The organism is Enterococcus sp. AZ091 (genome assembly GCF_051714805.1).
GTDB classification, from domain to species: domain Bacteria; phylum Bacillota; class Bacilli; order Lactobacillales; family Enterococcaceae; genus Enterococcus_D; species Enterococcus_D gallinarum.
On record NZ_JBIOSO010000002.1, the window covers coordinates 749,727 to 805,423 of the forward strand.

A 55,697-nucleotide genomic window follows, 5' to 3' on the forward strand; every position below is an offset into this window, starting at 1 on the left:
ATGGAAGTGATCCAGAAATTAAAAGTAGAAGAACCAGCCATCTACACGAGAGAATATCAAGCAAATCACGGCATTATTGAATTTGATATTCGGGCAGTCACAGAAACTGAAATGCATGTGATTGTCAATCGATTAAAAGAAATCATGAATCCGGAGGAACCAAAAGAATGAAAAAATCCCCGACTTATTTAGAAGATCGAATTTGTTTAAACGTTTTAGCTAACTCAGTGGAAAACGCCAAAGAATGTTTTGAAGCAGCCGAAGGGAAAATCTTATTAGGCGTTCTTTCCAAAAATTATTCCACGGATGAAGCAGCGATTGAAGACATGAAAAAATACCAAGCAGAAATAGAAAATGCATTATCAGTTGGTCTCGGTGCCGGTGATCCGAATCAGAGCGAGATGGTCTCTCGAATTTCTGCTGTGTTGCAGCCGCAACATGTCAATCAAGTATTCACGGGAGCTGCAACATCTCGGGCGTTGTTAGGACAAGAAGAAACTATTGTTAATGCATTAGTTTCTCCGACAGGCAAAGTCGGCTTTGTCAATATTGCCACTGGCCCGTTAAGTTCACAGGAAGAACCCACTGAGGTTCCTCTTGAAACGGCGATTGCATTACTCAAGGATATGGGCGCTAGTTCAATCAAATATTTCCCTATGAAAGGATTGGCGCACAAAGAAGAATATCAAGCGGTGGCAAAAGCTTGTGCAGCTCATGACTTTTATCTTGAACCGACCGGTGGGATTGATTTGGATAACTTTGCAGAAATCTTGCAGATTGCTGTGGATGCAGGAGTCAAGAAAATCATTCCTCACGTGTATAGCTCGATCATTGATCCAGAGACGGGCGATACCCGTCCGGAAGATGTGAGACGATTACTGAAGATGATGAAAGATTCATTGAAGTAAGAGTGAAGGAGGAATTGTGATGCGAATCGGTGCATACGGTGAAGTCATGCTGCGCTTGACACCGCCTGAATATCGGACATTAGAACAAACCCATTCGCTGCGGATGGATTTTACAGGAACGGGCGTAAATATTTTAGGAAATCTGGCGCACTTCAATCTTTCAGCATCCTTATTGACGAAAGTACCAAAAAACCGTTTGGGTGATGCGGCCAAAGCGAATTTGCAAACTTATGGTATCAAGACAGAATTTATTGGTCAGGCACACAATCATATCGGCAGTTATTTTGCTGAAGTTGGTTTTGGCGCTCGCCCCACCTATGTGACGTATCAGAACCGCCGCGGTAGTTCATTTGGGGTTTCCGGACCTGCAACTTATCCCATCGCTGAATATTTAGAAACGATCGATCTTTTGCATATTTGTGGTATTTCGTTGAGCTTGACCGAAGAAACGTGGCAAACCGCGATAACATTGGCAAAACAAGCTACTTTGAAGAACATCAAAGTTTGCTTCGATTTTAATTTTCGTCCCAGTCTGAATTTGGAAGAAGGACAGCGAGAAATCTTAAAAAAACGTTACGAAGCGATTCTGCCTTATTGTGATTTGGTATTTGGGTCTGTACGAGATTTGCACGGTCTTTTGGGATTTGGTGAGCAGCTGCCTATTGATGGACTAGAGGAACAGCAAATCGTTCAGGCCTTTATGGCGCAGTACGGGATTGAATGGTTTACAGGAACCAGACGGATAGCCAGTGAAGACAAACAGTTTATCAGCGGGATGATCTACACTAAAGAAGAAACTGTTGAAACTGCACCTCAATTGTTACAAGTGCTAGATCGAATCGGTGCAGGGGATGCATATGCAGCAGGTATTCTTTTAGGATATGCCGAGAAATGGCCACTAAAAAAAACCGCGGATTTTGCTATCACCAATGCTGTATTGGCCCATACGATGTTAGGAGATGTTCCCTTGATTACACGGGAACAAGTAGAGCAAGTGCTAAAGAATCCTGGGGTAGATTTATTTCGTTGAGTATTATTCGCTAGGATATACAAAGCACGCGTAAACAATAATAAATCATCCAACAAAGAGCGTTTGATGGCGAATCAGTGACTGCCGTCAAAAGGGCTCTTTGTTGGATGATTTTTGTTTTATTCGACAGGTAAGAAGACGAACAACAAGTGAATGGATTGTCGAGGGGGATATCAAGCAGTCGTTTTCATTGATTATTGATTCAGGTAGCGTTCGGCTTTCTTTTCGGGAATCACCCAAAGAAGTAGAACGAGACTATCGAGACTGATCACAAAAAGCGGATGAATCAACCAGCCAAGGAGCAATGCCACAATGTTGACAAAAAGAGTAAAGGTTAATTTCTGATAGCGTTGAAATAGTTTCCTAATGGTTGGATTATTTTGGCTTTCCCGGCTTAATGCTCGTCCTAACAAATAATAGCTAAAATCAGTCAAGAAAATCACAGCACCATAGAGCATTTGAGGAGCGAGGGACAGCGGGTATTGACTGACCCACGAAGTAACAAAAGGAAAAAGCGACAACGAGAGTATCAGCAAATGATTGGCCCATAATGTCCATCCATCAATATGTTCTGCAACTTGAAAGAGATGATGATGATTGTTCCAATAAATGGCCAGCATCACAAAACTGATCAAATAAATGATAAACTGATGTTCGATGCCTAGAAACGCTTGAAAGGTATCGTTTTTTGGTTGGTGAAGTTCTAAGACCAGCAAAGTCATCACGATAGCAATCACTGCATCTGTAAAGGCCTCGATTCGGTTCTTTGACATAACATGCTCCTTTCAGAATAGTAAATCAGTGTTAGTTTACGTCAATAGATACGATTCGTCTATCAAAGAGAATTGCAATAAAAAAAGGACAGTGATATAAGATCAAAGCTAACTCAAAAGGCAACGGTGAGTATGCCTTTGTGTCTGAAACTTCTCATTGCGAGAAGCATTAGCAGTATCTTATTTCATCGTCCTAATGGATTATTGTTTGACAGTGAATGTCAAATCAAATTGAGAAGGGTGGATGTAACGAAATTTTGGTCCTTGGCTATCGTCGATGATCAATTCGATCAATTCGCTGTTGATTTTTTTGACCTCAGTGATTTGATGCCCTTGGTCGTCACAAAGTTCAATCACCGCTTCTGGATAAGTTGATTTGAGCTGATTGTATTTTGTGATAAAGGCGTTGACGATAGCAGCAGACGCAGTCAAGTCAGTATATTCTGGCATATTCTTCCTCCTTATTTAGTAATCAAGAATGAGTGGATACGTTTGTCTAGTTAGACTCTTTATCTAAAACACCATATAAAAATAAATCAATGGCCTGATAGAGTTCAGTTTCTTTCTCTGCTGAATCTAAGTATGAAGCAATGAGAATAAACATTTGGCTGACAATAAACTGATAGGAAAGTTCGTTTCGTAATCGTAGTTCACTTGTTTGAAAAAGGCGAATAAATGGTTGCTGATAGTTTTCTTTCCAAATCAAGTAGAGTTTTCTGGCGGTTTCTTCAGAGACGGTATGTTTGATATCATCCATCATTAAGTAGAAATTGAAAGGGTGACGTTTTTGCAGAAATCGAGCCATCCGTTGCAGTTTCTCTGCTAAGGAGTCATTGGGATCATTAACGATCTGATATAAGTTTTCAGATACATCTATCGCTAACCGCGCAAGAACACCGTAATAAATATCTTCTTTTCTTTTGAAATGATAATACAAATTAGGCTGAGTAATGCCTAACAACTCCGCGATTTGTCTTGTTGAAGTTCCTTTATACCCTTGTTGCATGAACAACTGTTCAGCCACGTCTAAAATCTCATCTTGCATTATTTTCACTCCGGTTGGTTTTTATCTGCTGTTTTACAGAACGTAATAAAAAAGCTTTTCTTTGGATAGAGACAGCATTTTTTTTGAGAAAAACCTGGTAATTTTTCTCACGAATGACCGTCAATAGTTCGCGATAGATCAATAAAGCAGCCATAAGCGCTTCCTGGCAGTCTTCATCGATCTGAGGCATCATGGACAAGGCTTCATCGTACAGTTTTTCTGCTAGCAGAGCTTCAAACTCCCAAAGCTGGATAAAGGATTCAGTGACCTTTTTTTGTCTGAGGTGTTGAATGGTAATCTCAAACCGCTGCATCGTTTCTTTTGGTAAATAAATTCGATTCATCGCAAGATCTTCCCCAATATCCCGGAGAATATTCGTTCGCTGCATAGCTTCCCCTAGCTTCTTGGCCGGTTCTTGGATCTTGCCTGCCTGACTAGATAAAATCGGCAGCAACATCAACCCGACACTTCCAGCAACAAAGTAGCTGTAGCTACTCAAATCAGCCTCCGTTTCAGGTGGCTGAAAATTTAGATCCATCCTCTGTCCTGCGAGCATATCATAAAATGGTTGGAACTGTAAATCATATTTCTCAAAGACAACAGAAAGAGCCCGCCATAAAGGGGCATCCAGAACCTTTCCGCAAGCCATTTGTCGTAACCCGTGTTCTAGTTCATTTAATTTAACGATGTCTTGATAACGATCGATGGCATCATCTGCTTGCCGACAAAAGGCATAGACGGCAAATACGGAACGTGCTTTTTCTGAGGGTAATTGCGAAAAAGCACTGTAGAAACTTTTCGAATGTTTTTTGATGATTTGCTCGCAATAAGCAAAGTCTTCCTTATATCGTTCAAAAAGCGTGCTTTCCTTATTGATCATCTTTTAGTAACTCCTCTACGGCAAGCTTTGCACTTTGCATCACGATTGGAACACCGGCTCCTGGGTGAGTGCTGCTGCCACAAAAATACAAACCTTCTGCGTAAGCAAACTTATTATGAGGACGATAGTAATTGCTTTGAGATAATGTCGGTTTCAATCCGAAAGTCGCCCCGTTATAAGCGTTGTAGTGGTCTTTGAAATCTTGTGGTGTATAGTAGGTTTCAAAAACGATATGCTCATCGATATCATTGAAAATCGTTTTTTCTTTTAGCGTGTGGATAATTTTGTTGCGGTAATTCGTGATTGTATTAGGTTGCCAATCATTAAACTTAGACAGCTCGGGAACTGGCACCAACACATACAAGCCTTCGTGACCCTCGGGTGCTAGTGAGGCATCTTTCAATGTGGGACGATAGAGATAAAAGGAAGGATCTTCTGGCAAAACACCAGACTCAAAAAGGTCATCGACATTTTTTTTGAAGTCTTCGGCAAAGTAGATGCTATGCAAGCCATTGGCTTCATATTTTTTATCCAGCCCTAGGTACAAGAGAAAACACGAACAAGAATAGGCCATTCGGCTGATTTTTTTATTGGTGTATTTGCCCCGATTTTTTTCATTAGGAATCAATTCTTGCATCGCATAAGGAAAATCAGCCGCACAGACAATCGCATCTGCTGAATGGATGTGCCCATTTAGACGAATCCCTGTTGCTCGCTTGTTTTCAATGATCAGTTCTTCGATCGGTGAGTCATAATGAATCACGCCGCCTAATTCTTCAAATAAGCGAGCCAGCGAAGTCGCTAATGTATACATACCGCCTTTGATGAAATAGACGCCATAGAACAACTCGATCATAGGGATGATCGTATAAAGAGAGGGCCCTTGATAGGGAGAAACCCCGATATACAATGTTTGAAAGGCTAGCGACTTGCGCAAGCGGTCATCTTTAACAAACTTTGAGATCGAAGTGTAGGCATCGTTGAATGTTTTCAATTTCATTCCTGCCCAAAGGGATTGAGGATTATAAAAATCCCAGAATCCTCGAAACGATTTAGTGATGAAAGCTTCTTTTGCAATCACGTAGCGTTTATAAATATCTGCCAGAAAGGCGAAATAACCTTGGGCATCTTCTTCAGAAATCCCTTCTAAAGTTTTAGTGAGTTCAATCAGATCATTGGAAAAGGTGAGAGGTGCTTCATCAGCAAAGTAGAGCTGCAGCATAGGATCAACCTTTTCCATCGGGATATAGTCATCTGGATCGACACCGCATAGTTGAAAAATCTCGCGATAAATCTCCGGCATCATAACAATGGTCGGGCCGACATCAAATGTAAAACCAGCTTGCTTGATTTGGTTCATTTTGCCATCGGGCTGGATTTCTTTTTCGTATAGTGTGACCGCATAACCTGCTTGTTGCAATCTGACAGCGGCGGATAGTCCTGCGACACCGCCGCCGACAACGATAATTTTTTTCATGAGAACTCCTTATCAAATATTTCTTGGCTTCAGATTAATCGTGTTGTGTTTTTGTGTGTTCTTTTTCCTTTAAGACACCGTCTTCCATTACAAGCACCCGATCACAATAATCAGTTAGTCGGGTATCATGGGTCACCATAATCGTCGCTTTATTTTTTTCCTTTGTTTCTTGCGCAAGAATTTTGACTACTTCATAGGCTTTTTCGGAATCCAGACTGGCTGTTGGTTCATCCGCCAAAATAATTGTTGGGTCATGATACAAAGCTCTAGCGATCGCCACCCGTTGACGTTCCCCACCGGAGAGATCTTCAGGGTATTTGTTTTGCAATTTATCGATTCCTAATTGGGTAAATAAATCTTGGGCAGATTGGGTTTTATTCTCTTTGCTGACTTTGTCGACTAGTTTCAGTTGCTTTTTAACGGTCAAGAATGGGACAAGATTGGAAGCTTGAAGAATAAAACCGATCTCTTTGAATCGTAATTTGGCCCGATTTTTTTCTTTCTGGTCACTAAAAGGCTGATCGTTGATCAAAACTTCACCAGCTGTAGGTGCTTGTAATCCTCCCGCAATAGTTAAAAAAGTACTTTTACCTGAACCAGAGGGTCCAATGATGGCGACAAATTCTCCTTTTTCAACGGAAAAGTTTGTCTCTTTCAAAGCCTCAATCATCGTATCTCCATCTTTGAAGGTTTTCTTCACATCTTTAAATTCAATGGCACTCATTTTTATCCTCCTATCCAATAGCTTTCAATGGGTCAATCTTAACAATCGTTCTTACTGAGAAGAAAGCACCGACAATCGCAATCAAAATCATCAATACACTAATACCTGCAAAAAAGAGGCTGTTTACTTGAAAGGGCACAGCTTGCGGCAAGACCAACGCCGTTCCGATCGTCGCCGCTAATCCTACCAATACGCCCACCGTTGCTAAAAGGAAAGTTTGTGCGATGACAGAAAATGCGATGTAACGACTAGAAATTCCTTGTGCCTTCATGACACCAAAAATATCAGATTTCTGCATAGTCAAGACATAAATAAAGATCCCAATAACGATGGCAGCAATGACGATCAAGAAGCCGATCATAAACCCAAAGGTTAGCACTTGAGCACTATAACCAGGCAATTCATTGATGAAATCACTAATTTTGGTTGCTGTTAATTCATCCGGTACTTCTTCAACTGTTCCTCGCGTAACGATGGCATTGATGCGGGCTTTATCGCTGGTATCTTTTGTTTCAAAGCGAATTTCTTGATAGGCACCAATCGTCGTGTAGAGAACAGGTGCGACATTGAAGCGAGCATTTTCTGTAAAGCCGACGATCTTCAGTTTCTTTTCATTGCCGGCTAATTTGACGGTATCGCCGATCTTAATGTCGTATTCCTCTTTCAAACTGCTGTCAGCAACTGCCTCATCGTCGTTCGCGAAAAGTTCGCCTTCCGTGAGTTTAGGAGCCAAGAATTGATCTGGTTCGATCCCAAAAAAGCTGACATCAACTTTTTCACCACCGGATTCCTTGGTGATCACACCCGCAGTTTGAGCCAATACAGCTTTCTCATCTGCTTTGACTTCATCATAGAGATTACGAGGGATCATGGACATATTCAAATTGTTATTCGCTTCCTCGGCTAATAAAATCTCTGATGCCGACCATTTATCGACAGCAGTTCGGTTTTCTTGGGCAAGACCATAGGCTAGCCCGGTCAAGAAAAAAACTAAGTAAGCGATCAAAAACATGACACCGGTAACCAGTGCATACCGCAATTTAGAATGGCGGATTTCATTTATTGCTAAAAACATACAACTTCCTCCTAGAAATTTTATCATGTGATAAAATCAAGTTACCACATTCTTATTCAGCTGCAAAATTTATTGCTTTGGCATGGATTCTTCCTTCCTGCAAAGATCTGACAGAAAAGCTGAAAAAAAGCCTAGGAAAAGCGATAGAACAAAAATCCTGATACCTGGCAATCCATAGAGGAACCAGGAAAAAACTTGCAAGAGTGAACAATGCTTCGTCTCCTAATCACAATTAAGCGTTTCGTTTGAGTAGGAACACTCAATCCTGATAGACTAATAGTGGATATTTTTATGGAAAGAGGAGATAGAAATGAAACAGTATGTGCGTTTTGGTGTGATGATTTTAGTATCGACGGTCGTGATGTTTGGGATGATGTACCTGAATGTTTTTCAATGGGATCATATCTTTTATAGTCAGACTCGATTATTTATGGCGTTGATGATGGGGGCCGTGATGGCGATGATCATGCTCTTATTTATGTGGAAAATGTACGAAAATAAGAAATGGAATCTAGCGATTTTAGCTGTCAGTGTACTCGTATTCTGTGGTTCACTTTTCATGGTGCGCTCCCAAACGGCTGTTGATGATTTGAAATGGATGAAAGCAATGATTCCTCATCATTCGATTGCCATTTTAACCAGTACCAATGCTGCCATCAAAGATCCTGAGGTCAAAGAACTAGCGGATGATATTATCCAAACTCAAAAAGAAGAAATTGAAAAGATGAAAGAAATGATCGAACGACTAGAAAAATGAAACAAAGCCGGATCTTGACGTCTTAGCTCAAGAAGTCGGCTTTTTTCATTCGTTGTTCATAGCAATCAGAAAAAGCGCTGTTAAATTTGATCGGATCTGTGAGCATTTCATGGATCTCTGCTAAGCCTGCGATATTTTTTGAATAGCCGAGCCAAAAGGTCAAGTGATGGTGGGGACCGTATTTTTGCTGAATGTATTCAAATGCCTCTTGGCAAAGATTATCAGGATCAGAAAGACTCTTTTTTTCGATGGCAAAGTAAATCGTGCGTTCGAGAATCCGATAAAAATCAAGATCACGATCAGCTTCTGAAATGATTTTGCCATAGATGGATCGTGGCTCATAGGAGAGGGAAGCACGATGATCTTCGACGGCTTCTCCGATTATTTTACGCTGTTCTTTGGTAAAGTAATCCGCCAAAAAAGCATCTGATTCTACCATAGATCTTGAAGCGCGTTCATGATTTTTTCGTCCTTTTAATAGACCAAGATCATGAAAGACAGCAACAGTAGAGACAATGTCTAAGTCAACCGATAATGGGGCAGCGATTTCTATACTGTTTTCGAGCACTTGATAGACGTGCTCAGGGGAGTGACTTGTGTCTAATTGCTTGTATTGTGGAATGATTGTTGTTTCTAAATAATGCATTAGCTGTGGGTTGACCATCAAAAACCTCCATTGGCTCATTTCTTGTTTAGCAGACAAAAAGTCATCACAACAAAAGTCAATGCTTTATTAAGAATCAAAGCATTGATTTTTGTTGAATCAGCTACTTTCAGTTTAGCAAATAGGACCTATTGATAAAAGAGTCATCGCGATCAATTTGCTAGGAGGGGGTAAGTGAGAGAACACCATCTAACTTTTGGACGATTTCGTCTCGAAGGTGGTGGGTAATAAACAGGACGGTTTGCGGTTGTTGCAACAGTAATTTCTCGATCTTTTTAGCATTTTCTTGATCAAGATTAGAGGTTCCTTCATCAACTAACAAAATAGGTTTTTTCCATAGGAAGCCTCTAGCTAGTGCAAGACGCTGCAATTGTCCCCCTGAAAGATTACCACCTGTTTCGGTAAGAACTGTGTCTAACTGCTCAGGTAGTTGTTCAATAACTGCAAAGAGTTCCGCTTTTTTTAGCGCTTGCTCGATTTCTTCATCGGGAAAAAATTGTCCTAATGTCAGATTCTCGCGAATCGATGCTTGATAGACAAAGGGACGTTGATCAATAACTGTCACATTGTCTTGCAATTCTTCTAAAGGGAATTCTTTTATTTCCGTTTCTCCCAAGCGGATCGATCCGCTATAGTCTTTGCGCCGTCCAGTCAACAAACTGAATAATGTTGACTTGCCTGAGCCGCTTTCCCCCACGATGGCATACTTTTGTCCAGCTTTAAAAGTGGTTGAGAGATTGAACAACATTCGTTGCGGTTTTCCATCGGTCGTTTGATAACAATAAGAAGCTTGTGCCAACACAAGATCTTTTGCATCGTTTGTTTTTTTGCTGGGTAGCGAAATCTCATGCGCTGGCTTCTCATAAGCCAATGCATCGAATAAAGGGAATGTGCCTTGTATTTTTGACAGATAGGAACTGATATTTCCTAATGTATTAAAGATTGTCGAAGCAAGATTTCCTGTTGCTGTAATCGCTCCGATGGGAACGATTTGCAGAAAAGCCAAGTAGCCAGTAAAACCTAAGACACTCAATTGACCAGTCACATTGCCAATTCCGCCAGTTACAGAGACAGCAGCCATCACTTGTGCTTGTTTTAGCTTTGAAGACTGGATCCTTTGTGCGGAACCCAAGAGTTTATTTTTAAGAAAATCAAGACGCTGGAAATTTAGGAAAGTATCAAATCCAGCTAACAGTTCGTTGGTTTTACTCAAAAAAGCTTCATTTGCCTGAGCGGTAGCGACAGCAGATTGTTTCATCTTTTTTTGGAAGATTTTCGGCAACAAAAGCAACAAACAGGACTGACCTAAGGTGAGCACGATCAATGACCAATGAAATTGGGCTAATGCGATAACGGCAAATAGTGAAGACAATACACCTTGCATGACCTGATAGATATTGGCGAAGCCATCTGTTTCGATCATGGTTATATCGTTACTCAATTTTGATGCATAGTTGCCTACGGTAACTTTGTGGAATGTCTGATAATCACTGTATCGTAGCCGAGTCAATAATTGATCTCGCAAATAAAGGGACATCTTCTGAGATGTATAGGCTGTATAACGGATTTGCAGATAAATAAACATCAGAAAACAACTATAGGCTAAGACCATCCCTACAACACCTTGGATAAATCCTTTTTGATCGAATTGGATGAGACTGTTTAGAACCTGCACATTTTGCAAGCTGGCTATCGTTTGTGAAAGTGCGACTCCTGCCATTAAAAGCAGGACGACCCCCTGATTTTTCCAATGTACCAATAACACCTTTTTCATTATTTTTTGCTCCTTTCTTATTACCTTTCTTGATACCTTTATTGTAAAAGGGTAAAGTAAAAGCGAAGGAATAATTACATATATGTAAAGAGGTGCTGTGAATGGACTATGGAGCGACATTTAAGAAACTGCGTTTAGAAAAAGGGATTACTTTGAAGGAAGCATGTCAGCAAGGGATATCAAGTGCACAACTTTCACGTTTTGAAAATGGAAAATCAATGTTGACAGTCGATCAGTTTTTTACATGCTTGCAAAATATCAATGTGACGATCGAGGAGTTTCAATTTGTTGGGAAACAGACTTTTAAAGACCGTTTTGAAAAGTCTATCGAGCAGATGCAGGAGTATCTTAATACGAATCAAGAAGAGGCGGCTCGTTCGTTGGCACAACGTTTTTTTGCTGAAAGTCAGAGTCCGTATGATTGGCCGCAGTTTTTAGGCTGTTTCATTGAAGATGTACTCAATGCAGGAAATAATCGTCCATTCATTCATTCTCAAAAAGTACTCAGCTATCTCCAGCAAGTCAATAATTGGGGTGAGATGGAGTTGCGTTTGATCAGTATTTTTACCTTTGCATTGGACACAGAACAGATGGATCTATTACTGAAAAGCATTTTGAAAAAAGCCAAGCTGTACCAAAGTGTTCCGCAAACCAATGCCCTTTATTATGATCTGTTGGAGAACTTTTTTTCTAAATATGTGTTTCACCGCAATCTTCCAGCAGCCAGAAAGATCCAGAAACTGTATCGGCAGAGTCTGGACGAACGCACAATTTTATTGCGCCCCAGAATCACCTATATTTTTAACCAAGGAATTCTTTTTTATCTGGAAAAACAACCAGAACAGGGCAATGGATGCTTTGACCAAGCAATTTCTTTAGCGAGAATTTTTTATCAGAAGGAAACCGAACACTATTTTGAGAAGCGGGCCAAGAATTGGCGGGAAAATTATCAAGATACGAATTATCGTGAGCTGACGATCAATCTGAATTTTTTTAATTATTAAAAAGGGGTTGACTTGGAGTTCACTCGAAGGCGTATGCTAGAAGTATCAATCTTAAGGAGGACCGACAATGGATTATGTAAAATTTGGACATACTGGATTAGAAGTCTCCCCCCTTTGTTTAGGGGCAATGGGCTTTGGTGATCCGAAAAGCGGCTTTCATGAATGGGTATTGGAAGAAACGGAAAGTCGAGAAGTCATCAAAAAAGCCCTTGATCTAGGAATCAATTTTTTTGACACAGCGAATATCTATTCCTATGGTGCCAGCGAAGAAATATTGGGAAAAGCGTTGAATGATTTTGCCCCACGAGATGAAATCGTCGTCGCAACCAAGCTCTATTCTAAAATGAAAAAAGCCCCCAATAGCGGTGGGCTTTCACGCAAAGCGATCTTTTTTGAAATTGAACAAAGTTTAGAACGATTACAAATGGATTATGTAGACCTCTACATTATTCATCGCTGGGATTATACAACACCGATCGAAGAAACGATGGAAGCACTTCACGATTTAGTGAAAACAGGGAAAGTTCGCTATATTGGTGCTTCAGCAATGTACGCTTGGCAATTTGCCAAAGCACAGGCGGTTGCAGATAAACATGGCTGGACCAAATTTGTTTCCATGCAAAATCATTTGAATTTATTGTATCGAGAAGAAGAGCGGGAAATGCTCCCCCTTTGTGATGATCAAAAAATTGCGGTCACACCCTACAGTCCATTAGCTGCCGGTCGTTTGACTCGTGATTGGGATGCACAAACGAAACGTTTTGCGACAGATAAAACAGCACAATCAAAATATGATCAGACTAAAGAACAAGATCAATTGATCGTTCGCCGTGTGGCAGAGATTGCTGAGACACGTCAAGTCAAACGAGCACAAGTGGCCTTGGCATGGCTATTGCAAAAAGAATCAGTCGTGGCACCAATCATTGGGGCGACAAAAGAAAGTCATTTACTGGATGCTTTGCCAGCCATTGAGTTGAAGCTATCCACAGAAGAAGTTGCTTACTTAGAAGAACCTTATCTTCCGCATGCGGTTGTAGGCGCCAATTGATTTTACTAGAGAAATATCGTAGGAATAGCAGGAGGAATCTATGTGAATATCAAAAAAATAAGTGAACTTAGCGGTCTTTCTGCAGATACGATCCGCTACTATGAAAAGATTGCCCTTCTACCACCAGTCAAACGCAATGCTCATGGTGTTCGAGTCTTTGATGAAGAAGATCTCAAGTGGATCGAGTTTACCAGTAAGATGAGAAAAGCAGGACTTTCGATTGAGGCTTTGTCAACCTATTTGGCGTTATTTCGTGAAGGGAGTCAGACAGTTCCTCAAAGAAAACAATTGCTAGCAGAGCAAATCGCAGCGTTGCATGAACGAATTGCAACCATGACAGAAGCGGTAGAACGATTGGAATACAAATTGGAACATTATGATGACCACATCATTCCTGCTGAAGCTCGGTTACGCAAAGAAACGTTTACGAATTAATTTTGCAATTACACGCAATCCCTTTTAGGATACAGCCGAAATAGGAAAGGAATCGTATGACAAAAGTAATGATTTTCGGTACCCAAGATCTTCTTCTGTTATCAGAAAACAATTATTAGCGAGAGACGAGACGCTTGTTTTGTACGTGCCAAAAAAGAATCAGACGACATTGCTTGATCCTCAACGAGAAAGCATGTTTCAAGGTGATTTACTAGATCTAGGCAGGATCTTGCGAGGAATGATTGGTTGTGAAATCGTTTGCCTTTGTGAGATGCCTGAGCCACAAGTCACCTGGCGAATCATAGAAGCGATGAAACTACTTGACTTAACCCGAATCGTTTGCCTGGTGAAACCAGAGGAAAGCTTCCTGTCAGATCAAATTCCGGAAACAAAAACGACGCACAAGAAAGCTCGAAGCAGTCAAATGACATTATCTATTCGGATGATTGAAGAAGCGATGTGTGACTATACGATTTTGCATCTTCCTGCTTTTTTGCATGAGTGTTCACCTGAATCTGATCTGGAAACGAGCAAGGACAATCAGCTAAGAGAAGTCGAATTACAAGTAGCAGATCTACTTGCGCAAATCAGTGAGCAGCCAACTTTCTTGGCTAAGAGAACTTTGTCTATTTCGAATCATTTGTTATAAAAAAATCCGTTGAATTAAATAAAGGTTGTCGTTTTAGCGATTACCAGAAGAGTCAAATTTTTCATAGCGACATGAAAAATTTGACTCTTCTTTCTGCTGCTTTTTTTGTTAAAATGGCAGCAATATCAAGAAGATCGATAGATTGAAATACAGAAAGGAAACAGGTGGATGACTATCAAACGAATAGGCTTGATTTCATTAGGGGTGTTATGGATCTGTATTGCATTGAACTTCTTTCTTTTACCTCACAGCATTGCCTCGGCCGGGGTGGGCTCAATCGGGTATCTTATAGAAACAGGATTAGCCATTGATCGCCATCTGATTGTCTGGGGAATCAACTTGATTATGTTAGGACTAGCGTTTCTTTTTTTAGAGCGGAAAGTCTTTATCAATACCGTCTTTGGAAGCCTGTTGTTTCCTGTCATGTTAGCATGGATTCCTGAATGGATGGTTTGGGAATTTTACCCAGCCTCTTTGATTCTAGGAAGCTTCTTCTTTAGCTTAGGGATATTTTCCCTTTACTGTATCGGTGCATCCAATGGGGGAGTCACGATCCCACCGTTGATTTTTGAAAAATATTTCGGCATAAAAAAAGCAGTCGGGATCTTCTTGACCAATACAACGATCATTGTTTTGAACTTTCTGGTCTTTGGACTGAGAGAAGCGATCATTTCTGCTTGCTCGATCTATCTCATTGCTTTCTTTATGAGTATCTTGCTCAAAGGGCAGCGTCAATTTGTCAAAAGAAAGGAAGCAAAGGAGTCCACACTTGCATCCGCTCCTGTCAAAGAAAAAAGAACGGCTGGATGAGGGAACCTCTCTTCGATTCCCTTTGTTGATAATCGCGTTCGCGAAGAGAGATTGAGATTACTGTCGGGACTAAAAAATATCACTTATTCAAAATAACAGCCTCTCTGACATCAATTGTCAGAGAGGCTGTTATTTACTACTTCCCAGAAATAATCAAATTAGTCTAAAGCTTTCTTTTTTGAAAAATCGAACGACCAATGATTAATGACAGAAACGATCCGACTACAGCTATCAGAACAGCTGGTAAGAAGTCCATCAGCTCTGAATTTCCTTGAATATAAGCAATTGTCTGGCTGGACAATGAATAAGGATTGATCTTTTGGAGAGATTCAAAGAGACTGCCCAATACGCCAATACCATAAAAAGCAGCTAAAAAGAGTAAGACTTGGTAAACATTTTTAGCAAATGCGGAGCTTAACAGCAGTAAGCTGATTGACAATAGCCCAAATAACCAATAACTAAAACCCGCACTGATAAGATGATGGGTCAAAGAGTCATTGAAATAAATTCTTGTATAAAGAAGACAAATGAGAAAAGCGGCAGCATAGAAAAGTGTCCAAAGGAAATAAAGATAAAGTGTTTTTGCTAAAAGAATCGTTTGTCTTGGCAATCCCTTTGTGATTAGATTGATCAGAGTTCCTTGCTCAATTTCCGCACAAATCGTATCCGCAAAGAGTATCACAAAAACCAAGAGACCCAATGAACCGATGTTGCCATAAAATTGCATCCACGAATCGACAGATGTCGGCGTGGAAACAGTGATTTGGATCCCATCTGTCACCATGGAAGAAAAGATATCCGGCATTATTTTTGCCAGAAAAGGCGAGAGCATGCCCACCATCAGAAAAATCACTCCACAAATGATGATCTTTTTATTCCGCCAGCCGCCTAATACTTCTTTTCTTAAAAAAACTGTTAGCTGCGTCATTTAACTACCTCCAAATAGATTTTTTCTAGCGAGGATTCATTTTTTTGGAAGAGTAAGGGGACCAATTCATTTTCAGCCATGAGTTGCAGCACTTTTTGGCCTTGTTGAAAAGTTTGATTTTCTGGAATAATCAGTTGATGTTTTTCCCTCGTCCAATTAATCGCCGCACCTTTCGCGAGCTGACAGAAATGCTCTGTTTCTTGTGAGCTGGCAAATTGAAGAAGATAATCTTCTTGGCGAAATTGTGTCTTTAATTCCTCTATTTCACCAAAGAGTTTGATCTTTCCCTGATGTAAAATCGCCACGTAATCCGAAATTTGTTCAACATCCGATAAAATATGTGAAGAAAAAAGAACTGTTGTTTCTTGTTTGATGGCAAGTAAAAGATCTAGAAAGGCTTTGCGTCCCAGCGGGTCCAGCGCAGAAGTCGGCTCATCACAAATCAATATTTCTGGTTTTGACAATAAAGCTTGTGCTAGACCCAGCCGTTGCCTCATCCCCCGTGAGTAGCTGCTGATTTTTTTGGTATTTTTTTCAAGATTGACCAGCTGAAGAATCTCATCAATTCGGCTAGTCAGCTGTTTGCCAAGACCGCTTATTTTTCCGCAAAAATGCAGGTATTCTGTTGCGGTCATGAAAGAATAGAATTGGGGAACATCCGGTAAGTAGCCTATCTTACGGTTTGTTTGAGCATTTCCATAGACAACTGGCTCATCGCAGACCGTGATCTGCCCACTATCTGACTTTAGCAAGCCTAAAATCAGCTTCATCGTTGTTGTTTTACCAGCACCATTTTCCCCGACAAAGCCGACAACACTCCCTTTGGGAACGACAAAAGAAATGGCATCTAGAATTTTTCTTTCGCCAAAAGACTTAGATAATTGATTGATCTCAATGACGTTCATTCTTTTTCTCCTTTCCCAAAAGTGAAATACAAAATTGGTCCGATAATACTAATCAAACAAGAAACAAGTATCCATAACGTGCGGTTGCCGAATTTAAAGTGTTTCTGTTTAACGATATCTAAAACAGCAACAAGTATCAACCCGAATTGCAAAAGTGCTAATGGGATCAGAATGGGTAGATAGTCACCAATATTTTCTGGAATGCTCGTGGTCATCATCGTGTTTCCTCCTTTCCATGAGTGTCATCTGCAGTATGGGCGGCTACTGCTTGCAAGCGCTGGAATAATTCTGTAAATGATTGTTGATCTTTGAAGGGCTGCAATAGGGGTGATTCAAGAATCAGCCCTGTCAATTGTTTTTTTACCATATTAGAACTACGGGGCATCTGATTTCCAAGTTCCAACTCATCAATCCAACTTTCGATCTGATCAAAGTACGCATCACCATGAAGGAGATAAGGATCTTCTGTTTTTTCCAGCAATGAGACATAACGAGTCAAAGCGCAAAGCAAGCGGGCACTATTGCCTTGTACAGCAAAAGTGGTCAAACAGGCAGCCAAAAAATTGAGCATAATGACTGGATGTAGTCTGGATAAGTCAAATGTTTCACAAAAGGCCAGCCCTCGTTGGTAAGTTGCTTCCATAGCTTGGGGTTTTTTGGTCAGCAAAAGCGTGTAGTTAGTCAACAGACTGAGTAAAACTGTGACATATTGATAAATGGCACTTTGAAGAACAGTTTCTGCGGCTGAGCCATCTGCCATTTGTTGGTGCGCAGCTGCAATCAAAGATTCCACAGGCAAGAAAACGGGTGTCTTATTTCCTAATACACCTAAAACGTCCTCTGCCTGACCAAGCATAAGCATTGAATAGGCTTCATAATAGCTAGCTTGTTGCAGGAGGTCAGCGGAACCGTTAGTTTTGACTAATTCAAATAATTTAACCGCCTCTTGTAAGTAATACTTTCGTTGATCCTCAACAGTTTTCTCATTATTTGGTACTTGTTCTGTCCTAGTAACTTGAGCTGGAATAGGCAACAGATCCCAATGATTCAGATAAAAAAGTCCCATCTGCAGCAGAAATGGATAGCAGGAATAATAACGGCGAATGAATCCTCTCAGCATAAGTAACACGTCATCAGCGGATTTAGTTTCAAACGAGTCTTTCAACAACTGGTAAATCCGCTTGATTTCTTGAGTTGTTAGCTGAGAATTGATCACTAAAAGATCATCGACGCTGCAATCAAAGAAAGCAGCCAAGAGTGGCAACAAGGTAATATCTGGATAAGATTGGCCCGTCTCCCATTTAGAAACCGAGGCCTTAGAAACACTCATAAAATCAGCTAGCTCTGTTTGAGTGATTTGTTTGTCCTTTCTTCTCTTAGCTATTTCCTGTCCAATTGGTAATTCCATGACGCACCTCCATTGAATTGGCTAGCTTTATTGTAGAACAGGAAAGAGAGGAGCACAATGGAGAACAAGTTAACTTTTGATTGATAAAGTTAACCATGGGTTGATAAAGAGTAGCAACACTCTTTTTTCTTGTTGTAAGACGTATTTCAGTGTTTAATGAAAGAAAACGAGGTGAGGGTTCGATATGAAAGTGATAGCAATGATTGACTCATTTAAAGGGAGTGCTACCTCGGAAGAATTAAATCAGGCAGCACTTAAAGGGTTTCCAGTACAATGGGAAAAAGAATCAATCCCCATCGCAGATGGTGGAGAAGGAACAATGGCTGCGTTATTTGCTGCCTATGGAGGACATTATAAATCCGTAACAAGTGTCGGTCCCCTAGGAGAAGAACGAGTAGTTACGTATTTACTGACAACAATCAATCAAAAGCGAATAGCGATTATTGAATGTGCAGCAATCATCGGTATCCAATTACTTGATCCTTCAGATCAAACAACCAGACAGGCTAGTTCCTACGGGCTAGGTCTTTTGATCGCAGATGCAATCAATGAAAAAGTAGCACAGATCTATGTAACGTTAGGTGGCAGTGCAACAACAGATGGCGGACTGGGTTTACTGGAAGCATTAGGTGCGGAACTAATGTATCAACCTGCGGCAGATGCGCGCAATCCTTTGTTGACCATAAATTATTTTTCGATAACAGCAGTGCAGAAACTGCTTTCTGGTATCGAACTGTTGGTTTTAGCAGATGTAACTAATCCTTATACTGGAGCTGAAGGATTTGCAACTACTTTCGGACCTCAGAAAGGTGCTTTACCTCAAACGGTACAGGTATTGGAGCAGCAAGCAAAAAAAGTAGCGTATTTCGTGCAGCAAGAATACCAAATTGATTTAAATGGGATCGCTGGAACGGGTGCTGCTGGAGGTATCGGCGGTGCGATGGTCTTACTAGGGGGACAGATCTGTTCTGGATTTATGACCATTGCGAAACTGTTGAAATTAGAGACTAGAATCAGTGATGCTACGTTGATCATCACCGGTGAAGGCCGTTTTGACCGTCAAACTGCAGCCGGAAAAGTGCCATTAGGTGTGGCCAAAATCGCACAGCCCCATGCTATTCCAGTTGTTGCATTGTGTGGGCAAAGGGAGCCTGATCTAGGAGAGATCGGTCAGTATTTTGCTGGTATTTTCAGTATTCAACCAGGCCCACTTCTCCTTGATGAAGCAATGAAAAAAAGTGTAACGCTCGCAAATATGGCAGAAACCGCACAGGCTATCGCGATGTTTCATGAAAAAATCACAAGAGCGAATCATGGTGATGGTGGAGGAAATGGATCTTTCTAATAGAACGTTTTTTTTAATGGGCATTTTTTTCATATTAGACTGAAATAATCGACCGTTTATTTTTAAGAATCCCCCCTATACTTATAGACAAGCGAAAGCTAAAAAGACATTAGGGGGAATGACAATGAAGTGGTATCAAATTTCAAAAGAACAATTGATGAAGCAGCTACAGTCCGATCGTCAGGGACTTTCAAATAAAGAACGTCAGGCACGGTTAGAAGCAGATGGTGCAAATCGCATTGCAGAAAAAGTTCAAATCAAAACTTGGCAAAAAATCGCAAAACATTTTACGGATCTGTTGATGATCGTGTTGATGGTTGCTGCAGCTTTAAAGGCTGTTACAGGTGATTATGTAGAAAGTGGCATCATTCTTCTAGTTGTTATCATCAACGGCATTGTGGGTTACTGGCAGGAACGAAAAGCGGAAGAATCTTTGGACGGCTTAAAACAAATGATGGGCCAAGAAGCCGTAGTCATTGTGGAAGGACTGCAGCAAACTGTTGCCGCAGAGTCGATCGTTCAAGGAGATTTAGTCTCATTGAAGGCGGGCGATGTCGTACCAGCGGATATGCGATTGATCGAAAATCATGGATTGGTCGTAGAAGAGTCGATCTTAACTGGAGAATCTGAGCCAGTCAAGAAAACAGAACACGTCATCACAGAAAACAGTATTATTGGAGATCAAAAGAACATGGTCTTCTCTGGTACACTTGTTCAAAGTGGGTCAGCTATCGGTGTGGTAGTAGCAACTGGCGACGAGACAGAAATCGGTAAGATCAATCAAGCTTTGCAGTCAGTGAAATCACAAGAGACACCGTTGGTAAAGAAAATGCATCAGTTGAACAAGCAGATTTTTCGCGGTATTGTCGCGCTGATTCTCTTCTTAATTTTCTTTACCGCATTCCGGTATGTTCTAGAACTAAACGTGTTGTTTTCCTCAGTGATCGCGTTAATCGTAGCAATGGTTCCGGAAGGATTACCAGCTGTTTTAACCATGATTTTGTCAATGGGTGTCAAAGAAATGGCAGATCAGCAAGCAATCATCAAGACGATGCCGTCGGTGGAAACGCTTGGTGCAATGACAGTCATTTGTTCGGACAAAACAGGAACGTTGACAAAAAATGAAATGACCGTTGTAGATACTGTCACTGTAACCGAAAAAGAGCAAGCGCTCATGTACGATATCATGGCAAATTGTCAAGATCTGAAACAAGATAGTTCTCAGCGGGCAGCAGATTTGCAAGGTAATCCTACTGAGCGGGCGCTGCTGCAGTTTGTGGAGACTCAGGAATTACCCTTGCAACAAGTTGCAGCAAAAATTCCTTTTAGCTCTACTTACAAGTACATGGCAACTTTGCATCCTTTGCAAGAGGATCAATCAATCTTATATGTAAAAGGCGCTCCAGAAGTTTTGCTAAATAAAAGTCAGCTATCAGAAGATCAAGTATCCTATTGGCAGCAAGCGGCTTCTGAGCTAGCACAGAAAGGACAGCGGGTCTTAGGGTTCGCATACAAGACAGTTCCAGCATCCAGTCAAGTTGCTCATGAAGAAGTCACTGATTTAGTCTTCATAGGTCTTGCAGGAATCATTGATCCGCCAAAAGACAGTGCAATCAAAGCAGTGAGAGAGTCCTTACAAGCGGGGATCAGAGTCAAAATGATCACAGGAGACCACAAAGAAACGGCGCAAGCCATCGGCGAGCAAGTCGGGTTGAAACATACGAAGAAAGTTCTTGAAGGATTAGATATCGACCAAATGACCGATGAGGAGTTGGCACAGCAAGTCAATCACGTGGATGTTTTTGCTCGGACAACGCCAGAGCACAAGCTACGAATTGTGACCGCTCTACAAAATAATGGTGAGATCGTAGGCATGACCGGAGACGGTGTCAATGATGCTCCCGCATTGAAAAAAGCAGATATCGGGATCGCTATGGGGATCAAAGGAAGTGAAGTAAGCAAGCAAGCAGCCGATATGGTTTTGGCAGATGATAACTTCCATACAATCGCGAATGCAGTCAAAGAAGGGCGACGGATCTTTGACAATCTGAAAAAAACTATCAACTTCTTTTTGCCAACAGCATTAGCGCAAGGATTGATTGTCATTTTTGCTCTCTTGTTAAATCGTCCATTACCTTTGACTCCAGTTCAGATCCTCTGGGTCAATATGGTAACAACAATTACATTGTCTTATGCACTAGGATTCGAAAAAGCGAGTAAAGATGTGATGGATCGGCCGCCACGTCCAGTCAATGAAGGAATTCTTTCCATGTACAGCATGTTCCGAATCGTCTATGTTTCTCTACTGATCATGATTCCTGCTTACTTTTTGTCCATGCAATTTGAAGGGCAAGCAGTCCAGCAAACGATTCTCCTGCAGAACATCGTATTAGGACAAGCAGTATACATGTTGAATTGTCGAGAGCTTTTAGAGCCAGCATTGAACAAGAGTATGTTCCAAAATCGGGCACTGTTCATTTCTCTAGGAATCTTGGTGATCTTGCAAGGAATGGTTCTGGTGTTGCCAGTTGCGCAGCAACTGATTGGGACAACTACATTGACGCTTGTACAGCATCTTAGTATCGCAGCAAATGGCTTCTTACTCTTTGCGGTGGTTGAAGTTGAAAAGCATCTAATGAAGCGGCGCGCCAATCGGCAAAATACAAAAACAACCAATGAACTAAGCTAAGTCATTGGTTGATCAGATAATATGTTTGGATGAGCTCAGTCAATTGATTGAGCTCATTTTTAGTTAGCAGCATTGAAAGATAGAAGACTGGTAATTTGGGATCATCCAAAGGGACGTTCGAAATAATGAAGTCGTCATTTCGAGTAGTCATCCCTGCGAATTCAGCTGGTTCGACTGGGACTAATTCGATCCTAGAACCCAAATAATCACTTATTTCCTGTTGCAAGAAAACTTTCCATGCTGGTTCTCCTTGAAAGAAGAAGAAAGCTCGGGTCGTTACTGGTCGTGCCTGAAGCACAGCTTGTTGTACGAGGAGTGAAGCCATATTCAAGATATACTTAGGTTCATCGGTTACAATGGCAAATTTTGGATCTAAGATAAATTTCCGTAATCGTTCAAAAATTGCTTGATAGTTGTGTTGACGAATGTGCATCATTTCTTGATACTCTAATTGAAATTGTTCAGACAGTTTTGCGGATTCATTGAATTTTAAGACCAAAAGCAGCAAATTGTCCGCTAACTGGGTTTCAGAAAGTAGGGGAATCGCCAATTCTTGCCCAAGTTCTTGAACAAATCGCTGGACGGATTGTTTGATTTCCTGATAGGCATCTAGTGTGACAGCAATTTTGCTTGTCCACTGATTGTTGTAATTCCAACTTTCCAGAAAACAATAGAAACTAAAGAAACACTCCTCCTGATTCAAATAGACGCCTTCTTTTTGATAAACTTGCTGGAGCGACTGCTGATATTGTAAAAAAAGCGGATCTAAAGGATCAAAAGCGAGTGCATTGACCCGACAATTGGCTTTGATTCGGATTGTATTGATGAAGAACCAGCAAGTGCCAAAAATTTCTTCAGAAAGAACGTCCAACTCTTGACGTTTCAGTGACTGTAAAAAGATAAGATAATGTGATTCATGAATAGCATAATCTTCAAAGAAATAATTATTGTGGGTAAAAGGCAGCAGCAGACGATGGAAGAAAACTCGAATGCTGATCTCACTACCTGACAGTTTGGCTTGCTTGGCGTTCAACTGAATTCGAATACTGTATGGTTTAATGCCACGGTTGATTTTTGTAACATGACGTTTCAATGTTTCAAAAGAGATACCACTGTCATGCAAGAAAGATTGTGTTGAGATTCCTTTTGCAAAGAATAACTGTTTGATCAACATAGCGCCAATTGAAAGCGGCAAGAAGCTTTCCCATAATTGATTGGTTAGTTGGGAATCTTTTTTAAGTAAAGAAAAGCCATTACTTGTCGCTTCGATTTCCCATCCGTCAGGCAATTGCTCTCGAATATACTGAATATCTGTAAAGACAGTCCGCTCTGTAGTTTGAATCGAAGCAGCCAATGCCTTTGCCGTAATCGTTTTGTGATTGGATAACTCTTCGAGAAGCAGGATCTGCCGTAATAAATCTTTTTCTGTAATGATACTTTTCATCATTGTATCCATAGAAAGCTTCCTCTCCGATTCAGAATAAGCTGATTGGTAAAAAGTTTTCTTTTATTTTACCTCGCATTGATTCAGAATGCTATTTCTTTTTCGTATAAGAAAAGGAGGGGAGCAGGATTTTTGCTTGGATCATTCAAGCACAGTAGTATTCCATAAGGTCTTGTGGCATCTTGAATTCTACTGTAGCTCATTTATTAACTATTCTTATTCCGAAAACGACAAGTTTTGGGGTTCCGTTGGGTAATACTGTTCACTATTAAATTCGGTTGTTTGAATATCATTGGGAACGATTTCTAAACAAAAATCATCAGCCCACAAAGTGCCTTTTCCCTGCAACAAAAACCCAAAATTTAAAACTTCAGCTTCCTGTGAGACATCTAAGACAGAAGAATAATAATTCCAATCATTTGTGCCTGTTACTGGACGATTCTGCATATTATCGAACGCTAATTGTTCAAAATTCTTGCCATCAATTCTCAACCAAATTCCTCCCCAACCTTCAATTGATTCTGATTTTAGGTATGCGCTTAATCGCACACGTTGATTAATGTAATTTTTTGCACTCACTTGTTGCATAACAGTTGCAAAATTCTCTGTGTATAAGCTCTCTGTTTGGCTCATTTTTACTGACTGATTTCCACTATGAAAATTCATTTGATCAATTGTCACTTCATATTTGTCAAAATTATTTCCAGAAAGCAACCAGCCATTTATTTTTGTCTCACTCATTTTTTGATTCCCCCTAAAAAAGTTTTTAAATTGGATTCTATATTGTCGAGGAGGGAGTTGATAATAGGACTTAAAAACTCTGGAAAACGCCTCTTGTGAGGAAAAACCGCTGATCAGAGCAATTTCGATAATCTTCAATTCGCTCTTCAAAAGTAGTAGGGAAGCATGGGCCATACGTCTTTTTTGAAGATATTTATATACTCCCATGCCCAGTTGTTTTTTAAATACACGCTGAAAATGAAATTCTGACATGCCGGCTTTTTTTGCAATTTCTTTTGAGGAGAGATCGCCAGTCAAATTATTTTCAATGTAGAGTAATGCCAGTTGAATGTCTTTTGTATAATCCATAAATCACCTCACTGCCTCCTTGTATGTAGAATACATCTTTTATTGGAAGGTTTTTTGATAATTAATGCTTTTTTACGATAGGTATGAAATCTAGTGTAACAACGATAAGTTTTATTGAAAAGTACGAATAGAGTACTTGTTAACGTTCATTTTCCTAGAGATGATTATAACCAATAAAAGAACTGAGTTCGAGACACAATCATTTCTTTTGAAAAAAAAGTGAATAGGAGTAAAATATAAGTGAAAAAATGAACATTAGGAGGAAAAAATATGTGTACATCAATTACTTATTCAACGCGAGATCACTATTTTGGTAGAAACTTTGATTATGAGCTGTCTTATGAAGAAGTAGTCACGATTACTCCTAGGAACTATAAGCTGTCTTTTCGAAAAGTTGGTGAGTTATCACAGCATTATGCGATGATCGGGATTGCTGCTGGTATAGCGGATTATCCGCTGTATTATGATGCTACCAATGAAAAAGGTTTAAGCATGGCTGGGTTAAATTTTGCTGGTTTTGCAGATTACAAAGAACCGGTTGAGAATAAAGACAATGTCACACCATTTGAATTCATTCCCTGGATATTAGGGCAATGCAGCACAGTAGCTGAAGCAAAAGAATTGTTGAATAAAATCAATTTGGTTAATATCAATTTTAGCGAAAATCTTCCGCTATCGCCTTTACACTGGTTATTAGCGGATAAAGAATCTTCAATCGTTGTAGAAAGTATGAAAGACGGACTTCATATCTATGATAATCCTGTTGGTGTCCTAACGAACAATCCTTCTTTTGACTATCATTTGTTCAATTTAAATAACTATCGTTCTTTATCTAGTAAAACGCCAACCAATACCTTCTCAGATGCAATCGAATTGAATGAGTATAGTCGAGGAATGGGCGGAATTGGGTTGCCTGGGGATTTGTCCTCGATGTCTCGATTTGTGAAGGCTGCATTCACGAAACTGAATTCTGTATCTGGTGATTCAGAATCAGAAAGTATCAGCCAATTTTTCCATATTTTAGGGTCTGTCGAACAGCAAAAAGGATTATGTGATGTGGGAGACGGGAAATATGAATATACCATTTATTCTTCTTGCTGCAATGTCGACAAAGGGATTTATTACTATCGGACCTATGAAAATAGTCAAATCGTCGCTGTAGATATGCATAAAGAAGACTTAGACAGTGAAAAACTGATTAGTTATCCGTTAGTTGAACAACAGCAAATACACGTTGCTAATTAATCGGTAAATAACTTTCAGAGAAGAACGGTAGCGTACGTATCGCTTGGATGAAGTGATCGAAAGAGAAGGTGGTTTTTACTGCTAAGAAATACGACAGAAGATAATTGATGACTAGCAGCAATGACCAACACCTTTAGATAATTGATTTATGAATCCATGTGTTACAGTTTTTTCGCGATAACTCGGACATTCGTGAGATGAAAAATAAAAGAACTTGCTAGTTTGATAAGATGCACTTTTTGGTTGAACAAAGAGTGCATCTTTGATTTATATTTGGCACAGATTGGGTACAAAGCAAAACAAAAACCGCTAAGGTCAAGGGTCCTTAGCGGTAAAATAACGTTTTTTGAATATGGGTTCACCTAAGTAATTTCGATCAAGGAAGTTCATGAGTTTTATTCTTCTGGATAATCGAAAGGGATATCAGGATAGGCAAAATTTTCTTTGATTACTTTTTTACTGTTTTCTGAGGTTCCAGATATAATATAATTAAATGATAAACGTTTTTTAAATCCATAATTTTCTACTGCGTAAATAAAACTATAAATTAATTCACAGTCTTCTAAGGTAGGAATGTAATCTTTGGGAACAAGATTTCCATTATAAAATTTTCCCGTTTTGGTAATTTCTTTTTTCCAATTTTCAAAATCTTTTTTTGTTGTGATATCTTTTGAAAAATAGGTTTCATTTTTATTAGAAAGTGGGTAAATATCTTTCACTAATAGGATTTCTTCTTGAGGGATTTCTTTTGTTTGGCCTATAAAGTTATCGATCTTTTGGTAAGATGTGTATTCTTGATATTTAAAATAACCGAAATATAATAGGATCACCACTATTACAAATAAAAAACAGCTTAATAAAATGTACAAAATTTTTTTCATAAGAATCTCTCCTATTAATAAGTTCCAACTTTATATGGTTTGTAAGAAGTAGTGAATATATTAGGCAAGGCACCTGGAGCAATGAACGTAAGTCCTGAAGCATAGCTTTGCATGACCGGAGCAGAACCACTACCATACCAAAAAGCATGGAAAACCAATTTTGAACAGTAGGTTGGATTCGTAGATAGCGTATTAGGACCAATGAAATAATCATAGTGACGGTTCTTTTTATAGCCACCAGATGAATTCCAAAAAATTTTGTCCGCATAAGAAGCGCATTTATTTGCCATAGTTTTATTTGGGAGCCGCCAGATTTGGACCCAATTATCTATATGTCTGATACTCTTAGCTCCTTGTTCACTACCACCATTTATCCACTTTTCTTTACTAAATTGATGGTTATTATCTTTCATGACACCAGTAGGCCATTTGTTAATTACTCCTCCTCCAGACATCTCTAAGATATAGTTATCACTAGTGGCGATTGCTGCATGCCCCATACCACCACTGACAACAATAATATCTCCTTTACGAAGATCACGTTTGAAACGGTCTGCGTTTTGCTTTTGGGTTGCACGTTTTTGCCGTTGATTATTGCGAGGAGAATGTCCTTCTCCATCCGGGAAGGCACTGTAATTTAATATTTCTCCAAACCAGTTATCATAGGTTAATCCAGCGCCAACAACTTCTTTCATTTCTTCATAAGTTGTTTTATTTACTTGATAATTCTCTTGAAAAGCTTCATAAGGAGTATAATTCTCGATTAACTTTTCCTTCAGCGATTCCTTTTTCATATAATTCTTTAATTTTCGTTGCTTCTTGATCTGTTAGTTCTGGAGAATTTGTTTGATCAGAATCATATTTTACTTTGTTTTCGTCTTCCATATCCCAAAGAGATGTTCGAGATTCTTGCTCTGATGAAGTGGCTGTAGTAGGTGCTGTTTCTTCTTCAAGTGAGTTTGTTAGTATTGGATCAGAAATATCAGTTGATGAAACGGTTATGAAGGTGTTGCTTGTATCGGTGGTAGTAGTTGAACGCGTTGAGTGTTCTTCTGAATAAGCGTTTCCAATGCAGCTTAGACCAATGAATAACAAAGAGAGAATGGAGAGGACGATAAATAATCTTTTCATTTAATTCACGCCTTTCTGTAGTGTTATTAATTGTATATATATTATATCTAAGTGGAGATTAACATTAATAATGTAAAAAAACAACTTACGCCTTTGTCACATGATTATTGAACAACCGAAAAAGGTTTTTCCACTAAGAACCTTTTTACTTAGAATCGAGGAGAAGATTTTTTCTTTAATGATGGTTAGTTTCAATAATGATGGTTAGTTTCATTTTTTTAAACCTACAAGCATAGTAGGATAGTGAATAAAAGACAGGCTACATGAGATGAGCGCTTCTCCTATAGATATTCTTTGCGTCACCTTAGCTCAGAAAAATTTATGATTTCACGTGACAAAAAAGTTCAAATTCTTGTCGCCCGATAAATACAAGATTTGACAAGCTTAATTTCGATAGATTTGTGTAATCTGTGTGCTTATAAAACTAGTATGACGTAAAAAGGTCCCGGGATGTCCATAAACGGTAAACAAAAACCGCTAGGAATTCATATTCCTAACGGTTTGTATATAGAACGTATGATAATATAACGTCACAGGAGGGATTCGAACCCCCGACCGTCCGCTTAGAAGGCGGATGCTCTATCCAGCTGAGCTACTATGACAAGTCAGCAACAAATAACATTATAGAAAAAGGAGCGCCTAATGTCAATCGCTTTTCGCTATTTTTGCCAACTTTCTTTAAAATGACTCGTTACTCGCTGGTTGTAGCCACGTCCACATGATCTGCTTCTTTCGTAATAAGAATAACGCCATCTCCTAAGGGAATTAAGCTAGAAGTCAGTTGGGGATGATCCATCACTGTATTGAGGAAAAGGTTTAGTTTACGGTGGATGGCCCGTTGTCCTCGTGGAATGTCTTCTATAGGATCTAAAATCGTTCCTGCCTGAAAGACGTCATCGACCATTAACACGCCGCCTTTACGTAAAAGTCGTAAGCATTCCGGTAAAAATTCGATGTATTTAGACTTTGCACTATCCATGAAAATAAAATCGTAAGGGCCATCAAGTGTCGGCAAAACGTCTGCTGCCTGTCCCTCTAAAAGAGTGACTTTATCCTCAAGGCCCAATTGTTTGTAAGTTTCTCTGGCTTTTTTGATCATGACATCATAGCGATCGATGGTAGTTACGTGACCATCACCTACATACTGTGCCATCAAACTTGAAGAAAAGCCGATTGCTGTACCGATTTCTAATATTTGCTTGGGCTTCATTTGTCCTAATAAAAATTGCAGGAACACCACTGTCTCATGCGGAATAATAGGAACTTCTTTTTCATGAGCTGCCTGTTCGATTTGACCTAATTTCCCAGTTAATTGCTTTTGTTTTTCCCGCATAAACGCCACTAGTTCTTTTTTTACTACTGGACGATGCATCATTTCGTTACGCATCCTGATCCTCCTAAATAATTTCTGTTACTTATTATACGGATAACTCTCTTTGAGTTCAATCCTTTCTACTTGGGAAAAGAACAGATCTTTTGCTCAGTAAGACAAAAAAACCAGTCGAATGACTGGTAGGGGAGAAAGGTTGAAAAATAATTTTTGGTATACAATGATACTAACAGAGCAATGTTTAAATTATGTTAAGAGTCTGTGAAGATATAACCAGTATTTGCTGAAAAAAATCTGTTTTAAAGGGACGTATTTCAAAAGAAGTATTTCCAATGGATCCTAAGAAAGAAAAAAATGATTTCTTTTTCTGATAAGAACTCTTATCTAAATATTCAGAAAATTCAATTAAAAGCATTGACAGATGCAGTGTCTTTCGGTATCTTCTTATATAAGGTAACGAGAAGCAGAAAGTGACAGGTGAATAAAATGAATAGAAATAGGCCGATGAACACTAGCAACTTATTATTACCGTGAGGACTCTTTTTTGTATTTCATGATCTGATGACGTGAAACAGAAGAGTCCTATTCGCATTGCATAAAGGGAAGACCTTTATGGAGTGCTTTTTTTATACCCTAAAAGAATAAATGAGCCAGAGGAGGAATTAGTTTGAGACAGATCCAGTTTTTTGACACCACCCTTCGAGATGGAGAACAGACTCCAGGAGTGAATTTCAATATGAAAGAAAAGGTACAGCTTGCTTTACAGCTGGAAAAATGGGGAATTGATACAATTGAGGCAGGTTTTCCAATTGCTTCGGAAGGAGACTTTGCAGCGGTTCAAGCAATCGCAACTGCTGTATCCACGATGACAGTGGCAGGTCTGGCACGCTGTCAAATTAAAGATATTGATCGCGCTTATGAGGCATTAAAGCAAGCAGTAAGTCCCCAGATCCATGTGTTTTTGGCAACCAGTGAAGTCCATCGCCGTTATAAATTAGCCATGACTAAAGAAGAAGTAATCCGAGCAATCAAAGAACATGTTACCTATGCTAGAACCTTATTTGACAAGGTTCAATTTTCTCCAGAAGATGCGACCCGCACAGAAAAAGATTTTCTGTTAGAAGCGGTCCAAACAGCGATCGATGCCGGGGCGACCATCATCAATATTCCAGATACCGTTGGCTATAGTAATCCCACTGCCTATGGCGAATTATTTGCCTATTTGATTGCCAATACCAAAAGCAAGGAACCGATTATGTTTTCCTCCCACTGTCACGATGATCTGGGAATGGCAACGGCGAATGCTCTGGCAGCTATTGAGAACGGAGCCACTCGTGTGGAAGGAACGATCAATGGCATTGGTGAACGGGCCGGAAACACGGCGTTGGAAGAGGTGGCATTAGCATTGCATGTGCGTCAAGATTTCTATGACTGCACAACGAATATCCAGTTAGGCGAAACCAAACGAACCAGTGACCTAGTCGCTCGACTATCAGGGATCGCTGTTCCTAAGAATAAAGCGATCGTTGGAGGAAACGCCTATGCACATGAATCGGGCATCCATCAAGATGGCGTCTTGAAGAATCCTGAGACATACGAGATCATTACGCCGCAATTAGTCGGTGTTCAAACAAATTCGCTACCGCTGGGAAAATTATCTGGTCGGCATGCGTTTATAGAAAAGATGAATCAATTAGGCTATCAGTTTGACTCTGAGGAAACAAATGCATTGTTCAAACGATTCAAAGAACTGGCAGACAAAAAGAAACAAGTAACGGAGCAGGATTTGCTGGCGTTAGCAGCGGATCAAGGTCGCACGCAAACAGAGGGCGTTGAATTAGAGGCTGTTCAGCTACAATATGTCTCCAATGGTCATCAAGGTGCCGTGGTATCGATCACAAAAGATCATCAATCTTATGTTGCCTCAGCAATTGGCGCTGGGAGCATTCAAGCAATCTATAATTCGATCGACCAGATTTTTGATCAGCAACCGCGACTGCTAAATTATGAAATCACGGCTCTTACGAGTGGAGAAGATGCGCAAGCAGAAGTTCATGTAGCTATCGAATGCGCAGAGACAAACCGACAAATCAGTGGGATCGGTGTTGATTTTGATGTGTTGCAAGCTTCTGCAAAAGCCTATGTACAAGCCAGCGCTGCTTTGAAGAATCGAGGCGAGAATAAATGAAAAAAATCGTCGTTCTTGCTGGTGATGGCATCGGACCGGAGATCATGACCAGTGCATTGCAAATTGTAAAGGCGTGTTTGCCAAGCAACCCGTATTTCGCTTTTGAGTCTTATGCATTTGGCGGACAAGCCATTGAGCAGTATGGCACACCACTGCCAAAAAAAACATTGCAAGCTTGTCAGCAAGCGGATGCCATTTTGCTCGGAGCCATTGGGGATCCCAAGTGGGAAAATGCAGCTTATACACCGGAAAAAGGTTTATTGGACTTGCGGCGTGCGCTTGATCTTTATGCCAACATTCGCCCCATCAAAGTAACGGATGCTTTTTTACCCTTTTCTCCTTTGAAAGAGCAGATCGTTAAAGGAACCGATCTGGTACTGGTAAGAGAATTGACGAGCGGCATTTATTTTGGAGAAAAAAAGCTATCGGCAACAGAGGCTTCGGATCTGAATTATTACCATAGGGAAGAGATTCGCCGTATCTTACGAAAGGCGTTTCAGATCGCACGAACTAGACAACGGCGAGTAGTGTCCGTGGACAAGGCCAATGTTTTGGCAACAAGCAAATTATGGCGAAAGGTGGCGAATGAAGTAGCGCAAGAATTTCCCGATTGTCAGTTAACACATCAATATGTTGATTCTGCCGCTATGAAGATCTTGCAACAGCCAACTGCATTCGATGTGATTGTGACTGAAAATCTTTTTGGCGATATTCTCAGCGATGAGGCGTCAGTCCTACCAGGATCATTAGGTGTTTTGGCTAGTGCAAGTCATAGTCTTTCTGGGGTTTCACTGTATGAACCGATTCACGGTTCAGCACCGGATATTGCCGGCAAAGATATTGCTAATCCCATTTCAATGATTCTGTCTGTGGGGATGATGCTAACTTCTTTTGGGATGAAATCAATTGCTGATCAGATGGAGCAGGCATGCTATCAAGTGATGGAAGATGGGGTCGTGACTTGTGATCTTGGAGGAAATACTACTACAACAGAATTTACGGATGCGGTAATCAAAAAATTAGGGGGCTACTGAATGGGGAAAACATTATTTGACAAACTCTGGGAACGTCATGTAGTGCTGGAAGAAGGTGAGGCACAGCTGTTATATATCGATCTGCATCTGATCCATGAAGTGACTTCTCCTCAAGCTTTTGAAGGACTGAGGCAAGCTGGCCGGCGTGTTCGGTGCCCTGAAAAGACCTTTGCAACGATGGACCACAATGTCCCGACTAAAGATATTTTTACGATCACGGATTTGGTTGCAAAGAAACAGATTGATACACTGCGCAACAACTGCCAAGCATTTGGGATACAGTTATGTGACAATGGCTCAGCCCGACAAGGAATCGTACACATGGTTGGCCCGGAAACCGGTCTGACACAACCGGGGAAGACGATCGTTTGTGGAGACTCACATACAGCCACACATGGCGCGTTTGGAGCTATCGCTTTTGGTATTGGCACAAGTGAGGTGGAGCATGTTTTTGCAACTCAAACGATTTGGCAAACGAAACCAAAACGTATGGGGATTGAGATCAAGGGAACTTTGCAACCGGGCGTCTACGCTAAAGATATCATTCTTGCCCTGATCGCCACTCACGGTACGGATTTTGGAGTAGGTCATGCCATTGAATTTTATGGAGAAACAATCCGGAATCTGTCAATGGAGGAGCGCATGACGATTTGTAATATGTCGATTGAAGGTGGGGCGAAGATAGGGCTGATTGCCCCTGATGAAACAACCTTTGCTTATGTCGCGGGTCGGGAATATGCACCCAAAGAGCTCGCTGACGCAATTGCAGACTGGCAAACGCTAAAAACCGACGAAGATGCTGTTTTTGATACCCAATTGACACTTGATGCCTCTCAGCTGGAACCTTATATTACGTGGGGAACCAATCCTGAGATGGGAGTGCCTATCAGTGGAGTCTTTCCTGAAATTCGTGACCATAATGATGAACAAGCTTATCAATATATGGCATTGCACCCTGGACAGCGAGCCGAAGATATTCCAATTGAATATATTTTTATCGGTTCCTGCACAAATGGTCGACTCTCTGACTTGCAAGAAGCCGCAACTATTTTGGAAGGAAAAAAAATCAAAGATGGGGTCACAGGCATCGTGGTTCCAGGATCACGTCCAGTTAGAAAAGCGGCAGAAAAACTGGGGTTAGATCAGATCTTTAAAGATGCAGGTTTCGAATGGCGAGAGCCTGGTTGTTCCATGTGCCTAGGCATGAATCCAGATAAAGTACCAGCGGGCGTCCATTGTGCTTCTACATCAAATCGGAACTTCGTTGGACGTCAAGGTAAGAATGCCCGTACCCATTTATGCAGTCCAGCAATGGCTGCGGCTGCCGCTGTTTATGGACGCTTTGTAGATGTTCGAGAAATCGTCGGGAGGAAAAATTAATGGAATCCTTCACTTACTATCAAGGGAAAACGATCCCATTAATGAATGATAATATTGATACGGATCAAATTTTACCGAAAAATTATTTAAAACGGGTTGAAAAGACAGGATTTGGTCAATACCTTTTTGATGACTGGCGCTATTTACCAAATCGCCGTTCAAATCCTGAATTTATTTTGAACTTTCCAGAATACAAAGAAGCATCTATCCTCATTTCTGGAGATAATTTTGGTTCTGGTTCTTCGCGTGAACATGCGGCTTGGGCGCTGATGGACTACGGCTTTCGTGCAGTGATTGCCGGCAGTTTTAGCGATATTTTTTATATGAATGCAACGAAAAACGGCTTGCTGCCTATCGTTTTATCGCTTTCTGCTCGTCAAGTATTGGCAGCATTGGCTCCTGATGAGAGGATCGCTATTGATCTTCCCAAACAGCACGTAACTGTCAAACAAACGGTCTATCCTTTTGAGATCGATGCAACATGGAAGCATAAACTGGTCAATGGATTAGATGAGATTGGCATCACGTTGCAAGAAGAAGAAAAAATCACTGCTTATGAAAAAACAATCCCTCATTATCGCCGCAACTAAAAGACAGAATTGCGAGATGCTAGTGCAAGCCATGCTCTCTGATGTGATTCAAGCCAGACCAATCTTGATGGATCCGCTCAGCCAATGTTCGATTATAAAAAATGGCAGCGGGATGATACATTGGAACAATCAGGTATTGTTTGTCAGACCACGTATAACCATTTTTTTCAGCATTCAACTGTTGGATCGCACTTCTGATTGGCTGCCCATGAACATTTGTAATGGAATAGCGATTGCCTAATAATCTTTGTAACCCGATGTTTCCAACCGTAGCAATCAAAGGCGGATCCACCTTTTGGATTTCGTAATCCAATAAAGGCGCATGCAACAAGACTTCTTTTTTTGTTGGCGTTCGATTGGGGTGCACTACTTCATGTGCGCCACTTCGTTTGTTGATTCGTTCTTTGATCGAATAGGGACGGCTCCGTACTGCACTCGTGATATATACCTCTTCACGTGTCAGTCCGACTAACGCCAAAGAGGCCATCAGTTCTTTGCCTGCTTGGCCACTGAAAGGAATAAAATTCTCGATTTCGGTCCGTCCAGGTGCTTCACCAACGATCATTAATTTGGGATGAAGCGGTCCTTGACCAGGAACAAAACCTTCAAGCTGATAGGCTTTTGATTGTTCAATGATTGGCTCAGCTAGTTTTTTTGGGTAGTTCATTTTAACACCTCATTTGTTTCTTTCTTCTATAGTAAAACAACTTACTTAAAAAAAATAGTAAAGCGGCATGACGAAAATAAATCATTATTTTTCATTGACTTTACGGAAACATTTTGATAAAGTTAATCTGTTGTAATTGTGGACTCCACAGCTACAACCGCACAGAACAAGTTATTAAGTACGAAAGTCACTTGGGATGGCGAGTCTAAGTATAATAGAAGGAGGTGCTTTAGAGCATGTACGCAATTATCAAAACTGGTGGTAAACAAGTAAAAGTTGAAGTGGGTCAAGCAATCTATGTTGAAAAATTAGATGTAGAAGCTGGACAAAAAGTTACTTTTGATGAAGTGATCTTAGTAGGTGGCGAATCAACAAAAGTAGGTGCCCCAATCGTTGCTGGTGCAACTGTTGAAGGAACTGTAGAAAAACACGGCAAACAAAAGAAAGTCGTAACTTTCAAATACAAACCTAAAAAACATTCACACCGCAAACAAGGTCACCGTCAACCTTACACAAAAGTTGTTATTGACGCAATCAATGCATAATTCTTACGAAAAGTAGGGTAACGAATATGATCAAAGGGACATTCAAGCGTAATGACTCTGGTCGGATTGTTTCTTTTGAACTTACCGGTCACGCGCAAGCAGGAGAATATGGCAAAGACATCGTCTGCGCAGCTGCTTCAGCATTAGCGATCAGTGCGGTAAATGGGATCGATGCTTTGGCTGGTGTAACACCAATCGTTGAAGCGAACAATGAAGAAGGTGGCTACCTTCTTGTTAAACTTGTTCCTCGTTTGACCCAAGAGCAGTCGAATATCTCTCAGATTCTTTTAGAGAATCTATTGATTGGTCTGCAATCTGTTCAAGAAGAATACAGCGATTATATCCAAATCAAAACAATCAAAGAAAACTAGGAGGTGCATCTCATGTTGATGAAAATGAATTTGCAATTCTTCGCTCACAAAAAAGGTGGCGGTTCTACTTCTAACGGACGCGACTCTCAATCAAAACGTTTAGGTGCTAAACGTGCTGATGGTCAAACTGTTTCAGGTGGATCAATCCTTTATCGCCAACGCGGTACTAAAATTTACCCAGGAGTAAACGTAGGTATCGGTGGAGATGATACATTATTTGCAAAAGTTGACGGTGTTGTTCGTTTCGAACGTAAAGGCCGCGATAAAAAGCAAGTTTCTGTATACCCAGTAGCGCAAGAAGCTTAATAATACAGTTAGATGATTTACTATATCCTTAGTAAGTCATCTTTTTTTATTCGGTTTGTTTGAAAGCGATTTAATTAGAGGAGGTCTGAAATGATCCGGTTAAAACCAATCACAAAAGAGAATTATCGTGGCTGTATTGAACTAAAAACAACCAAAGAACAAGAAAAATTTGTTGCGCCTAATTGGTATTCTTTGCTGGAAGCTGTATATGAAGAAGCTCGGCAGGCTTTTGCGATTTATCATCAAGAAGAAATGATCGGTTTCTTATTGTTTAGTTATTACGAAGCGGATGAAGATTATGCAAAAGAATCATGGTGGATCGAGCGTTTTATGATTGATCATCGCTTTCAGCAAAAAGGATATGGATCACAGGCAATGGAAGCAGCGATTGAATGGTTCCGGCAGGCGATCCAAGCAAAAGAACTACGAATTTCTTCCGTTAAAGAAAATACGATCGCTAAACAAATGTACGAAGGTTTTGGATTTGTTGCAACTGGAGAGTTTGTAAATGATGAGACCGTGTTGTTGAAAGAATGGAGATAATCTGGTTGAAAATAAACTCATGGTGGTGTTGGATGTGAGGAGCCGACAGCCATGAGTTTTTTTGCACTTGGAAGACTGCTGTTGTAAGTCCGGGGAAGAAAAGGCGATCATCTTTTCGATCTGTCTCTTCAAACTTTTGTTTTGGTAATCTTGGTCAAACTAGTTACCGGTAGATGTGAAGAGAGAATTGTAGCCTCAAAAGTAGAGAATTTCCTGATTGATGACATGTCCAATAGATCACAACTATCTTCGAGAGGATTAACAGAAACTTTACGTGTTGTAAATACAAACAATAAATTGCTTTGGTACTCTTTTTAAAGTAGAGCAAAGCAATTGACAGACTGTGAAATACTCTTTGATTGAGAAAAGGCACACAAGTTAATGTTCGTGATTAGATTGATTTTACTAAAAAAATATCTATTTATAGCGAAAAATAGTTGTAATTAAATGTACATTTTTCTATAATCAAAAAGGTAAAGTTCGTTAATTGGTTGTTCTGATTTTTAACACAAAGGAGAAGAAGAATGAAGCTTTGGAAAAAGGTAGGAATCGTTGGATTAGGGTTAGCAACTGGATTGGCATTAGCAGCTTGCGGAGCGGGAGAATCTAGTTCGAGTGCAGAGGAACAATATGTTCCAGAAAAGTTGACAGTTCAATTTGTGCCCTCGCAAGCAGCAGAAACGTTAGAGGCTAAAGCGAAACCGCTTGAAAAGCTGCTAAGTGATAAATTAGGAATTCCAGTTACCGTAAGTGTTTCAACAGATTACAATACGATCGTCGAAGCAATGGCTTCTAAGCAAGTGGATGTGGGCTTTTTGCCTCCAAATGCTTATGTTTTGGCTCATGAACAAAGCAATGTAAAAGTATTACTGCAGGCACAGCGATATGGAATCAAGCAGCCTGGTGGTGAAGCGACAGATGAATTGGTGGATAGCTATCGATCAATGGTTGTGGTCAAGAGCGGCAGCGATATCAAGGAATTAGCTGATTTGAAAGGGAAAACGATCGCTACACAAGATGTAACCTCTTCGGCTGGGTATGTTTGGCCAGTTGCGGAACTTCAAAAAGAAGGGATAGACATCAATAAGGATGTAACGACAGTTCAAGTCAAAGGTCATGACCAAGCAGTTTTGGCTGTCTTAAACGGAGATGTAGATGCGGCTTTCGTTTTTGAAGATGCGCGAAATACAGTGAAGAAAGATTATCCTAAAATCATGAATGACGTGGAACCTATGTATTTCACAGAACCAATCCCGAATGACACCATTAGTGTTCGCAGTGATATGAGTGAGGAATGGGACAAAAAAATCCAAGATGCCTTTATCGAAATTGGTAAAGATGAAGAAGGTCATCAAATCATTTCAGATATCTACTCTCATGAAGGCTATGTAGTCTCCCAAGACAGTAATTTTGATATCGTTCGTGAATATGCAGAACAAGTAGGACAATAAGCGGCAGAGAAAGGGTATCGTATCAGCAGATACCCTTTTCAATTTTATAAAAGTAGTTTAATGAGAGAAAGTAGGAGAACCATGGCGTTAGCAAATAAAAAGATCATTTCGTTTAGAAATGTGACAAAAGAATATCCAAACGGTGTGCTGGGGTTAAAAGATTTGAATATTGACATCGATCAAGGGGAGTTTGTGATCGTTGTTGGGTTGTCTGGTGCGGGGAAATCAACCATGCTGCGTTCCATCAACCGCTTGCACGAAATCACCAGTGGCGAAATTTTGATCGATAATCGCTCCATTACAAAGGCAAAGGGCAAAGAATTACGTTTGATTCGCCGAGACATTGGCATGATTTTCCAAAGCTTCAATTTGGTAAAACGTTCGAGTGTCTTAAGGAATGTTCTCACTGGAAGAGTCGCTTATCACCCCACTCTTCAGATGCTTTTGGGATTGTTTCCGCAAGCGGATAAGGAACTAGCTTATCAATCGCTACAAAGAGTGAATCTAGCCGAAAAAGTTTATTCAAGAGCCGATCAATTGTCTGGTGGGCAGCAACAACGGGTCTCGATTGCACGGGCATTGACTCAGGAACCAAAAATCATTTTAGCGGATGAGCCGGTAGCTTCTCTGGATCCTATGACAACGGAGAAGGTCATGAGTGATTTAAAGCGGATCAATCAAGAGTTAGGTATTACGATCGTTGTCAATTTGCATTCCGTGCAATTAGCGCGAGAGTATGGTACACGGATCATTGGGTTACGTGATGGTTGCCTTGTTTTTGATGGACCAGTTAGCGAAGCCACTGACCGAAAATTAAAAGAAATCTACGGCAGTGAGATTATCGAAGAGCAAGGAGGCACAGAAAAATGACCACTCAATTGTTGCCTAAACGAAGCGGACTATGGAAGAATATTCTTTGGTTGGTGCTTTTTTTGCTCGTTTTGATTTTGAGTGGATCGATTACGGGAGTCGATCTTCGCCGTTTTTTTGAAAATGCGGATCAAATGAACGTGATACTGATAAAAATGCTGCGACCAGATTGGTCGTATAGTACGATCATTGTGGAGCCTCTTCTTCAAACCATTCAAATGGCAATTGTCGGAACAACGTTTGGGGCGCTCATTGCTTTGCCTTTTTCTTTGCTGGCAGCCAGAAATATCCTAACAATTCCTTGGTTATCGGGGATTTTTCGCTTTCTTTTGAATATCGTACGAACGATTCCTGATTTGATGTTGGCGGCGCTGTTCGTAGCAGTTGTCGGTATTGGTCCGGTAGCTGGTGTGATTTCAATTTCCATCTTTTCTTTTGGGATGATTACGAAATTATTTTATGAGTCGATCGAAACAATTGAAGCGGGACCGATCGAGGCTGTCACCGCTTCAGGGGGATCAAAACTGGCGATTATCCGTTACGCGGTACTTCCGCAGGTAACGAGTCATTTTTTAAGTTATCTTTTGTATGCCTTTGAAATCAATGTTCGCGCCTCAACGATCTTAGGGTATATCGGCGCGGGAGGAATCGGTGTCTTTTTGCAACGATCATTGAGTCAATTTCGCTACGACCAAACGGCAATTATCGTTTTGGCGATTTTTATCGTTGTTCTTCTTATAGATACCATCAGTAATAGAGTAAGGGAGCGATTGCTATGATGTTGCCAACGGAACCCCAGAAAAAAAGAAAATGGCTTTTCGTGCTCGTTCTGGTTGCTATTTATATTTGGGCATTTGCAGGAATCCCCTTAGCTACTATCAAAGAAAACGTTGGTCAAATCTTAGGGGCAATTTTCTACGGATTGATCCATCCGGATTGGAGTTATGTCTATACCGGGGATGGCGAAGATTTGTTCAGTTTAATGATTGAAACGGTAGCCATCGCTTTTGTTGGTACATTTATTTCTTCTTTATTAAGTATTCCTTTTGCGTTTTGGGCAGCTCGAAGCAAAAATACACCTAGATTCTTGTCGGGCACAGGAAAAGTCGTCTTAACAGCGATTCGCACGTTTCCTGAGATTGTTCTAGCCATCATGTTTATTAAAACTGTTGGTCCAGGATCTTTTGCGGGCGTTTTAGCCGTCAGTGTCCATTCCATAGGTATGTTGGCCAAGTTATATAGTGAAGCGATCGAAAATATGGATCAGGGACCTTCTGAATCTGTTGTGAGTGCTGGCGGAAATCGCTGGGCGGTTTTAGGATTTGCGACTTTACCGCAGTTGATTCCAGAATTTTTGTCGTTTACTTTATATCGTTTTGAATTAGCTGTTCGCTCTGCATCGATTCTGGGAATAGTGGGAGCAGGAGGGATTGGTACACCGATGATTTTTGCTATCAATGCACGATCTTGGAGTCGTGTGGGCATCATTTTGCTTGGTATTATTTTGACAGTTACCTGTATTGATTTTATTTCGGGGCGTTTACGCAAACGATTGGTCTAAGAATAAGAAATACGGCAATTACACACAGCCCTATTCGATTCAATTGGAGATTCGGTCAGAGTTATTCGCGGTGGTTTGCAAAAAAGACAAATCTGGTGGCTCTTTGTTATACTAAAATGTGAAACGAAGTAGCATTAAGGAGGCATAGGAGATGAAAGCACTATTGATCGTCAATCCTAGTTCAGGAGGCGAAAAAGCTGCAGAATACGAGGAATTAGCAACAAAAAAATTGCAGGAACTATTTGATGAAGTGGCTGTTGCACACACAGAAAAAGCGGGTGATGCCGAGCGGTTCGCATCTGAAGCTGTCGGCTCCGTGGATAGCGTGTTTGCAATGGGAGGTGATGGTACAGTTAATGAGGCGATCAGCGGAATTGCTAGTCATGAGGAGCGTCCGCGTTTTGGCTTTTTCCCTCTAGGTACAGTCAATGATTTGGCTCGTGCATTGGCCATTCCTCTTGATCCTGAAGAAGCAATCGAATCATTTTCGTTGAATCATTCTCGCAAAATCGATATTGGGAAAATCAATGACGATTATTTCATGAATGTAGTGGCGATCGGCATCATTCCAGCAGCTATCAACAATGTTGAAGTTGAAGAAAAAACGAAACTTGGAAAAATGGCTTATTTCCTTTCCGGGTTGCGGGAAGTACGCAAAAATGAAAGCCATCAATTTGAAATTATCACTAGTGGTCAGGAAGCAACAGAAACCAAGATTGAAAGCAGCACACTGATCGTAGGATCGTCGAATACGATCGGTGGTTTTGAATCGCTGTTACCAGAAGCGAGTACGAATGATGGGAAATTGCATCTTATCTACATTAAAGACAGCAATCTTTGGGAAACCATCAAGAGTATTCCCGAACTGCTAAAAGGAGTGACGGAATCCAACGAATCCCTTGGATATCTAACGTTTGAGAAAGCGCAGATCAAACTACTGGATGATACAACGATCGAAACCAATGTCGATGGAGACCCTGGTCCAAGTCTGCCGGTTGAGATCCAAGTATTACCACAACATATTACTGTGTTTTGCGGGCAAGAAAAAAATCAAGCATAAGCTAGTGGGTAAAGATGATCCTTGTTTTTAGACAAGGATTGTCTTTTTTTTATTAGAAAGGTATACTGATAAAAATTTGAAGAAAGAAGGGAATATATGAACATTCGAAAGGCTGCTGTTGCAGATACCAAATCATTGTTAAAAATTTATGCGCCTTATGTAGATCATACGGCTATTACTTTTGAAACAGAGATACCAACTGAGGAAGAGTTTGCGCACCGGATCACTCAAACGCTTCAGCATTATCCATACTTGATTGCTGAAGAAAATGGTGTCATTCTTGGCTATGCTTATGCCACCGCTTACAAAACACGAGCTGCCTATGACTGGACGGCGGAAGTGACGGTTTACATCGATCGAGAAGTAAAAGCAAAAGGGATAGGAACGATGCTTTATCATCATTTGGAGTCAGAGTTGAAAAAACAAAATATCGTAAATTTGACCGCTTGTATCACGGCTGGGAATGAAAGCAGTGTGAGGTTCCATCAAAAATTTGGTTACAAAGAAGTTGCATATTTCCCACAAATTGGCTATAAGTTTGAGCAGTGGCACGATGTTTTATGGATGCAAAAAGAGTTGCAGCAGTTTGATGGTGACGTGCCAAAATTTATTCCCTACCCATTGACACAATAATCATAGCATTAGATTGTCTTTTTTTTGCTAAATGCTTTATTCTTAAGTTAATCAAAAGGTGCTATGAAAAAATGGTTAGTGCTGTATGCTGCAAGATTTTTCAAGGGGCGTGTTTAAGGGTGGCTAGGTTATTGGCTGGTTTGAGTAGGGAAAGTATTCAGAAAAGATTTGCAATTTTTATTCAAACCCATTAAAGTATTCAAGGATAAAACTTTCAAGGAGGCGGAGCTGTTGGGGAAACGGATTGAGCGTATTTATCAATTTTTATTGGAAAATACAGAAAATGGCTTGAATGAAAAGGGAACGACGACATCAGAGGTCGCTGATCAATTGATGATCCAACGAAGCAATGCCAGCAAAGATTTGAATCAACTTGTCAAAGAAGGCCGCGTTCAAAAGAGTGATACCCGGCCAGTGAGGTATTGGGTAGCTCAAGATGCACGGTCTGGGCCTGAGAAATATGTTCCAAGTTATAAAGAGAACCGCCCCCAAAGAGAGAAAGCTACGCCGCAGCGAGTGGATGTCAAATTGGGAAACCGTGATATTTTTTCAACGATCATTGGTGTGAACGGCAGCATGAAAAATGCTGTCGAACAAGCCAAAGCGGCAATTCTGTATCCTCCTAAGGGGCTGAATTGTTTGATCACTGGACCAACAGGTTCAGGGAAGACGTATTTTGCTCACGCCATGTTTCAGTTTGCGAAAAGCAATCAGGTGATCGAAGAGGAAAAAGAGTTGATCGTTTTCAACTGTGCCGATTATGCCAATAATCCAGAGTTGCTTATGAGCCATTTGTTCGGTTATGTTCGCGGTGCTTTTACCGGAGCGGATCAGGAGAAAACTGGAATCATTGATCAGGCGGATGAAAGTATGCTATTTCTAGATGAAATACATCGATTGCCGCCTGAAGGACAAGAAATGATTTTTTACTTTATGGATCATGGAACCTTTAGTCGATTAGGTGAGACTGGTAAAAATCATCAAGCCAATGTTCGCATCGTCGGAGCAACTACTGAGGATCCCAATTCGACATTGTTGGACACTTTTACTCGGAGAATTCCGATCAATATCCAACTGCCGTTTTTTGAAAAACGACCTGCCTCAGAAAAAGTGGATCTTGTTCGGGTACTTGTAGGACAAGAAGCAACACGAATCCAACGCACGATCACATTGACTGAAGATGTCGTTAAAGCGTTGATTGGCAGTGTCAGCTTCGGAAATATTGGTCAATTGAAGTCCAACGTTCAGTTGGTCTGTGCACGAGGGTTCTTGAATCATATGCAACAAGATGAAATCGAGATTGATTTGGACGAACTTCCCGAAGGAATCCGCTCAGGATTAATGGTCTTGGGGAATCGCCGAGATGAGTTAGCAGAGCTGTCCAAAATTCTTGAGCCGACTGTGCGTGTTCAACCAAACCAAAATCTTAATAATATTCAATCCGATTCTTATGAATTACCGTATAATCTTTACGATATTATCGGCGATAAAGCTGCTTTATTAAAAGCGGATGGGCTGGATCAAGAAGCCATCAATCATTTCATATCTACAGATATCAATGTTCATTTGAAATCATTTTACAAAGATCACGGCTTTTCTTTCAATTCAGAAAACAAATTGAGCGAGTTTGTGGATCAAAAAGTGATCACAGTGACAAATCGTATTTATGATCTGGTACGCACAAGGCTGAACTATGAATTTCAGCAAAATTTTGTGTATGCGATGAGCTTACACATTAGTTCTTTTTTGAAAAAAATTCATCTGGGAGAAGAACGGCATACCAATGACAATATTCGTCAAATGGTCGCCGACTATCCGAAAGAGTTTGAAGTTGCTAAAGAAATTCGTACATTTATTGGTGATAGTTTCAAAGTATCGATTCCTGAAAGTGAAACCTATTATTTGGCTGTTTTACTCGTATCTTTGCGGACTGCCCATTCCTCTGGAAAAATTGGTGTAGTTGTAGCAGCCCATGGGAACAGCACGGCAAGCAGTATGGTTCAAGTGGTTCAACAACTTTTAGAAGTGGATCAAGTGGCAGCAGTAGACATGCCTTTGGACATGCCGCCTACCGTTGCATTGAAAAAGATCGAAGAAAGTGTTCAAGCAGTTAATGATGGTAGCGGCGTGATTTTATTAGTAGACATGGGATCTTTAGCTACCTTCAACAATGAGATTCAGAGGGAAACAGGTGTGATTGTACGGACTGTCGATATGGTGACGACATCAATCGTTTTGGAAACAGTCCGAAAAGCCTCAGTTATCGGCACGGACATCGATAGTTTGTACGAATCGCTTAGAAAATTTCGCGGCTATGGTTCCGTTGAACAGCCAGAGGGACACTTAAGCAATCATCATCGCAAAGCCATCTTAGCCATCTGTGCCTCGGGTAAAGGAACGGCTCAGAGGATCAAAGAACTAATTCAAAGTTCCCTCTCGAAACGTCAAAATCAGAATGTAGAGGTTGTGACACTTTCAGTGGCTGATTTAAAGACTGAGTTAGAACCCATACAAAGACAGTATCAACTGATCGCCACGACAGGGATTATAGATCCTAAAATCGATGCGCCTTTTATTTCTCTGGAACGATTCATTGATCAAGATGTAGATCAATTGTTGGAAGAAATTTTGTTAGAGAATGATCTGAGTTTTGAACAAGATGTTGAACTTGGTGAAGAACAAGCAGAAGAAATTTGTTTTAAATATATGGAGCAAAACCTGACTTTTGTCAATCCGCGAAAAGTTATCGAGCCATTGTGGCAATTTGGCCATCAATTGATCAATGATTTAGAATTGACGGATGCAATACCAGGGTTTCAAATCAATTTTGTGCTCCACTCTGCTGGAATGATCGAACGGATCGTATTAAAGCAACCTTTAACTGTCGATGAACCCCTTGTTTCTGAACTGAAGCAAGAGCCGATGTACAAAAAACTTCACATCCATGTTCGCTCGTTCTCGCGCTTGTTAAATGTAGAAATACCAGAAAGCGAAGAATATTACTTAGCAGAGTTGATTAAAAATCATCAAGAAAAAACGGTTTTGGCTGATCAATAATACATTAAGAATAGAATACACTAAAAAAGATACACTGTTTTTCAGTGTATCTTTTTTAGTGTATCATCAAGAGGCCGATTCTTAAGCCTTTCCAAAGATTAGTGTATTGTATAAAAGTTGGCACGCTTCTTGCTTCTATATAAGTGGATACAGGAGGTGAATGAAAAAAGTAAGGGATCCACAAATAGCCAGCGGATCGATGGATGTAGGAGGTTTTTACGATGGGAATGGATATACGTCTTGCTCGGATCGATGATCGTTTGATTCATGGTCAAGTAGCAACAGCCTGGTCGAAAATGACTGGTATTAACCGAATCATCGTTGTCAGTGATGAAGTCGCAAATGATCAGCTTCGCAAATTTCTTTTGAAAGAAGCCGCTCCGCCAGGAATCAAATCCAATGTCGTCACAGTGGCGAAAATGCTTGAGGTTGCACATAACGCATTATTTGATACCCAAAAAGTCATGTTATTATTTACCAATCCTCAAGATGTTGTCACACTAGTCAAAGGCGGATTACCGATTCATTCAATCAATATTGGAGGAATGAGTTTTTCGATAGGAAAGCGGATGATCACTAATTTTGTTTCTGTCAATGATCAAGACCTCGAATCACTGCTTTATTTGCAGAAACAGGGCATTGAAGTCGAGATTCGAAAAGTTCCTGCTGATCGTAAAATCTATTTGATGGATATTTTGGAAAAAGAGGGTAGTCACACTTGATTTTTCGTCGTTGCTTTTTTTCTTTCATTTAAGTGTCACATTTATCAATTTTGAAATAGGAGGTAAAAAGATGGTAGGAATTATCCTAGCAAGTCATGGAGAATTTGCAAACGGCATTTTGCAATCTGGTTCAATGATTTTCGGCGAACAAGAAAATGTTAAAGCTGTAACATTGATGCCAAGTGAAGGCCCAGATGATATCAAAGCAAAAATGCAAGAAGCAATCGCCACATTCGACGATCAAGAAGAAGTGTTATTCTTAGTTGATCTTTGGGGCGGTACACCTTTCAACCAAGCAAACAGCTTGTTTGAAGACCACAAAGACAAATGGGCAATCGTAGCTGGTATGAATTTACCAATGGTCATCGAGGCTTACGCTTCACGTTTTTCAATGAATACAGCACATGAGATTGCTGCACATATCATTGAAACAGCTAAAGAAGGGGTCAAGGTGAAACCAGAAGAACTTGAACCGGCAGAAGCTGCTGCTCCAGTTGTGGCTGACGATCAACCTAAAGGATCACTTCCTCCAGGTACTGTACTGGGCGATGGCAAGATCAAAATTGTATTGGCTCGTGTTGACTCTCGTTTGCTTCACGGACAAGTAGCTACAGCATGGACAAAATCAGTGAATCCATCACGGATCATCGTAGTATCAGATGCAGTTGCAAAAGACGACTTGCGTAAAAAATTGATCGAACAAGCAGCTCCTCCAGGAGTAAAAGCCAATGTTATTCCAGTAGAAAAAATGATCGAAGTGTCAAAAGACCCTCGTTTTGGTAATACGAAAGCATTGCTATTGTTTGAAAATCCAGAAGATGTATTGCGAGTAGTAGAAGGCGGCGTAGACATTCAAGAAGTCAACGTTGGTTCAATGGCTCACTCAGTCGGAAAAGTTGTTGTAAGTAAAGTATTGTCTATGGGTACTGAAGACGTTGAAACGTTCGAAGAACTAAAATCACGGGGCATCAAATTTGATGTGCGTAAAGTACCAAACGATTCACGCGACAACATGGATGAAATTTTGCGTAAAGCGAAAAACGAATTGTCGAACAAGTAAAAAGTATACAACTAAATAGGAGGTCTATCATGTCTATTATATCTATGGTATTAGTAGTAGTCGTTGCCTTTTTAGCTGGTATGGAAGGGATCTTGGATGAATTCCAATTCCACCAACCGCTAGTGGCATGTACATTGATCGGTCTAGTGACCGGTAACTTAGAAGCATGTATTATTTTAGGTGGATCATTACAAATGATCGCGTTAGGTTGGGCAAACATTGGTGCCGCTGTCGCACCGGATGCTGCATTGGCATCTGTTGCATCTGCAATTATTTTAGTTTTAGGTGGACAAGGACGTGGCGGTGTTGACACAGCCATTGCCGTTGCGATTCCTTTGGCTGTAGCTGGTTTGTTCTTAACAATGATCGTACGTACATTAGCTGTACCAATCGTTCACTTTATGGATGCAGCTGCTGAAGAAGGTAATATCCGCAAAATCGAAATGTGGCATGTGATTGCCGTATGTATGCAAGGGATCCGTATTGCGATTCCAGCAGCAGCATTGCTAGCAATTCCAGCTGCAACTGTTCAAAACTTCCTAGAATCTATGCCAGCTTGGTTAACAGATGGTATGGCTATCGGTGGTGGTATGGTTGTTGCCGTAGGTTACGCAATGGTTATCAACATGATGGCAACTCGTGAAGTATGGCCATTCTTCATCATTGGTTTTGTGATTGCAGCGATTTCTGAATTGACATTGATTGCGATCGGTGCATTGGCAGTAGCTATTGCATTGATTTACTTGAACATCACCAAAATGGGCGGATCATCAAATGGAGGCGGCGGCAGCAACACTGGCGACCCTCTAGGCGATATCTTGAATGACTATTAGAATCGAAGGAGGAGAAAAAAATGGCAGAAAAAATTCAATTAAGTAAAAAAGATCGTTTAGCCGTAGCATGGCGCTCTACCTTCATTCAAGGTTCATGGAACTATGAACGTATGCAAAATGGTGGTTGGGCATTCTCAATGATTCCAGCAATCAAAAAATTATACAAAACAAAAGAAGACCGTGCCGCTGCTTTGAAGCGTCATTTGGAATTCTTTAACACTCACCCATATATTGCTTCACCAATTCTAGGGGTAACTTTAGCATTGGAAGAAGAACGTGCCAATGGAGCCGCTGTCGATGATGTAGCGATCCAAGGGGTAAAAGTTGGTATGATGGGTCCTTTGGCTGGTGTCGGTGACCCTGTATTCTGGTTTACTGTTCGTCCGATGTTAGGAGCTCTAGGTGCTTCTCTAGCGTTAGGAGGAAACATATTAGGCCCAATCATCTTCTTCTTGGCTTGGAATATCATTCGTTGGGCATTTATGTGGTATACACAAGAATTTGGCTACCGTGCCGGATCAAAAATCACAGATGACCTTTCAGGTGGTTTGCTGCAAGACGTAACAAAAGGTGCTTCAATCCTAGGGATGTTCGTATTAGGATCGCTTGTTCAACGTTGGGTATCAATTTCATTTGCACCAGTTGTATCTCGTGTCCCTCTTGATGAAGGAGCATATGTGGATTGGGCAAAATTGCCATCAGGTCCAGAAGGGTTACAACAAGCATTCCAACAAGTCGCTGAAGGCCGTGCATTAACAGATACGAAAGTAACAACCTTGCAAAACAACTTGGATCAATTGATTCCTGGGTTGGCTGCACTATTACTTACTTTGTTATGTATGTGGTTATTGAAGAAAAAAGTTTCTCCAATCATCATCATTATCGGTTTGTTCTTAGTCGGTATCGGTGGACACTTGATCGGATTGTTCTAATCTTTCAACTAAAAGTGCTTGGGGAAACCCAAGCACTTTTTATCTATTCGCCAAAAATCATCAGAACAAGTATAATAAGAAACAATAAGACGTAGAAATGGAGCAAACAAATTATGGTACAATCCCTGAACACCAAAGTTGATTTGACGATCGATGCGACCTCATTTTTGGGTATCAACGAATATGGCAAAATTATGATCGGCGACAAGGCTTTTGAATTTTACAACGACCGTGACCAGCGGAAGTTTATCCAGATTCCTTGGGAAGATGTAGATTACGTGATTGCCTCTGTCATGTTCAAAGGTCGTTGGATCCCAAGGTACGCTATTCGGACGAAAAAAAATGGCACCTATACTTTTTCTTCGAAAGAGCCCAAGAAAGTTTTGCGGGCGATTCGCGTCTATGTTGATCCGGATCATATGGTTCATTCTCTTGGCTTTTTCGATGTGCTAAAGCGGGCGTTCACTCGCAGAAAATAACATGCAGGCATATTTTTGTTCAAACCATAATTGATGTGGTACCCTTTTATTAGAAAGTTTAGGAGGGGTATTATGCATTTTTTATGGACATTGATCGTAGGTGCGGTCATCGGATCAATCGGAGGCGCAATCGCTGGTGAGAAACGCGGTTGTATCTTTGATATCGTAGCCGGGCTAGTTGGGGCATCGATTGGTCAAGCACTATTTGGAACATGGGGACCACAGATTGCTGGAATGGCAATTGTTCCTGCCATTATCGGAGCGGTCATTTTTGTCGCTGTTGTTTCGTTCTTCTTGGGACGTAGAAAATAACTTACAGCCATTCATTTTTTTAATGAATGGCTTTTTTTTTTTGTGACTTTTTCTCTGTGAGTTCGTATAGTAGGTATGGAGGGGTGACTGAGTTGGGAGATGAACTGTTAGCAAAAATATATAAAGATTACTCGCAAGACTGTTTTTTGTATGCGTTTTATTTTACAAAAAATAAAGAGCAGGCCCAAGATTTAGTCAGTGAGGCGTTTCTCGTCATAGCGGAATCTCTCGATGAGCTAAACGAAAAGCAAATCAACTATTTTTAAATATAAACAAAGTATAAATTTCTAATTATCTTTTTATATTTTCTTAAATGCTCGTAAAGCCTTATTCTATGTGCTTTCGAGTATTTTTACTGTAGGAAGATACTTCACGTTTCTTTGCATATTTCCTCATGTCTTAGCTGTCAGAAGTGGTAAATAAGTAGTAAATTCATTTGTACTACTAAGCAACAAGACGCTCCTGTTGCTTCTCTTTATTCAAGCGTTTCATTTCTGCCATTGCAGAATCGAATGTTGCATGTGCGTAATAGTTCAGCGTCATGGCTATATTAGCATGTCCCATAATGTACTGTAATGCCTTTGGATTCATTCCTGCATTTGCATAGTTGGTACAGAATGTATGTCGCAAACTATGTGGAGTGATGTGTGGCAATTTATCCTCGTTATACTTATTGTATTTCTTAACAAGACCTTTCATCATGCCGTTGTAATCACTTGCCACTTTTGGATAGTTCTTTCTATTAAGAAAGAGGAAATCACTATATCCATCAATCTCAACACGCTTATCATTCTTTCGATTCGCTAACACTCGCTTAAATGCTTGATAGGCTTCTTCAACCATAGGAACTTGACGTTCGCCACTTTTGGTCTTTGGTGTTTCAATGTAGTACCCAATTTCAGTATCTCTCAATAGCTGATGGTCTATATTGACAAGACGATTCTCAAAATCTAAATCTGGAAGTGTCAAACCACCAAACTCTGAAATACGAAGACCTGTTTTTAAGAGTATCAGAATTTCATCATAATTTTTGCTGTAGGTTTTATCAGCTTTTGCAAAGGCTAACAGTTTTTCTTCCTGTTCTTCTGTTAGTACGGTCTTAGGGACAGTATCATCATCAAGAACTGCTTTCAGTTGAAAGTCAAATGGATTCTTCCGAACACAATCATCTTGTATAGCAATATAGAATGAAGCCTTTAAAGAACGTTTGTAGTTATTGATGGTTTGATAAGCATAACCATTTTCACTCATTCTAATAGCCCATTCTTTAGCGTCTGATGGCTTAATACTGTCAATACTTCTTACACCTAACTTGTCTTTCTTCAAAATATCCATAAGATATTTGCGTCCAGTTTCAGTGTTTTTTCTAACCTTTGGTCTTTGAGCGTTCTGTTTTGCGTAAAGCTGGCAGAGTGTCATTTTCTTTCCTACAACATCAATACCATCATGAATGTCTTTCTGTAACTCTGCGATTTTCTCTCTAAGTGAGATACAATCACGCTTTCCTGCTGGTACTCGGTCTGTAGCCACAAGTTTCCACGAGTAAACAAATTGCGGTTCTCCAAATGAATCTATATATTTGTATAAGTATCTTCCGTCTTTTCGTTGGCTCTCTCCAGTCTTTAAGATTCGACCTTTATTGTCACGTCTTTTTTCTGACATGGCATTTGCTCCTTTCCTTTATGGAAAGAGCCTTGATACGACTTAATACTATTTTATCATATACAAGACCCTTTGGCGACGCTAGATTGCGTCCAATGTATCTATAATTTTTTCAAATTGTTTTCGTTTAATCTGAATACGATTGCCATTCATAATCAGCCAATTTGCATTTTTATTTTCCTCTGCCAAGCGTCGTAGCTTGTTTTCGCCAATACGAAAATATTTTGACGCTTCTTCAATGGTTAGGGTATAACGTTCCCAAATAGGAATGTCAGTCTGCTTCATAAAATCCTCCTTTCCAAATCACTTATTTGGATTTCATAAAAGTTGTTTTACCAGCAATCGAACAGCTTTAGCAAAGCTCACGGGAGTTCCACCCCTGCATGGTTCTCATGTAGCCATACTCATTGCCTGCGACGGTTTTATCACGCTCGGACTATTGACTGTATGGGAGTATCATTATCACGATAAGAATGTCGTTGCAGGCAATCCTGCTAAAGATTGCTTCTCGGATCACTAACATGAATCGCTCGCTATCTTTATAAGATAGGTCATGGCGGTTAGTTCCGTTGGCTCTTTTCTTATCGAAACGTATTCGATTACTTTTATTCAGTTTTCAAAGAACAATGGCTCGTTAGCCTATCAAAACACATTGAAAGCTCAATATGCTTTGGTGGAATAACAAACCTCCCTGTTCGGGAAGCGTGGAATGGTTTAGCACGCTTCCACGAAAGGAGAGAGGATATTACTTAATTTCAAATGACAAAATCTTTGTAATCAGTCTGGTTTCCATTCTTCCACGTAAGACTTCATCAACGACCATACTTTGATTGCCATATTCATCTTTCATAAGTCGTAGGGAACGCTTCGTTATGTACCCTCTGTAATGATGTAGAATCTGGTTAATCGCTTCGGTATCGCCATCTGTTGCCTTTACAATGAGAGGAAAGGGAATCATAGGATATTGTGTTTTCATTCTTCAAATTCCTCCATAAACTTTTTAATTAAGGCTAGTCCACTGGTTCTATGCCGATAGACAGTAGAACGGTTCAATTTCAACAGGTCTGCAATTTCTGAATCGCTCATGTCCATAAAGTAAAACAGCAGTAGAATTTCACGTTTCTTGTCTGGCAACTCACGTAATGCTTCACTCAACAAATCATTTTCAACGCCTACTGATAACCCATTGAGTGTAAAAATCTGAAAGTCAGTTGAATAGTTATCTGTTGTCGCAAACTGGCTAACAAGATAATCGCCAACATCCGAAAAGGACACCTCACGCTTTGCAATCCTTGAAAGATAAAGCATATAATTCTTTCGCTCGTCTTCCATAGCACGTTTACAGATATAGTCAAACTGATTTTCTATTGTGGTCTGAAAAGAAGATGGTTTCATGTTTCTCACCCCCTTTCTGTCTAGGAAAGGAAGTGAGCCTTGCTCGTTTATCTCCTTTCACTCTTAGTCCCAATGTGAAAGGGGGATTTGTTGCATTACTGATAAATAAACTTTGTAAAAAAGTTCTGAATAGCCAAAAAAGCATATAAACAGATTTATTTCTCTGTTTACATGCTTCTGTTATTCTATCTATATGATTTATAAAACCACATTGGTGGACGTACTTATCTATTGCAGATAGACGACTTTTTTTGACAAGAACCCAATGTAAGGAAATTTATTGTATATGATGTACTTCATGGCGACGTTGACCTCCAACAAACCGCCATTTGGAAGTAATATACAATATTTTAACAGCGTAAATAGCACTACCATATAACGGTTTTTTTTATTGGCGTTTAGTAGTGCTTTTTATTAAATATAAACCTATAAACCATATAACACGTTTTTCTATACCTGTTTTTAATTCAGTAGGAACAATAAAATGTATAGAGGTGGTCTACTATGCGTAAAAAAGAAGATAAATATGATTTTAGAGCCTTTGGTTTAGCCATTAAAGAAGCTCGATTGAAACGAGGTTTAACTCGTGAACAAGTGGGAGCATTGATTGAAATTGACCCACGGTACTTAACTAATATTGAAAATAAAGGGCAACACCCCAGCATACAAGTTCTTTATGACCTTGTATCGTTACTTCATGTTTCCGTTGATGAATTTTTCTTACCTGCTAATAACTTGGTAAAAAGCACCCGACGATTACAGATAGAGAAATACATGGATAGCTTTACAGACAAAGAACTATCCTTAATGGAATCTTTAGCCAGCGGTATCAACGAAGCAAGAAACATCGAAGACTAATTAAAAGAATCCATACATAACGGAAAGAGCCGATAAAATGAGATTGTATTAATCTCATTTTATCGGCTCTGCGTCTTTGCGTCTGGCTCTGTAATCACAGTTACTTTGAACTGCTTTATTTCAATTAAATTTTCTTGTCTGCATTTCGGACAATAGAGGGGGAATTTTTTTAATTCAGTATCTTCCCTTATCTTTAATCGTGTTTTATTTCCACATACAGGACACAATATCCACTTGTAGTTTATAATAACTATCTCCTCCTTTACACTTTAATTCAAATCTTTATTAAAAAATATTTCATCTTATTTAACAAGAAACCATATTTATATAACAACATAAAATACACTAAGTTATTTTATTGAACATATATCGTACTTTATCTATCCGACTATTTGGACGACGGGGCTGGCAAACAGGTTCACCGGTAGTAACATGGTACCCTTTTAACTCTGTTAAACAAACACTACGTCCATTTGTAAAGAAAGTTAAATCACTACGATATTCTTGAATACACCGAGCAGGGATTTCTCCACTAAGAATGACCTCATTATTTTTCAATTGAGTGTCTACGATGTTCGCACAATATTTAGGAGCATCGTTGTATGCTCGTGAAAGATATTCCTGTGGCGCATAAATTTTAAAACTAAGATATGGCTCTAACAATTCTGTTCCAGCTTTTTTTAAGACTTGTTCCAATACAATAGGAGCAAGCATCCGAAAATCTGCTGGGGTACTAACAGGGCTATAGTATAAGCCATACTTAAAACAGATTTTACAGTCCGTCACATTCCAACCATACAATCCTTGTTCACAACCATAGCGTATCCCTTCCATAACTGCATTTTGAAATGATTGATTTAAGTATCCAAGAGAAACCGAGCTCTCATACTGCATTCCACTTCCCAACGGAAGCGGTGATACAGATAAACCAATGGAAGCCCAGAAAGGATTTGGCGGCACTTCGATGTGAATGGTATATTCTGCATTTTTTAACGGTCTCTCCATATAAATGACTGTAGGCTCTTTTAGTTCTATCTCCACATGATACTTTTCTTGCAACAGTGCACTAATCACTTCCATTTGTACTTTCCCTAAGAAAGAAAGTATAATTTCATGTGTCGTAGAATCCACGTAATATCGTAGAAGCGGATCACTATCTGAGATTTCCAAAAGGGCATCAAGCAACATTTCTCTCTGTTCAGGTTTACTCGGTTCAACAGTTGTTTGTAGTAGAGGGTGCGGATTTTCAATCTTTTTTCTCTGTGGCAATAGTTTTGTATCTCCAAGAACACTATTTAACTTCAAAAACTCATTTTGCAAAATAACAATTTCTCCAGAATAAGCTCTATCAATCTTACATAATTCACCATTTATTGAAGTATACATTTCTGTAACTTTTATTTTTTCTTTTTCTGATACTCTAACCGAATCTCGTAAATGTAGTACTCCACTATAAAGGCGTATATATGCAAGACGTTGTCTTTTTTTTGTATATTCAATTTTGAAAACATTTCCGCAAAGTTCAGACGGACCTCGATGTGTTGATGAATAAAATTTATTAGTAATAACTTCTATAAGGTTATCAATCCCTATATTACTTTTTGCACTTCCATGATAAAGAGGGAACAGAGAACAATTCTGAAATCTTATGCTTTCCTCTTGTTCGAGTTCCAATGCTTCTAATGATTTACCGGACATATATTTCTCTAAAAGGTCATCGTTTCCCTCTATTACCGTATC

Annotated in this window: 61 protein-coding genes, 1 tRNA gene and 1 other annotated feature (2 of these 63 cut by a window edge); of the genes, 35 read left to right on the forward strand and 27 right to left on the reverse strand. The window is 40.1% G+C overall.

All coding sequences use genetic code 11. The features are described 5' to 3' along the window. The 3 genes in view from IGJ28_RS15900 to IGJ28_RS15910 are tightly spaced (at most 16 nt apart) and all read left to right on the forward strand, a layout consistent with a single transcriptional unit that may run on beyond the window. Positions 1 to 171, forward strand: the 3' portion of a protein-coding gene (locus IGJ28_RS15900) for a DgaE family pyridoxal phosphate-dependent ammonia lyase (RefSeq protein ID WP_252711442.1). Its footprint begins 942 nt before the window's first position; the window shows 171 of its 1,113 coding nt (coding positions 943-1,113); the start codon falls outside the window, past its left edge; the stop codon is at positions 169 to 171. Next, a complete protein-coding gene (dagF, locus tag IGJ28_RS15905; RefSeq protein WP_081131652.1) occupies positions 168 to 908 on the forward strand; it encodes a 2-dehydro-3-deoxy-phosphogluconate aldolase in 741 nt (246 codons plus the stop codon). The genes IGJ28_RS15900 and dagF overlap by 4 nt, the downstream gene beginning before the upstream one ends. A 16-nt stretch (positions 909 to 924) precedes the next feature. Then, the gene (locus IGJ28_RS15910) at positions 925 to 1,938 is read left to right on the forward strand and encodes a sugar kinase (RefSeq protein WP_208774089.1); all 1,014 of its coding nucleotides are present in this window, start codon (positions 925 to 927) and stop codon (positions 1,936 to 1,938) included. A gap of 194 nt (positions 1,939 to 2,132) precedes the next feature. Here IGJ28_RS15910 and IGJ28_RS15915 read toward each other — a convergent pair whose 3' ends face one another. From IGJ28_RS15915 to IGJ28_RS15945, 7 genes are all read right to left on the reverse strand, one after another. After that, positions 2,133 to 2,711, reverse strand: coding sequence for a TMEM175 family protein (locus IGJ28_RS15915; protein WP_081131650.1), 579 nt, complete (start codon positions 2,709 to 2,711; stop codon positions 2,133 to 2,135). A gap of 201 nt (positions 2,712 to 2,912) precedes the next feature. Further along, complete coding sequence (locus IGJ28_RS15920) at positions 2,913 to 3,161, reverse strand: hypothetical protein (RefSeq protein ID WP_081131649.1); 249 nt, start codon at positions 3,159 to 3,161, stop codon at positions 2,913 to 2,915. Positions 3,162 to 3,207: 46 nt separating this feature from the next. Then, on the reverse strand, positions 3,208 to 3,756 hold the full coding sequence (locus tag IGJ28_RS15925) for a TetR/AcrR family transcriptional regulator (protein ID WP_005471088.1): 549 nt from the start codon (positions 3,754 to 3,756) through the stop codon (positions 3,208 to 3,210). Beyond that, positions 3,746 to 4,636, reverse strand: coding sequence for a phytoene/squalene synthase family protein (locus tag IGJ28_RS15930; protein WP_252711441.1), 891 nt, complete (start codon positions 4,634 to 4,636; stop codon positions 3,746 to 3,748). Before IGJ28_RS15930 ends, IGJ28_RS15925 begins: the two co-directional genes overlap by 11 nt. Then, the gene (locus IGJ28_RS15935; protein ID WP_252711440.1) at positions 4,626 to 6,113 is read right to left on the reverse strand and encodes a phytoene desaturase family protein; all 1,488 of its coding nucleotides are present in this window, start codon (positions 6,111 to 6,113) and stop codon (positions 4,626 to 4,628) included. Before IGJ28_RS15935 ends, IGJ28_RS15930 begins: the two co-directional genes overlap by 11 nt. A 34-nt stretch (positions 6,114 to 6,147) precedes the next feature. Further along, on the reverse strand, positions 6,148 to 6,837 hold the full coding sequence (locus tag IGJ28_RS15940; RefSeq protein WP_003126143.1) for an ABC transporter ATP-binding protein: 690 nt from the start codon (positions 6,835 to 6,837) through the stop codon (positions 6,148 to 6,150). A gap of 10 nt (positions 6,838 to 6,847) precedes the next feature. Beyond that, entirely contained in the window at positions 6,848 to 7,912 is a 1,065-nt protein-coding gene (locus IGJ28_RS15945; protein WP_208774085.1) for an ABC transporter permease, read from the reverse strand. Between the two features lie 310 nt (positions 7,913 to 8,222). Between IGJ28_RS15945 and IGJ28_RS15950 the strand changes: the two genes are divergently transcribed. After that, entirely contained in the window at positions 8,223 to 8,669 is a 447-nt protein-coding gene (locus IGJ28_RS15950; RefSeq protein ID WP_252711439.1) for a DUF305 domain-containing protein, read from the forward strand. Positions 8,670 to 8,691: 22 nt separating this feature from the next. Here the strand turns inward: IGJ28_RS15950 and IGJ28_RS15955 are convergent, their stop codons facing one another. Together IGJ28_RS15955 and IGJ28_RS15960 are read right to left on the reverse strand one after the other, a co-directional pair. Next, the gene (locus tag IGJ28_RS15955) at positions 8,692 to 9,333 is read right to left on the reverse strand and encodes an HD domain-containing protein (protein ID WP_113849554.1); all 642 of its coding nucleotides are present in this window, start codon (positions 9,331 to 9,333) and stop codon (positions 8,692 to 8,694) included. A 160-nt stretch (positions 9,334 to 9,493) separates the two neighbouring features. Next, a complete protein-coding gene (locus tag IGJ28_RS15960; RefSeq protein ID WP_252711438.1) occupies positions 9,494 to 11,107 on the reverse strand; it encodes an ABC transporter ATP-binding protein in 1,614 nt (537 codons plus the stop codon). A gap of 101 nt (positions 11,108 to 11,208) precedes the next feature. Here IGJ28_RS15960 and IGJ28_RS15965 point away from each other — a divergent pair, with 101 nt between their 5' ends. From IGJ28_RS15965 to IGJ28_RS15985, 5 genes are all read left to right on the forward strand, one after another. Then, entirely contained in the window at positions 11,209 to 12,111 is a 903-nt protein-coding gene (locus IGJ28_RS15965; protein WP_103299642.1) for an Rgg/GadR/MutR family transcriptional regulator, read from the forward strand. A 67-nt stretch (positions 12,112 to 12,178) separates the two neighbouring features. Then, positions 12,179 to 13,159, forward strand: coding sequence for an aldo/keto reductase (locus tag IGJ28_RS15970; RefSeq protein WP_021149965.1), 981 nt, complete (start codon positions 12,179 to 12,181; stop codon positions 13,157 to 13,159). Between the two features lie 42 nt (positions 13,160 to 13,201). After that, positions 13,202 to 13,594, forward strand: coding sequence for a MerR family transcriptional regulator (locus IGJ28_RS15975; protein ID WP_003126151.1), 393 nt, complete (start codon positions 13,202 to 13,204; stop codon positions 13,592 to 13,594). 100 nt (positions 13,595 to 13,694) lie between these two features. Next, positions 13,695 to 14,243, forward strand: a complete 549-nt coding sequence (locus tag IGJ28_RS15980; RefSeq protein WP_438845552.1) for an NAD(P)H-binding protein — start codon at positions 13,695 to 13,697, stop codon at positions 14,241 to 14,243. Positions 14,244 to 14,411: 168 nt separating this feature from the next. Further along, entirely contained in the window at positions 14,412 to 15,053 is a 642-nt protein-coding gene (locus IGJ28_RS15985) for a YitT family protein (RefSeq protein ID WP_138372073.1), read from the forward strand. Between the two features lie 163 nt (positions 15,054 to 15,216). Here IGJ28_RS15985 and IGJ28_RS15990 read toward each other — a convergent pair whose 3' ends face one another. Genes IGJ28_RS15990 through IGJ28_RS16005 form a run of 4 tightly spaced genes read right to left on the reverse strand, consistent with a single transcriptional unit; the run spans position 15,217 to position 18,294 of the window. Then, positions 15,217 to 15,981: an ABC transporter permease subunit gene (locus IGJ28_RS15990; protein ID WP_142976723.1), complete on the reverse strand. Its 765-nt coding sequence runs from the start codon at positions 15,979 to 15,981 to the stop codon at positions 15,217 to 15,219. Beyond that, positions 15,978 to 16,886: an ABC transporter ATP-binding protein gene (locus IGJ28_RS15995; protein ID WP_252711437.1), complete on the reverse strand. Its 909-nt coding sequence runs from the start codon at positions 16,884 to 16,886 to the stop codon at positions 15,978 to 15,980. The genes IGJ28_RS15990 and IGJ28_RS15995 overlap by 4 nt, the downstream gene beginning before the upstream one ends. Then, positions 16,883 to 17,104 (reverse strand): PLD nuclease N-terminal domain-containing protein, encoded by a 222-nt coding sequence (locus IGJ28_RS16000; RefSeq protein ID WP_003126159.1) that lies wholly within the window; start codon positions 17,102 to 17,104, stop codon positions 16,883 to 16,885. The genes IGJ28_RS15995 and IGJ28_RS16000 overlap by 4 nt, the downstream gene beginning before the upstream one ends. Beyond that, positions 17,101 to 18,294, reverse strand: a complete 1,194-nt coding sequence (locus tag IGJ28_RS16005) for a helix-turn-helix domain-containing protein (RefSeq protein WP_138372072.1) — start codon at positions 18,292 to 18,294, stop codon at positions 17,101 to 17,103. Before IGJ28_RS16005 ends, IGJ28_RS16000 begins: the two co-directional genes overlap by 4 nt. A 184-nt stretch (positions 18,295 to 18,478) precedes the next feature. On the opposite strand from IGJ28_RS16005, the gene IGJ28_RS16010 reads away from it, so the two are divergent. After that, positions 18,479 to 19,639, forward strand: a complete 1,161-nt coding sequence (locus tag IGJ28_RS16010; protein ID WP_252711436.1) for a glycerate kinase family protein — start codon at positions 18,479 to 18,481, stop codon at positions 19,637 to 19,639. A 124-nt stretch (positions 19,640 to 19,763) separates the two neighbouring features. Beyond that, entirely contained in the window at positions 19,764 to 22,328 is a 2,565-nt protein-coding gene (locus tag IGJ28_RS16015; RefSeq protein WP_438845485.1) for an HAD-IC family P-type ATPase, read from the forward strand. Between the two features lies 1 nt (position 22,329). On the opposite strand, the gene IGJ28_RS16020 is transcribed toward IGJ28_RS16015, so the two are convergent. Next, complete coding sequence (locus tag IGJ28_RS16020; RefSeq protein ID WP_438845486.1) at positions 22,330 to 23,784, reverse strand: helix-turn-helix domain-containing protein; 1,455 nt, start codon at positions 23,782 to 23,784, stop codon at positions 22,330 to 22,332. Positions 23,785 to 23,988: 204 nt separating this feature from the next. After that, positions 23,989 to 24,861 carry a helix-turn-helix domain-containing protein gene (locus IGJ28_RS16025; protein ID WP_081131638.1) on the reverse strand — a complete coding sequence of 291 codons (873 nt, stop codon included), beginning with the start codon at positions 24,859 to 24,861 and terminating at the stop codon, positions 23,989 to 23,991. 270 nt (positions 24,862 to 25,131) lie between these two features. On the opposite strand from IGJ28_RS16025, the gene bsh reads away from it, so the two are divergent. Then, positions 25,132 to 26,106 (forward strand): choloylglycine hydrolase, encoded by a 975-nt coding sequence (gene bsh, locus IGJ28_RS16030; protein WP_003126166.1) that lies wholly within the window; start codon positions 25,132 to 25,134, stop codon positions 26,104 to 26,106. Positions 26,107 to 26,501: 395 nt separating this feature from the next. Here bsh and IGJ28_RS16035 read toward each other — a convergent pair whose 3' ends face one another. The 5 genes from IGJ28_RS16035 to IGJ28_RS16055 all read right to left on the reverse strand — a co-directional run bounded on the left by IGJ28_RS16035 (position 26,502) and on the right by IGJ28_RS16055 (position 29,505). Beyond that, a complete protein-coding gene (locus IGJ28_RS16035) occupies positions 26,502 to 26,987 on the reverse strand; it encodes a DUF3139 domain-containing protein (RefSeq protein ID WP_252711434.1) in 486 nt (161 codons plus the stop codon). A gap of 14 nt (positions 26,988 to 27,001) precedes the next feature. After that, positions 27,002 to 27,781, reverse strand: coding sequence for a hypothetical protein (locus tag IGJ28_RS16040; RefSeq protein ID WP_252711433.1), 780 nt, complete (start codon positions 27,779 to 27,781; stop codon positions 27,002 to 27,004). After that, positions 27,729 to 28,118 (reverse strand): hypothetical protein, encoded by a 390-nt coding sequence (locus IGJ28_RS16045; RefSeq protein ID WP_252711432.1) that lies wholly within the window; start codon positions 28,116 to 28,118, stop codon positions 27,729 to 27,731. Before IGJ28_RS16045 ends, IGJ28_RS16040 begins: the two co-directional genes overlap by 53 nt. Before the next feature lie 528 nt (positions 28,119 to 28,646). Next, positions 28,647 to 28,720 (reverse strand) — tRNA-Arg (locus IGJ28_RS16050). Positions 28,721 to 28,809: 89 nt separating this feature from the next. Further along, complete coding sequence (locus IGJ28_RS16055) at positions 28,810 to 29,505, reverse strand: O-methyltransferase (RefSeq protein ID WP_003126170.1); 696 nt, start codon at positions 29,503 to 29,505, stop codon at positions 28,810 to 28,812. 610 nt (positions 29,506 to 30,115) lie between these two features. Between IGJ28_RS16055 and IGJ28_RS16060 the strand changes: the two genes are divergently transcribed. From IGJ28_RS16060 to leuD, 4 genes are read left to right on the forward strand one after another with little or no spacing between them, the layout of a single operon-like run. Then, positions 30,116 to 31,636: a 2-isopropylmalate synthase gene (locus tag IGJ28_RS16060; protein ID WP_103299659.1), complete on the forward strand. Its 1,521-nt coding sequence runs from the start codon at positions 30,116 to 30,118 to the stop codon at positions 31,634 to 31,636. Next, positions 31,633 to 32,670: a 3-isopropylmalate dehydrogenase gene (gene leuB, locus IGJ28_RS16065; RefSeq protein WP_113849563.1), complete on the forward strand. Its 1,038-nt coding sequence runs from the start codon at positions 31,633 to 31,635 to the stop codon at positions 32,668 to 32,670. Before IGJ28_RS16060 ends, leuB begins: the two co-directional genes overlap by 4 nt. Next, positions 32,671 to 34,050 carry a 3-isopropylmalate dehydratase large subunit gene (leuC, locus tag IGJ28_RS16070; RefSeq protein ID WP_003126173.1) on the forward strand — a complete coding sequence of 460 codons (1,380 nt, stop codon included), beginning with the start codon at positions 32,671 to 32,673 and terminating at the stop codon, positions 34,048 to 34,050. Continuing rightward, positions 34,050 to 34,640, forward strand: a complete 591-nt coding sequence (gene leuD, locus IGJ28_RS16075; protein ID WP_252711431.1) for a 3-isopropylmalate dehydratase small subunit — start codon at positions 34,050 to 34,052, stop codon at positions 34,638 to 34,640. Before leuC ends, leuD begins: the two co-directional genes overlap by 1 nt. Before the next feature lie 19 nt (positions 34,641 to 34,659). Here the strand turns inward: leuD and IGJ28_RS16080 are convergent, their stop codons facing one another. Further along, the gene (locus IGJ28_RS16080) at positions 34,660 to 35,307 is read right to left on the reverse strand and encodes a uracil-DNA glycosylase (RefSeq protein WP_113849566.1); all 648 of its coding nucleotides are present in this window, start codon (positions 35,305 to 35,307) and stop codon (positions 34,660 to 34,662) included. A 145-nt stretch (positions 35,308 to 35,452) separates the two neighbouring features. Then, positions 35,453 to 35,524, forward strand: a sequence feature (ribosomal protein L21 leader region). 19 nt (positions 35,525 to 35,543) lie between these two features. Here IGJ28_RS16080 and rplU point away from each other — a divergent pair. The 18 genes from rplU (at position 35,544) to IGJ28_RS16170 (ending at position 50,308) form a co-directional block, all read left to right on the forward strand. Continuing rightward, positions 35,544 to 35,852, forward strand: coding sequence for a 50S ribosomal protein L21 (gene rplU / locus IGJ28_RS16085; RefSeq protein WP_005225751.1), 309 nt, complete (start codon positions 35,544 to 35,546; stop codon positions 35,850 to 35,852). A 26-nt stretch (positions 35,853 to 35,878) separates the two neighbouring features. Beyond that, positions 35,879 to 36,223, forward strand: coding sequence for a ribosomal-processing cysteine protease Prp (locus IGJ28_RS16090; protein ID WP_003126178.1), 345 nt, complete (start codon positions 35,879 to 35,881; stop codon positions 36,221 to 36,223). Between the two features lie 12 nt (positions 36,224 to 36,235). Further along, positions 36,236 to 36,529: a 50S ribosomal protein L27 gene (rpmA, locus tag IGJ28_RS16095; RefSeq protein WP_003126181.1), complete on the forward strand. Its 294-nt coding sequence runs from the start codon at positions 36,236 to 36,238 to the stop codon at positions 36,527 to 36,529. Between the two features lie 90 nt (positions 36,530 to 36,619). Next, on the forward strand, positions 36,620 to 37,072 hold the full coding sequence (locus IGJ28_RS16100; protein ID WP_003126182.1) for a GNAT family N-acetyltransferase: 453 nt from the start codon (positions 36,620 to 36,622) through the stop codon (positions 37,070 to 37,072). A gap of 524 nt (positions 37,073 to 37,596) precedes the next feature. After that, a complete protein-coding gene (locus IGJ28_RS16105; RefSeq protein WP_003126183.1) occupies positions 37,597 to 38,523 on the forward strand; it encodes a phosphate/phosphite/phosphonate ABC transporter substrate-binding protein in 927 nt (308 codons plus the stop codon). An 81-nt stretch (positions 38,524 to 38,604) separates the two neighbouring features. Continuing rightward, complete coding sequence (phnC, locus tag IGJ28_RS16110) at positions 38,605 to 39,393, forward strand: phosphonate ABC transporter ATP-binding protein (RefSeq protein WP_005471132.1); 789 nt, start codon at positions 38,605 to 38,607, stop codon at positions 39,391 to 39,393. Then, entirely contained in the window at positions 39,390 to 40,172 is a 783-nt protein-coding gene (gene phnE / locus IGJ28_RS16115) for a phosphonate ABC transporter, permease protein PhnE (protein ID WP_029486681.1), read from the forward strand. The genes phnC and phnE (IGJ28_RS16115) overlap by 4 nt, the downstream gene beginning before the upstream one ends. Beyond that, entirely contained in the window at positions 40,169 to 40,954 is a 786-nt protein-coding gene (phnE, locus tag IGJ28_RS16120) for a phosphonate ABC transporter, permease protein PhnE (RefSeq protein WP_003126186.1), read from the forward strand. The genes phnE (IGJ28_RS16115) and phnE (IGJ28_RS16120) overlap by 4 nt, the downstream gene beginning before the upstream one ends. A 151-nt stretch (positions 40,955 to 41,105) precedes the next feature. After that, entirely contained in the window at positions 41,106 to 42,014 is a 909-nt protein-coding gene (locus IGJ28_RS16125) for a diacylglycerol/lipid kinase family protein (RefSeq protein ID WP_081131633.1), read from the forward strand. A gap of 96 nt (positions 42,015 to 42,110) precedes the next feature. Beyond that, the gene (locus IGJ28_RS16130) at positions 42,111 to 42,647 is read left to right on the forward strand and encodes a GNAT family N-acetyltransferase (RefSeq protein WP_252711430.1); all 537 of its coding nucleotides are present in this window, start codon (positions 42,111 to 42,113) and stop codon (positions 42,645 to 42,647) included. A 231-nt stretch (positions 42,648 to 42,878) separates the two neighbouring features. After that, on the forward strand, positions 42,879 to 45,704 hold the full coding sequence (locus IGJ28_RS16135) for a sigma-54-dependent transcriptional regulator (protein ID WP_005471136.1): 2,826 nt from the start codon (positions 42,879 to 42,881) through the stop codon (positions 45,702 to 45,704). 227 nt (positions 45,705 to 45,931) lie between these two features. Further along, the gene (locus IGJ28_RS16140; RefSeq protein WP_029486684.1) at positions 45,932 to 46,426 is read left to right on the forward strand and encodes a PTS system mannose/fructose/N-acetylgalactosamine-transporter subunit IIB; all 495 of its coding nucleotides are present in this window, start codon (positions 45,932 to 45,934) and stop codon (positions 46,424 to 46,426) included. A 70-nt stretch (positions 46,427 to 46,496) separates the two neighbouring features. After that, complete coding sequence (locus IGJ28_RS16145) at positions 46,497 to 47,486, forward strand: mannose/fructose/sorbose PTS transporter subunit IIB (RefSeq protein WP_003126193.1); 990 nt, start codon at positions 46,497 to 46,499, stop codon at positions 47,484 to 47,486. Between the two features lie 29 nt (positions 47,487 to 47,515). Beyond that, positions 47,516 to 48,319 carry a PTS mannose/fructose/sorbose transporter subunit IIC gene (locus IGJ28_RS16150; RefSeq protein WP_003126194.1) on the forward strand — a complete coding sequence of 268 codons (804 nt, stop codon included), beginning with the start codon at positions 47,516 to 47,518 and terminating at the stop codon, positions 48,317 to 48,319. Positions 48,320 to 48,339: 20 nt separating this feature from the next. Next, the gene (locus IGJ28_RS16155; protein WP_003126195.1) at positions 48,340 to 49,251 is read left to right on the forward strand and encodes a PTS system mannose/fructose/sorbose family transporter subunit IID; all 912 of its coding nucleotides are present in this window, start codon (positions 48,340 to 48,342) and stop codon (positions 49,249 to 49,251) included. Between the two features lie 113 nt (positions 49,252 to 49,364). Further along, complete coding sequence (locus tag IGJ28_RS16160; RefSeq protein WP_005471141.1) at positions 49,365 to 49,730, forward strand: DUF956 family protein; 366 nt, start codon at positions 49,365 to 49,367, stop codon at positions 49,728 to 49,730. A gap of 72 nt (positions 49,731 to 49,802) precedes the next feature. Beyond that, the gene (locus IGJ28_RS16165; RefSeq protein ID WP_005471142.1) at positions 49,803 to 50,042 is read left to right on the forward strand and encodes a GlsB/YeaQ/YmgE family stress response membrane protein; all 240 of its coding nucleotides are present in this window, start codon (positions 49,803 to 49,805) and stop codon (positions 50,040 to 50,042) included. Between the two features lie 56 nt (positions 50,043 to 50,098). Beyond that, positions 50,099 to 50,308, forward strand: coding sequence for an RNA polymerase sigma factor (locus tag IGJ28_RS16170; protein ID WP_438845487.1), 210 nt, complete (start codon positions 50,099 to 50,101; stop codon positions 50,306 to 50,308). 178 nt (positions 50,309 to 50,486) lie between these two features. Here IGJ28_RS16170 and IGJ28_RS16175 read toward each other — a convergent pair whose 3' ends face one another. The 4 genes from IGJ28_RS16175 to IGJ28_RS16190 all read right to left on the reverse strand — a co-directional run bounded on the left by IGJ28_RS16175 (position 50,487) and on the right by IGJ28_RS16190 (position 53,099). Then, on the reverse strand, positions 50,487 to 51,704 hold the full coding sequence (locus IGJ28_RS16175; RefSeq protein WP_001291561.1) for a tyrosine-type recombinase/integrase: 1,218 nt from the start codon (positions 51,702 to 51,704) through the stop codon (positions 50,487 to 50,489). Positions 51,705 to 51,785: 81 nt separating this feature from the next. After that, positions 51,786 to 51,989, reverse strand: a complete 204-nt coding sequence (locus tag IGJ28_RS16180) for an excisionase (RefSeq protein ID WP_000814511.1) — start codon at positions 51,987 to 51,989, stop codon at positions 51,786 to 51,788. A 460-nt stretch (positions 51,990 to 52,449) separates the two neighbouring features. Continuing rightward, positions 52,450 to 52,680, reverse strand: a complete 231-nt coding sequence (locus IGJ28_RS16185; protein WP_000857133.1) for a helix-turn-helix domain-containing protein — start codon at positions 52,678 to 52,680, stop codon at positions 52,450 to 52,452. Beyond that, entirely contained in the window at positions 52,677 to 53,099 is a 423-nt protein-coding gene (locus tag IGJ28_RS16190) for a sigma-70 family RNA polymerase sigma factor (RefSeq protein ID WP_000804885.1), read from the reverse strand. Before IGJ28_RS16190 ends, IGJ28_RS16185 begins: the two co-directional genes overlap by 4 nt. Before the next feature lie 504 nt (positions 53,100 to 53,603). On the opposite strand from IGJ28_RS16190, the gene IGJ28_RS16195 reads away from it, so the two are divergent. Further along, positions 53,604 to 53,957, forward strand: coding sequence for a helix-turn-helix transcriptional regulator (locus tag IGJ28_RS16195; protein WP_001227347.1), 354 nt, complete (start codon positions 53,604 to 53,606; stop codon positions 53,955 to 53,957). 59 nt (positions 53,958 to 54,016) lie between these two features. Here the strand turns inward: IGJ28_RS16195 and IGJ28_RS16200 are convergent, their stop codons facing one another. Together IGJ28_RS16200 and tet(M) are read right to left on the reverse strand one after the other, a co-directional pair. After that, positions 54,017 to 54,202 carry a cysteine-rich KTR domain-containing protein gene (locus tag IGJ28_RS16200; protein ID WP_011058338.1) on the reverse strand — a complete coding sequence of 62 codons (186 nt, stop codon included), beginning with the start codon at positions 54,200 to 54,202 and terminating at the stop codon, positions 54,017 to 54,019. Between the two features lie 100 nt (positions 54,203 to 54,302). Further along, a protein-coding gene (gene tet(M) / locus IGJ28_RS16205) for a tetracycline resistance ribosomal protection protein Tet(M) (protein ID WP_000691749.1) crosses the window boundary here: on the reverse strand, positions 54,303 to 55,697 show its 3' portion. It continues 525 nt past the right edge of the window; the window shows 1,395 of its 1,920 coding nt (coding positions 526-1,920); the start codon falls outside the window, past its right edge; it ends in the stop codon at positions 54,303 to 54,305.

What these genes read in the sequence shown, in the direction of transcription:
- phnE (WP_003126186.1), top strand. Translation starts at nt 40,169, where the DNA reads ATGATGTTGCCAACGGAACCCCAGAAAAAAAGAAAATGGCTTTTCGTG.
- IGJ28_RS15930 (WP_252711441.1), bottom strand. Translation starts at nt 4,636, where the DNA reads ATGATCAATAAGGAAAGCACGCTTTTTGAACGATATAAGGAAGACTTT.
- IGJ28_RS16010 (WP_252711436.1), top strand. Translation starts at nt 18,479, where the DNA reads ATGAAAGTGATAGCAATGATTGACTCATTTAAAGGGAGTGCTACCTCG.
- IGJ28_RS16100 (WP_003126182.1), top strand. Translation starts at nt 36,620, where the DNA reads ATGATCCGGTTAAAACCAATCACAAAAGAGAATTATCGTGGCTGTATT.
- IGJ28_RS16145 (WP_003126193.1), top strand. Translation starts at nt 46,497, where the DNA reads ATGGTAGGAATTATCCTAGCAAGTCATGGAGAATTTGCAAACGGCATT.
- leuB (WP_113849563.1), top strand. Translation starts at nt 31,633, where the DNA reads ATGAAAAAAATCGTCGTTCTTGCTGGTGATGGCATCGGACCGGAGATC.
- IGJ28_RS15935 (WP_252711440.1), bottom strand. Translation starts at nt 6,113, where the DNA reads ATGAAAAAAATTATCGTTGTCGGCGGCGGTGTCGCAGGACTATCCGCC.
- leuD (WP_252711431.1), top strand. Translation starts at nt 34,050, where the DNA reads ATGGAATCCTTCACTTACTATCAAGGGAAAACGATCCCATTAATGAAT.
- IGJ28_RS15915 (WP_081131650.1), bottom strand. Translation starts at nt 2,711, where the DNA reads ATGTCAAAGAACCGAATCGAGGCCTTTACAGATGCAGTGATTGCTATC.
- IGJ28_RS16025 (WP_081131638.1), bottom strand. Translation starts at nt 24,861, where the DNA reads ATGGATTATACAAAAGACATTCAACTGGCATTACTCTACATTGAAAAT.
- IGJ28_RS16035 (WP_252711434.1), bottom strand. Translation starts at nt 26,987, where the DNA reads ATGAAAAAAATTTTGTACATTTTATTAAGCTGTTTTTTATTTGTAATA.
- IGJ28_RS16185 (WP_000857133.1), bottom strand. Translation starts at nt 52,680, where the DNA reads ATGAAAACACAATATCCTATGATTCCCTTTCCTCTCATTGTAAAGGCA.
- IGJ28_RS16180 (WP_000814511.1), bottom strand. Translation starts at nt 51,989, where the DNA reads ATGAAGCAGACTGACATTCCTATTTGGGAACGTTATACCCTAACCATT.
- IGJ28_RS16190 (WP_000804885.1), bottom strand. Translation starts at nt 53,099, where the DNA reads ATGAAACCATCTTCTTTTCAGACCACAATAGAAAATCAGTTTGACTAT.
- IGJ28_RS16090 (WP_003126178.1), top strand. Translation starts at nt 35,879, where the DNA reads ATGATCAAAGGGACATTCAAGCGTAATGACTCTGGTCGGATTGTTTCT.
- IGJ28_RS15940 (WP_003126143.1), bottom strand. Translation starts at nt 6,837, where the DNA reads ATGAGTGCCATTGAATTTAAAGATGTGAAGAAAACCTTCAAAGATGGA.
- IGJ28_RS16045 (WP_252711432.1), bottom strand. Translation starts at nt 28,118, where the DNA reads ATGAAAAGATTATTTATCGTCCTCTCCATTCTCTCTTTGTTATTCATT.
- rplU (WP_005225751.1), top strand. Translation starts at nt 35,544, where the DNA reads ATGTACGCAATTATCAAAACTGGTGGTAAACAAGTAAAAGTTGAAGTG.
- IGJ28_RS15920 (WP_081131649.1), bottom strand. Translation starts at nt 3,161, where the DNA reads ATGCCAGAATATACTGACTTGACTGCGTCTGCTGCTATCGTCAACGCC.
- IGJ28_RS15950 (WP_252711439.1), top strand. Translation starts at nt 8,223, where the DNA reads ATGAAACAGTATGTGCGTTTTGGTGTGATGATTTTAGTATCGACGGTC.
- IGJ28_RS16020 (WP_438845486.1), bottom strand. Translation starts at nt 23,784, where the DNA reads ATGGATACAATGATGAAAAGTATCATTACAGAAAAAGATTTATTACGG.
- IGJ28_RS16165 (WP_005471142.1), top strand. Translation starts at nt 49,803, where the DNA reads ATGCATTTTTTATGGACATTGATCGTAGGTGCGGTCATCGGATCAATC.
- IGJ28_RS16140 (WP_029486684.1), top strand. Translation starts at nt 45,932, where the DNA reads ATGGATATACGTCTTGCTCGGATCGATGATCGTTTGATTCATGGTCAA.
- IGJ28_RS16155 (WP_003126195.1), top strand. Translation starts at nt 48,340, where the DNA reads ATGGCAGAAAAAATTCAATTAAGTAAAAAAGATCGTTTAGCCGTAGCA.
- IGJ28_RS16105 (WP_003126183.1), top strand. Translation starts at nt 37,597, where the DNA reads ATGAAGCTTTGGAAAAAGGTAGGAATCGTTGGATTAGGGTTAGCAACT.
- IGJ28_RS15985 (WP_138372073.1), top strand. Translation starts at nt 14,412, where the DNA reads ATGACTATCAAACGAATAGGCTTGATTTCATTAGGGGTGTTATGGATC.
- IGJ28_RS16080 (WP_113849566.1), bottom strand. Translation starts at nt 35,307, where the DNA reads ATGAACTACCCAAAAAAACTAGCTGAGCCAATCATTGAACAATCAAAA.
- rpmA (WP_003126181.1), top strand. Translation starts at nt 36,236, where the DNA reads ATGTTGATGAAAATGAATTTGCAATTCTTCGCTCACAAAAAAGGTGGC.
- dagF (WP_081131652.1), top strand. Translation starts at nt 168, where the DNA reads ATGAAAAAATCCCCGACTTATTTAGAAGATCGAATTTGTTTAAACGTT.
- IGJ28_RS16150 (WP_003126194.1), top strand. Translation starts at nt 47,516, where the DNA reads ATGTCTATTATATCTATGGTATTAGTAGTAGTCGTTGCCTTTTTAGCT.
- phnC (WP_005471132.1), top strand. Translation starts at nt 38,605, where the DNA reads ATGGCGTTAGCAAATAAAAAGATCATTTCGTTTAGAAATGTGACAAAA.
- IGJ28_RS15995 (WP_252711437.1), bottom strand. Translation starts at nt 16,886, where the DNA reads ATGAACGTCATTGAGATCAATCAATTATCTAAGTCTTTTGGCGAAAGA.
- IGJ28_RS15925 (WP_005471088.1), bottom strand. Translation starts at nt 3,756, where the DNA reads ATGCAAGATGAGATTTTAGACGTGGCTGAACAGTTGTTCATGCAACAA.
- IGJ28_RS16195 (WP_001227347.1), top strand. Translation starts at nt 53,604, where the DNA reads ATGCGTAAAAAAGAAGATAAATATGATTTTAGAGCCTTTGGTTTAGCC.
- IGJ28_RS16125 (WP_081131633.1), top strand. Translation starts at nt 41,106, where the DNA reads ATGAAAGCACTATTGATCGTCAATCCTAGTTCAGGAGGCGAAAAAGCT.
- IGJ28_RS16005 (WP_138372072.1), bottom strand. Translation starts at nt 18,294, where the DNA reads ATGGAATTACCAATTGGACAGGAAATAGCTAAGAGAAGAAAGGACAAA.
- IGJ28_RS16015 (WP_438845485.1), top strand. Translation starts at nt 19,764, where the DNA reads ATGAAGTGGTATCAAATTTCAAAAGAACAATTGATGAAGCAGCTACAG.
- phnE (WP_029486681.1), top strand. Translation starts at nt 39,390, where the DNA reads ATGACCACTCAATTGTTGCCTAAACGAAGCGGACTATGGAAGAATATT.
- IGJ28_RS15965 (WP_103299642.1), top strand. Translation starts at nt 11,209, where the DNA reads ATGGACTATGGAGCGACATTTAAGAAACTGCGTTTAGAAAAAGGGATT.
- IGJ28_RS15990 (WP_142976723.1), bottom strand. Translation starts at nt 15,981, where the DNA reads ATGACGCAGCTAACAGTTTTTTTAAGAAAAGAAGTATTAGGCGGCTGG.
- IGJ28_RS16000 (WP_003126159.1), bottom strand. Translation starts at nt 17,104, where the DNA reads ATGATGACCACGAGCATTCCAGAAAATATTGGTGACTATCTACCCATT.
- IGJ28_RS15945 (WP_208774085.1), bottom strand. Translation starts at nt 7,912, where the DNA reads ATGTTTTTAGCAATAAATGAAATCCGCCATTCTAAATTGCGGTATGCA.
- IGJ28_RS16160 (WP_005471141.1), top strand. Translation starts at nt 49,365, where the DNA reads ATGGTACAATCCCTGAACACCAAAGTTGATTTGACGATCGATGCGACC.
- IGJ28_RS16130 (WP_252711430.1), top strand. Translation starts at nt 42,111, where the DNA reads ATGAACATTCGAAAGGCTGCTGTTGCAGATACCAAATCATTGTTAAAA.
- IGJ28_RS16055 (WP_003126170.1), bottom strand. Translation starts at nt 29,505, where the DNA reads ATGCGTAACGAAATGATGCATCGTCCAGTAGTAAAAAAAGAACTAGTG.
- bsh (WP_003126166.1), top strand. Translation starts at nt 25,132, where the DNA reads ATGTGTACATCAATTACTTATTCAACGCGAGATCACTATTTTGGTAGA.
- IGJ28_RS15955 (WP_113849554.1), bottom strand. Translation starts at nt 9,333, where the DNA reads ATGGTCAACCCACAGCTAATGCATTATTTAGAAACAACAATCATTCCA.
- IGJ28_RS16040 (WP_252711433.1), bottom strand. Translation starts at nt 27,781, where the DNA reads ATGAAAAAGGAATCGCTGAAGGAAAAGTTAATCGAGAATTATACTCCT.
- leuC (WP_003126173.1), top strand. Translation starts at nt 32,671, where the DNA reads ATGGGGAAAACATTATTTGACAAACTCTGGGAACGTCATGTAGTGCTG.
- IGJ28_RS15960 (WP_252711438.1), bottom strand. Translation starts at nt 11,107, where the DNA reads ATGAAAAAGGTGTTATTGGTACATTGGAAAAATCAGGGGGTCGTCCTG.
- IGJ28_RS16175 (WP_001291561.1), bottom strand. Translation starts at nt 51,704, where the DNA reads ATGTCAGAAAAAAGACGTGACAATAAAGGTCGAATCTTAAAGACTGGA.
- IGJ28_RS15970 (WP_021149965.1), top strand. Translation starts at nt 12,179, where the DNA reads ATGGATTATGTAAAATTTGGACATACTGGATTAGAAGTCTCCCCCCTT.